52 protein-coding genes and 2 rRNA genes (1 of these 54 running past the window's edge) are annotated in these 57671 nt (G+C 56.0%); 23 read left to right on the forward strand and 31 right to left on the reverse strand.

Translation table 11 applies throughout. The features are described from left to right. Together ABRZ28_RS15845 and rrf are read left to right on the forward strand one after the other, a co-directional pair. A 23S ribosomal RNA gene (locus ABRZ28_RS15845) occupies positions 1–102 on the forward strand; the annotation flags it as partial. 106 nt (positions 103–208) lie between these two features. Continuing rightward, positions 209–324: ribosomal RNA gene (gene rrf / locus ABRZ28_RS15850) — 5S ribosomal RNA — on the forward strand. 346 nt (positions 325–670) lie between these two features. Here the strand turns inward: rrf and argD are convergent. The 6 genes from argD to ABRZ28_RS15880 all read right to left on the reverse strand — a co-directional run bounded on the left by argD (position 671) and on the right by ABRZ28_RS15880 (position 6914). Next, positions 671–1897 carry a bifunctional acetylornithine/succinyldiaminopimelate transaminase gene (gene argD / locus ABRZ28_RS15855; RefSeq protein ID WP_330520873.1) on the reverse strand — a complete coding sequence of 409 codons (1227 nt, stop codon included), beginning with the start codon at positions 1895–1897 and terminating at the stop codon, positions 671–673. 104 nt (positions 1898–2001) lie between these two features. Beyond that, positions 2002–2592, reverse strand: coding sequence for an aminodeoxychorismate synthase component II (locus ABRZ28_RS15860; RefSeq protein WP_330520874.1), 591 nt, complete (start codon positions 2590–2592; stop codon positions 2002–2004). A 175-nt stretch (positions 2593–2767) separates the two neighbouring features. Beyond that, complete coding sequence (locus ABRZ28_RS15865) at positions 2768–3529, reverse strand: amino acid ABC transporter ATP-binding protein (protein ID WP_319605116.1); 762 nt, start codon at positions 3527–3529, stop codon at positions 2768–2770. Between the two features lie 8 nt (positions 3530–3537). After that, on the reverse strand, positions 3538–4632 hold the full coding sequence (locus tag ABRZ28_RS15870) for an amino acid ABC transporter permease (RefSeq protein ID WP_330520875.1): 1095 nt from the start codon (positions 4630–4632) through the stop codon (positions 3538–3540). Between the two features lie 9 nt (positions 4633–4641). After that, positions 4642–5820, reverse strand: a complete 1179-nt coding sequence (locus ABRZ28_RS15875; RefSeq protein ID WP_319605118.1) for an amino acid ABC transporter permease — start codon at positions 5818–5820, stop codon at positions 4642–4644. A gap of 68 nt (positions 5821–5888) precedes the next feature. Further along, positions 5889–6914 carry an amino acid ABC transporter substrate-binding protein gene (locus ABRZ28_RS15880; protein WP_319605119.1) on the reverse strand — a complete coding sequence of 342 codons (1026 nt, stop codon included), beginning with the start codon at positions 6912–6914 and terminating at the stop codon, positions 5889–5891. A gap of 608 nt (positions 6915–7522) precedes the next feature. Between ABRZ28_RS15880 and ABRZ28_RS15885 the strand changes: the two genes are divergently transcribed. The 6 genes from ABRZ28_RS15885 (at position 7523) to ABRZ28_RS15910 (ending at position 14831) form a co-directional block, all read left to right on the forward strand. After that, positions 7523–9061, forward strand: coding sequence for an ABC transporter substrate-binding protein (locus ABRZ28_RS15885; RefSeq protein WP_319605120.1), 1539 nt, complete (start codon positions 7523–7525; stop codon positions 9059–9061). 71 nt (positions 9062–9132) lie between these two features. After that, on the forward strand, positions 9133–10050 hold the full coding sequence (locus tag ABRZ28_RS15890; RefSeq protein WP_319605121.1) for an ABC transporter permease: 918 nt from the start codon (positions 9133–9135) through the stop codon (positions 10048–10050). Positions 10051–10068: 18 nt separating this feature from the next. After that, a complete protein-coding gene (locus tag ABRZ28_RS15895; protein WP_319605122.1) occupies positions 10069–10953 on the forward strand; it encodes an ABC transporter permease in 885 nt (294 codons plus the stop codon). Beyond that, complete coding sequence (locus tag ABRZ28_RS15900; RefSeq protein WP_319605123.1) at positions 10950–12629, forward strand: dipeptide ABC transporter ATP-binding protein; 1680 nt, start codon at positions 10950–10952, stop codon at positions 12627–12629. Before ABRZ28_RS15895 ends, ABRZ28_RS15900 begins: the two co-directional genes overlap by 4 nt. Positions 12630–12665: 36 nt before the next feature. Beyond that, positions 12666–13487, forward strand: coding sequence for a phosphosulfolactate synthase (locus ABRZ28_RS15905; protein ID WP_319605124.1), 822 nt, complete (start codon positions 12666–12668; stop codon positions 13485–13487). A 24-nt stretch (positions 13488–13511) separates the two neighbouring features. After that, positions 13512–14831 carry a CapA family protein gene (locus ABRZ28_RS15910; protein WP_319605125.1) on the forward strand — a complete coding sequence of 440 codons (1320 nt, stop codon included), beginning with the start codon at positions 13512–13514 and terminating at the stop codon, positions 14829–14831. 102 nt (positions 14832–14933) lie between these two features. On the opposite strand, the gene gutQ is transcribed toward ABRZ28_RS15910, so the two are convergent. The 7 genes from gutQ to srlA all read right to left on the reverse strand — a co-directional run bounded on the left by gutQ (position 14934) and on the right by srlA (position 19931). Beyond that, positions 14934–15899 (reverse strand): arabinose-5-phosphate isomerase GutQ, encoded by a 966-nt coding sequence (gene gutQ / locus ABRZ28_RS15915; RefSeq protein WP_330520876.1) that lies wholly within the window; start codon positions 15897–15899, stop codon positions 14934–14936. Next, positions 15892–16665, reverse strand: coding sequence for a glucitol operon DNA-binding transcriptional repressor SrlR (gene srlR, locus ABRZ28_RS15920; protein ID WP_330520877.1), 774 nt, complete (start codon positions 16663–16665; stop codon positions 15892–15894). Before srlR ends, gutQ begins: the two co-directional genes overlap by 8 nt. A gap of 100 nt (positions 16666–16765) precedes the next feature. Then, positions 16766–17128 (reverse strand): transcriptional regulator GutM, encoded by a 363-nt coding sequence (gene gutM / locus ABRZ28_RS15925; protein WP_319605128.1) that lies wholly within the window; start codon positions 17126–17128, stop codon positions 16766–16768. A gap of 58 nt (positions 17129–17186) precedes the next feature. Then, positions 17187–17966: a sorbitol-6-phosphate dehydrogenase gene (gene srlD / locus ABRZ28_RS15930; protein WP_319605129.1), complete on the reverse strand. Its 780-nt coding sequence runs from the start codon at positions 17964–17966 to the stop codon at positions 17187–17189. 20 nt (positions 17967–17986) lie between these two features. Continuing rightward, positions 17987–18349, reverse strand: coding sequence for a PTS glucitol/sorbitol transporter subunit IIA (srlB, locus tag ABRZ28_RS15935; RefSeq protein ID WP_319605130.1), 363 nt, complete (start codon positions 18347–18349; stop codon positions 17987–17989). 17 nt (positions 18350–18366) lie between these two features. Then, positions 18367–19368: a PTS glucitol/sorbitol transporter subunit IIB gene (gene srlE, locus ABRZ28_RS15940; RefSeq protein WP_319605131.1), complete on the reverse strand. Its 1002-nt coding sequence runs from the start codon at positions 19366–19368 to the stop codon at positions 18367–18369. 14 nt (positions 19369–19382) lie between these two features. Continuing rightward, entirely contained in the window at positions 19383–19931 is a 549-nt protein-coding gene (gene srlA / locus ABRZ28_RS15945; protein ID WP_330520878.1) for a PTS glucitol/sorbitol transporter subunit IIC, read from the reverse strand. A gap of 190 nt (positions 19932–20121) precedes the next feature. Here srlA and ABRZ28_RS15950 point away from each other — a divergent pair, with 190 nt between their 5' ends. From ABRZ28_RS15950 to ABRZ28_RS15960, 3 genes are all read left to right on the forward strand, one after another. Then, positions 20122–20448 carry a beta/alpha barrel domain-containing protein gene (locus tag ABRZ28_RS15950; RefSeq protein ID WP_330520880.1) on the forward strand — a complete coding sequence of 109 codons (327 nt, stop codon included), beginning with the start codon at positions 20122–20124 and terminating at the stop codon, positions 20446–20448. A gap of 176 nt (positions 20449–20624) precedes the next feature. Next, the gene (locus ABRZ28_RS15955) at positions 20625–21377 is read left to right on the forward strand and encodes a response regulator transcription factor (protein ID WP_330520881.1); all 753 of its coding nucleotides are present in this window, start codon (positions 20625–20627) and stop codon (positions 21375–21377) included. A 17-nt stretch (positions 21378–21394) separates the two neighbouring features. After that, positions 21395–22732: an ATP-binding protein gene (locus ABRZ28_RS15960; RefSeq protein ID WP_330520882.1), complete on the forward strand. Its 1338-nt coding sequence runs from the start codon at positions 21395–21397 to the stop codon at positions 22730–22732. Here ABRZ28_RS15960 and ABRZ28_RS15965 read toward each other — a convergent pair. The 12 genes from ABRZ28_RS15965 to msrP form a co-directional block, all read right to left on the reverse strand. Continuing rightward, positions 22729–24693 (reverse strand): TonB-dependent receptor domain-containing protein, encoded by a 1965-nt coding sequence (locus tag ABRZ28_RS15965; protein WP_330520883.1) that lies wholly within the window; start codon positions 24691–24693, stop codon positions 22729–22731. The two genes, ABRZ28_RS15960 and ABRZ28_RS15965, sit on opposite strands and share 4 nt — an antisense overlap. Before the next feature lie 199 nt (positions 24694–24892). Next, complete coding sequence (fis, locus tag ABRZ28_RS15970; protein ID WP_005975342.1) at positions 24893–25189, reverse strand: DNA-binding transcriptional regulator Fis; 297 nt, start codon at positions 25187–25189, stop codon at positions 24893–24895. 23 nt (positions 25190–25212) lie between these two features. Beyond that, the gene (gene dusB / locus ABRZ28_RS15975) at positions 25213–26178 is read right to left on the reverse strand and encodes a tRNA dihydrouridine synthase DusB (protein ID WP_319605136.1); all 966 of its coding nucleotides are present in this window, start codon (positions 26176–26178) and stop codon (positions 25213–25215) included. A 378-nt stretch (positions 26179–26556) separates the two neighbouring features. Next, entirely contained in the window at positions 26557–27297 is a 741-nt protein-coding gene (locus ABRZ28_RS15980; protein ID WP_319605137.1) for a carbonic anhydrase, read from the reverse strand. 232 nt (positions 27298–27529) lie between these two features. Continuing rightward, complete coding sequence (prmA, locus tag ABRZ28_RS15985; protein ID WP_319605138.1) at positions 27530–28411, reverse strand: 50S ribosomal protein L11 methyltransferase; 882 nt, start codon at positions 28409–28411, stop codon at positions 27530–27532. Between the two features lie 17 nt (positions 28412–28428). Continuing rightward, positions 28429–29880, reverse strand: coding sequence for a sodium/pantothenate symporter (panF, locus tag ABRZ28_RS15990; protein WP_330520889.1), 1452 nt, complete (start codon positions 29878–29880; stop codon positions 28429–28431). Then, a complete protein-coding gene (locus ABRZ28_RS15995; RefSeq protein WP_319605140.1) occupies positions 29870–30112 on the reverse strand; it encodes a YhdT family protein in 243 nt (80 codons plus the stop codon). Before ABRZ28_RS15995 ends, panF begins: the two co-directional genes overlap by 11 nt. Positions 30113–30263: 151 nt before the next feature. Beyond that, the gene (gene accC, locus ABRZ28_RS16000) at positions 30264–31607 is read right to left on the reverse strand and encodes an acetyl-CoA carboxylase biotin carboxylase subunit (RefSeq protein WP_319605141.1); all 1344 of its coding nucleotides are present in this window, start codon (positions 31605–31607) and stop codon (positions 30264–30266) included. 11 nt (positions 31608–31618) lie between these two features. Then, positions 31619–32089 (reverse strand): acetyl-CoA carboxylase biotin carboxyl carrier protein, encoded by a 471-nt coding sequence (gene accB, locus ABRZ28_RS16005; RefSeq protein WP_319605142.1) that lies wholly within the window; start codon positions 32087–32089, stop codon positions 31619–31621. A gap of 24 nt (positions 32090–32113) precedes the next feature. Then, positions 32114–32566 (reverse strand): type II 3-dehydroquinate dehydratase, encoded by a 453-nt coding sequence (aroQ, locus tag ABRZ28_RS16010; RefSeq protein WP_319605143.1) that lies wholly within the window; start codon positions 32564–32566, stop codon positions 32114–32116. A 231-nt stretch (positions 32567–32797) separates the two neighbouring features. Next, a complete protein-coding gene (gene msrQ, locus ABRZ28_RS16015; RefSeq protein WP_319605144.1) occupies positions 32798–33397 on the reverse strand; it encodes a protein-methionine-sulfoxide reductase heme-binding subunit MsrQ in 600 nt (199 codons plus the stop codon). A gap of 32 nt (positions 33398–33429) precedes the next feature. Next, complete coding sequence (gene msrP, locus ABRZ28_RS16020) at positions 33430–34431, reverse strand: protein-methionine-sulfoxide reductase catalytic subunit MsrP (protein WP_330520890.1); 1002 nt, start codon at positions 34429–34431, stop codon at positions 33430–33432. Positions 34432–34795: 364 nt separating this feature from the next. Between msrP and csrD the strand changes: the two genes are divergently transcribed. The 11 genes from csrD (at position 34796) to ABRZ28_RS16075 (ending at position 52277) form a co-directional block, all read left to right on the forward strand. After that, complete coding sequence (csrD, locus tag ABRZ28_RS16025) at positions 34796–36733, forward strand: RNase E specificity factor CsrD (protein WP_330520891.1); 1938 nt, start codon at positions 34796–34798, stop codon at positions 36731–36733. A gap of 318 nt (positions 36734–37051) precedes the next feature. Beyond that, positions 37052–38095 (forward strand): rod shape-determining protein MreB, encoded by a 1044-nt coding sequence (mreB, locus tag ABRZ28_RS16030; RefSeq protein WP_009114770.1) that lies wholly within the window; start codon positions 37052–37054, stop codon positions 38093–38095. Between the two features lie 372 nt (positions 38096–38467). Continuing rightward, positions 38468–39445 (forward strand): rod shape-determining protein MreC, encoded by a 978-nt coding sequence (gene mreC / locus ABRZ28_RS16035; RefSeq protein WP_319605147.1) that lies wholly within the window; start codon positions 38468–38470, stop codon positions 39443–39445. After that, a complete protein-coding gene (gene mreD / locus ABRZ28_RS16040) occupies positions 39442–39930 on the forward strand; it encodes a rod shape-determining protein MreD (RefSeq protein WP_319605148.1) in 489 nt (162 codons plus the stop codon). Before mreC ends, mreD begins: the two co-directional genes overlap by 4 nt. Positions 39931–39938: 8 nt before the next feature. Further along, complete coding sequence (locus tag ABRZ28_RS16045) at positions 39939–40532, forward strand: Maf family protein (RefSeq protein WP_319605149.1); 594 nt, start codon at positions 39939–39941, stop codon at positions 40530–40532. After that, the gene (rng, locus tag ABRZ28_RS16050; RefSeq protein WP_319605150.1) at positions 40522–41991 is read left to right on the forward strand and encodes a ribonuclease G; all 1470 of its coding nucleotides are present in this window, start codon (positions 40522–40524) and stop codon (positions 41989–41991) included. The genes ABRZ28_RS16045 and rng overlap by 11 nt, the downstream gene beginning before the upstream one ends. Positions 41992–42213: 222 nt before the next feature. After that, complete coding sequence (gene yhdP / locus ABRZ28_RS16055) at positions 42214–46038, forward strand: AsmA2 domain-containing protein YhdP (protein WP_330520894.1); 3825 nt, start codon at positions 42214–42216, stop codon at positions 46036–46038. A gap of 112 nt (positions 46039–46150) precedes the next feature. Further along, a complete protein-coding gene (gene tldD, locus ABRZ28_RS16060) occupies positions 46151–47596 on the forward strand; it encodes a metalloprotease TldD (RefSeq protein ID WP_330520895.1) in 1446 nt (481 codons plus the stop codon). A 521-nt stretch (positions 47597–48117) separates the two neighbouring features. Beyond that, on the forward strand, positions 48118–48330 hold the full coding sequence (locus tag ABRZ28_RS16065; protein WP_330520932.1) for a hypothetical protein: 213 nt from the start codon (positions 48118–48120) through the stop codon (positions 48328–48330). Beyond that, positions 48323–49921, forward strand: a complete 1599-nt coding sequence (locus tag ABRZ28_RS16070; protein WP_330520896.1) for a methyl-accepting chemotaxis protein — start codon at positions 48323–48325, stop codon at positions 49919–49921. Before ABRZ28_RS16065 ends, ABRZ28_RS16070 begins: the two co-directional genes overlap by 8 nt. A 142-nt stretch (positions 49922–50063) precedes the next feature. Continuing rightward, on the forward strand, positions 50064–52277 hold the full coding sequence (locus tag ABRZ28_RS16075) for a bifunctional diguanylate cyclase/phosphodiesterase (RefSeq protein ID WP_330520897.1): 2214 nt from the start codon (positions 50064–50066) through the stop codon (positions 52275–52277). Between the two features lie 100 nt (positions 52278–52377). Here the strand turns inward: ABRZ28_RS16075 and yjgA are convergent, their stop codons facing one another. Then, the gene (gene yjgA, locus ABRZ28_RS16080) at positions 52378–52926 is read right to left on the reverse strand and encodes a ribosome biogenesis factor YjgA (RefSeq protein ID WP_319605156.1); all 549 of its coding nucleotides are present in this window, start codon (positions 52924–52926) and stop codon (positions 52378–52380) included. Between the two features lie 222 nt (positions 52927–53148). Between yjgA and pmbA the strand changes: the two genes are divergently transcribed. Continuing rightward, positions 53149–54489: a metalloprotease PmbA gene (pmbA, locus tag ABRZ28_RS16085; RefSeq protein WP_319605157.1), complete on the forward strand. Its 1341-nt coding sequence runs from the start codon at positions 53149–53151 to the stop codon at positions 54487–54489. Between the two features lie 42 nt (positions 54490–54531). Here pmbA and npr read toward each other — a convergent pair whose 3' ends face one another. From npr to rpoN, 5 genes are all read right to left on the reverse strand, one after another. Beyond that, positions 54532–54804 (reverse strand): PTS phosphocarrier protein NPr, encoded by a 273-nt coding sequence (gene npr / locus ABRZ28_RS16090; RefSeq protein WP_330520899.1) that lies wholly within the window; start codon positions 54802–54804, stop codon positions 54532–54534. Positions 54805–54806: 2 nt separating this feature from the next. Further along, the gene (gene rapZ, locus ABRZ28_RS16095) at positions 54807–55658 is read right to left on the reverse strand and encodes an RNase adapter RapZ (protein WP_319605159.1); all 852 of its coding nucleotides are present in this window, start codon (positions 55656–55658) and stop codon (positions 54807–54809) included. Positions 55659–55809: 151 nt separating this feature from the next. Next, on the reverse strand, positions 55810–56283 hold the full coding sequence (ptsN, locus tag ABRZ28_RS16100) for a PTS IIA-like nitrogen regulatory protein PtsN (protein WP_319605160.1): 474 nt from the start codon (positions 56281–56283) through the stop codon (positions 55810–55812). 96 nt (positions 56284–56379) lie between these two features. Next, entirely contained in the window at positions 56380–56667 is a 288-nt protein-coding gene (gene hpf, locus ABRZ28_RS16105) for a ribosome hibernation promoting factor (protein ID WP_319605161.1), read from the reverse strand. 22 nt (positions 56668–56689) lie between these two features. Beyond that, positions 56690–57671, reverse strand: partial view of an RNA polymerase factor sigma-54 gene (gene rpoN, locus ABRZ28_RS16110; protein WP_319605162.1) — the 3' portion only. 452 nt of this gene lie beyond the right edge of the window; only the last 982 of its 1434 coding nucleotides appear in the window; its start codon lies beyond the right edge, outside the window; it ends in the stop codon at positions 56690–56692.

A 57671-nucleotide genomic window follows, 5' to 3' on the forward strand; every position in this document is an offset into this window, starting at 1 on the left:
CCCCTGAAGGGCCGTTGAAGACGACGACGTAGATAGGCTGGGTGTGTAAGTGCAGCGATGCATTGAGCTAACCAGTACTAATGACCCGAGAGGCTTAACCTTACAACACCGAAGGTGTTTTGGTGAGCAGAGACGAAGAGTTTTAGCTTGTTCATGGATTGGTTCTGATGGTTGTGTGATAAGCAACGGTTGGAATAAAACGAATTTGCCTGGCGGCGATAGCGCGGTGGTCCCACCTGATCCCATGCCGAACTCAGCAGTGAAACGCCGTAGCGCCGATGGTAGTGTGGGGTCTCCCCATGTGAGAGTAGGGAACTGCCAGGCATCAAACAGAACGGAAGGCTCAGTCGAAAGACTGGGCCTTTTGTTTTGCCTGTAATTTGTCGGCGAGGCGCTCTTTGGTAGGACAAATCCGCCGGGAGCGGATTTGAACGGTGCGCAGCAGCGGCCCGAAGGGCGGCCCACAGGGATGTGGGCCGTAAACTGCCAGGCATCAAATAAAGTAAAAAGCCTCATGCGCAAGCATGGGGCTTTTTGCTTTATGGGACTCAACGACAAATAAGACGTTGGTTGTTAAAACGGTAGAGAAGCAAAGCCCTGATTGTCAGGTCGGGACTTTGCAGCGATCGGAACGCGAAGGAAACCTCACTTCCGATCAGAGAGGGGCATATCAATCGGCTGATTTGACGACCTGTTCGACCGCCTTGGCAAACAGCGCCATGCCCTGCTCGATATCTTTGGGATCGATAACCAGAGACGGTACAAAGCGGATCACGTTTGGCCCGGCATTCAAGATCATCACACCCTGTTCGGCCGCCGCGGTTAAGAAATCGCGCGCCTGCCCATGCCATTGCGGCTTCAGTTCGGCGCCAAGCAATAATCCCATACCGCGAACCTGCTCGAAAATGCCGTACTGCTGATTAATTTTTTCCAATGCGCTGACAAACTGGTTGTGACGCTCGGCTACGCCCGACAGCACTTCAGGTGTATTGATGGTGTCTAACGCGGCCTCCGCGACGGCACAGGCAAGAGGGTTGCCGCCATAGGTGGTGCCATGTACGCCAACGCTCATGACCGAGGCAATCTCTTCCGTGGTCAGCATGGCGCTGATAGGGAAACCGCCGCCCAGCGCTTTGGCTGTGGTAAGAATATCCGGCTCAACCCCGTAGTGCATATAAGTAAACAGCTTACCCGTACGACCCATGCCGCATTGTACTTCGTCAAATACCAGCAGCGCTTTATACCGATCGCAGAGTTCACGCACGCCTTGCAGGAATTCCGGCGTTGCCGGCGTGATACCGCCTTCGCCCTGAATCGGTTCCAGTATGACGGCGCAGGTGTGGTCGTCCATCACGGCTTTGACGGCCGCCAGATCGTTAAAAGGAACGTGTACGATATCGGCTGGTTTCGGGCCAAAGCCATCGGCATATTTCGCCTGGCCGCCGACGGATACGGTAAACAGCGTACGCCCATGAAACGCGTTATAAAACGCAATGATTTTGGTTTTATACGGGCTGTGACGTTTAATCGCGTAGTGACGCGCCAGTTTGAAAGCCGCTTCGTTTGCTTCGGCGCCGGAGTTAACAAAAAACACCCGATCGGCAAAGGTTGCGTTAATCAGCTTACTGGCCAGACGCAGAGCCGGTTCATTGGTGAAAACATTGCTGGTATGCCACAGTTTTTCTCCCTGCTCTTTTAATGCGGCTACCAGGGCCGGATGACAGTGCCCCAGCGCGGTAACGGCTATCCCACCCGAGAAATCAATGTATTCTCGTCCCTGCTGATCCCACACCCTGCTCCCTTTTCCTTTTACCGGCACAAACTGCGCTGGTGCATAAACCGGCAAAATAACTTTGTCGTGAGTTTCCCGCGTTACTGCTTTTTTATCTGTTGTCATCTGCCTGCACGCTCCGATATCAACAACCATTGAATGAAAATATAGTCAATAAATATGCATAAAAAATCAATCTCAGGCAATATTTAATCACCCTGAAAGAAAATTTATTTCCTATCTGATTCTATTTTAAGAAAATTATCTAAAAGTTGGTGTCCTTGCTGACTGAGAATACTTTCAGGATGAAACTGAACGCCTTCCAATGGAAGCGAACGGTGCCGAATTCCCATTATTTCGTCATGTTTGCCGTCACGCTCGCTCCAGGCGGTCACTTCAAAGCAGTCGGGAAGAGATGCGGACTCCAGCACCAGCGAGTGGTAGCGCGTCACCGTCAGTGGCTGCGCCAGCCCGGAGAAAACCCCGGCATTATTATGTCGTATGGCTGACGTTTTGCCATGCATGACCTGCCGGGCTCGAATGACGCGGGCGCCGAACGCTTGTCCCATGGCCTGATGTCCAAGACAAACCCCGAGGATAGGCAATTTGCCGGCAAAATGACGGATAGCGGCCAGTGAGATACCCGCTTCATCCGGCGTACAGGGGCCGGGCGAGATCACGAGCCGCGACGGCGACAGACGCTCAATATCATTCAGATTTAGCTCATCATTACGTTTGACCAGTACTTCAGCGCCCAGCTCACAAAAATACTGATACAGGTTATAGGTAAAAGAGTCATAGTTATCAATCAGTAGCAACATGTATCACCCAATATTTTAATTTGCAGGTTTACTGGCAACTGCAAGCCGTCAGCTTCAACGTTATGGCGCTGAATTGGATTTTATCATCGAACGGTCCCGATGCCTCGGGCAGATAAGGGCGAGATCGGCGGGAAATGAAAGAAAGCCCGCCGGAAACGGCAGGCTTTCTCTTCGATTAATGCAGGATTTGGGACAGGAACATCTGGGTTCGTTCGGAACGCGGGCTGGTGAAGAAAATATCCGGCGCCGCCTGTTCGACGATTTCCCCCTGATCCATAAAGATGACGCGGTCGGCGACGGTTTTCGCAAACCCCATTTCATGAGTGACGCACAACATCGTCATCCCATCTTCCGCCAGCCCCAGCATGGTATCCAGCACTTCTTTCACCATTTCAGGATCGAGCGCCGAGGTCGGTTCATCAAACAGCATGATTTTGGGTTTCATACACAGCGAACGCGCGATGGCCACTCGCTGTTGCTGTCCCCCGGAAAGTTGACCGGGAAATTTGTGCGCATGAGCGTCAATACGTACGCGTTCCAGATAGTGCATCGCCAGCTCTTCCGCTTCTTTTTTCGGCGTATGGCGTACCCAGCAAGGCGCCAGGGTGCAATTCTGCAAAACCGTCAAATGAGGAAACAGATTGAAGTGCTGAAACACCATGCCGACTTCAGTTCTGATTTTTTCAATATTGCGTAAATCGTTATTCAGCTCGATGCCGTCAACCACGATCCGCCCTTGTTGATGTTCTTCCAGATGATTGATACAGCGTATCGTAGTGGATTTACCGGAGCCGGAAGGGCCGCACAGCACGATCCGTTCACCTTGCTTCACCTGCAAATTAATGTTTTTCAGTACGTGAAATTGTCCATACCACTTATTCACATCCTCTAATGTGATCATGTGATCGGCAGATTGCGTTAAAGAATTCTGATTCATGGCTGGCCTCAATGCGACTTATGTCCGGTGTTAAAACGATTTTCCAGATGCTGGCTGTAGCGCGACATGCTGAAACAAAAGATCCAATAGATCATGGCGGCAAAAACATAGCCTTCGGTAGACATACCGAGCCACGCCGGATCGACGGTGGCCTGCTGGATACTGCTGAAGAGATCGAACAACCCGATAATGATCACCAGGCTGGTGTCTTTGAACAGGGCGATGATGGTGTTGACCAGGCCGGGAATCACCATTTTCAGCGCCTGCGGCAGGATAACCAGTCCCTGCATCCGCCAGTAACCCAATCCCAGCGATTCCGCCGCTTCGTACTGGCCTTTCGGCAGCGCCTGCAAGCCGCCGCGAACGACTTCGGCCACATAGGCGGACTGGAAAAGAATAACGCCGACCAGCGCGCGCAAGAGTTTATCGATGCTTGTGCCTTCCGTTAAAAATAAGGGCAGCATAACGGATGACATAAAAAGCACGGTAATCAGCGGCACGCCGCGCCAGAACTCAATAAAAATCACTGAGAGTATGCGAATGACCGGCAGCGACGAACGACGTCCCAGCGCCAGTAAAATACCCAGCGGCAGCGCGCCCGCGATACCCACGGAGGCGATAATCAGCGTCAGCGTCAGTCCGCCCCATTGACTGGTTTCTACCAGAGTGAGTCCGCCAAACCCGCCGTAAAGCAGCCACCAGACGACCAGCGGATAGACCACCGACCAGCCGGCGATATAGCGTCCCCGGCGTGGCAGCGCGCGCCAAAACATCGGCAGGATGCTGAGCAGCCCGATGATCAGCGCGAAATTAATGCGCCAGACCTCCTTGGCGGGATAGAGTCCGTACATGAAATGGCTGAATCTGGCATGGATAAACACCCAGCATGCGCCCTCTTTGGTACAGTCGTTACGGGTTGTTCCAATCCAGTTGGCCTGAAAAAACGCCCAGTTCAATAACGGGGGAATGGCGATCCAAAGCAGCCATAGGCTCAGCAGCGTCAGCAGGCTGTTGGTGATGCTGGAGAAGAGATTACGTCGCGCCCAGTCGATCGCTCTGAAAAGCGAGGCTTGACGGTTCTGTGTATGCGGAATCATCGTCATGAAATCCTCTTAGCGCTCAATCAACGCAATCTTGCGGTTGTAAAGATTCATCAGCAGAGAAATCAGCAGGCTGATAATGAGATACACCGACATGGTCATGGCGATGGTTTCTATCGCCTGACCGGTCTGGTTCAACACCGAACCTGCAAATAGCGACACCATATCCGGATAGCCGATAGCGGCGGCCAGCGATGAGTTTTTAACAACGTTGAGATACTGGCTGGTCAGCGGCGGGATAATGACGCGCAACGCCTGGGGAAGAATCACTTTTCGCAATGTGATCGGATTCGGCAGGCCAAGAGAGTACGCCGCCTCATGTTGACCGTAAGAAACGGATTGGATCCCGGAGCGAATAATTTCGGCGATGAACGACGAGGTATACACCGACAGCGCCACCGTCAGCGCGGCCAACTCGGGGATTAAGACCATACCGCCGCGGAAGTTAAAGCCTCGCAGCTGCGGTACGTTCCAATGCATGGCCGGACCAAAGATCAGATGGCTTAACACAAGCAATAGCGCCAGAACGCCTAATGCCGTCGGCCAGGTTTTTCTGAACCGGCCGGTGAGTACGTGGTAGCGTTTATTGCGACGCGCAATAATCAGCGCCGCAACCAGCGTGATAACAAGAGAAAAACAGAATGCGATAGCGCCGGGGCCGGCCTCGGGTGAAGGAATATAAAGGCCGCGGTTGCTCAGGAACGAAATATCGAAAGCCGTGATGGCTTGCCGCGGACCCGGCAGGTTGCGCAGTACCGCAAAATACCAGAAAAAGATCTGCAACAGCGGCGGAATATTGCGGAAAATCTCAATATAGAAGGTTGAGATTTTGCGCAACAGCCAATTGTCGGACAGGCGCGCCAGACCGACGACCAGACCAAGTATCGAGGCAAAGACAATACATAAGGCCGAAACCAATAATGTATTGCATAACCCGACAAGGAAAACACGGCCATAGCTGTCGCCTTGTTGGTAGTCGATCAGATGCTGAATGATGCCAAAGCCTGAGCTATTGTTCAGGAAGGCGAATCCGTATGTGATCCCTCGCTGCGCAAGGTTGGTCACGGTGTTGTGTAACAGGTAAGCGGCGGTAGCCAATACGGCGATGACAACGATTATTTGGTACAGCCAGGCGCGCACCGCCGGATTAGTCAGTGATAAATCACTTTTCACGGTTGGGCGTTGTTGCATATTGAAGCCTCAATAGCGGGGATACAGAGGGCGCGGCAATCCTGCCGCGCCCGTATTTCAACTGGCGATTAACGTACGGACGGCGCGTACTGAATCCCGCCTTTATTCCATAATTCGTTGAGGCCGCGTTTGATTTTTAATTCGCTGCCCATCCCGACATTGCGTTCGAAGATTTCGCCGTAGTTACCGACTTGTTTGATGATTTTATGCGCCCAGTCGTTAGATAATTTCAGGTCTTTGCCGTAGTTGCCTTCATGACCGAGCAGGTGGGACATATCCGGGGTGGTGGGGTTGGCGGCTAACTGATCGACGTTTTGCGACGTCACGCCCATTTCTTCCGCGTTCAACATGGCGAACAGCGTCCAGCGAACAATGGAGAACCACTCTTCATCGCCGCGGCGCACGATCGGCCCCAGCGGTTCTTTAGAGATCACTTCCGGCAGCACGATAAACTCGCTTGGGTTGCTCAGCTTGATGCGCAGCGCATAAAGCTGAGACTGGTCGGAGGCCAGCGTATCGCAGCGGCCTGATTCCAGCGCTTTGGCGCTTTCGTCAGAGCGGTCGAACGTAACCGGGGTGAACTGCATTTTATTGGTTTTAAAGTAGTCGGCCACGTTCAGTTCGGTGTCCGTACCGGACTGAATGCAGACCGTTGCGCCATCCAGCTCTTTGGCGCTGGTTAATCCGGCTTTGTTGTGGGTCAGGAAGCCGATGCCATCGTAATAGGTGACGCCGGTAAACAGCAGGCCCATGGCGCTATCACGCGAGGAGGTCCAGGTCGTGTTGCGCGACAGGAGATCGACTTCACCGGATTGCAGGGCGGTGAGGCGTTCTTTCGCCGTCAGCGGCGTGTATTTTACTTTGTTCGCGTCGCCGAATACGGCAGCCGCCACGCCTCGGCATACATCAACATCAATGCCGGTGAATTTACCGCTGGCGTCAGCATAAGAGAAGCCAGGCAACCCATCGCTGATGCCGCACTGCACGAATCCTTTTTTCTGGATCGCGTCCAGCGTCGCGCCCGCCTGGGCCTGACCAACCGCGGCAAACAGGGAGGCGCCGGCAACCAGGGAGGAAATAATCATGCTTTTCATATTCATCCTTGTAATTAAATTGTTATATCTTGTTGTATTAAAAGTGCTAAATCAGATGCACCATACTTGCTCGTCGGCTCGTTGCCGCGCAACTGCTAAGCAATTAGGGTGCCAATTTTATATTTCGCTGATAAGAGAAAAGAAAATGACAAGCGATTGTTCCGCAGGAGGGCAGTTAACGAAATCGCTTGCACCAAAATAAGGAAAGCAGCGCTGGCGCGCCCTGATGTGGTGCGTGAGGCGCGGTGATGTTAACGATCCCGCTCCGTTAGATAAGCGCGGCTTAAGCGATGGCGGAAAGGGGATAATGGCATCGGCAATCGGCCACATCTATATGTTTTATCTGGATATCCATATCCAATCGTTTTATTTGTATACAAAAGTCTTCCATTGTATTTTCACTGGCGATGGGTAAATCGTCTTCCTGGACTCAATAAATATTCGCCATCTCCTTTATTTCCAGCCCATGTCGAGTGCGTCGCTCATCACAAGAAAGCCGGCAAACTGCGGCGGCTTAGCGACAAAGGTTATGGGCTTGATTATCGATAACGAAGACAGTTAGCCACTTATTCCCGCGCGGACCGCCATGATTACCGGAGCCATTTTTAATGAAAAAAATTATCACCCTTGCCGCCGCGATAATGATCGGCCTGGCAGGAACGGGGACATCGTTGGCAGGCAAAAAAGACGATACGCTGACGGCTCTATTATCGCGAGATATCTATACGGTTGATGGCCTCTATTCCACACGCACGGAAAATTCATTGATCGGCCAATTGACCGACGACACCTTATTCATCATTCAGGACGATGGCACGATAGGCCCCAATTTGGCGGAGAGCTTTCACTATCGGGACGATAAAACGCTCGATGTGGTACTGCATGACAACGTCAAATTTCACGACGGCAGCGTGTTAACCGCAGAAGACGTCGTCTATTCGCTCAATTATCTGCTGGATAAAAATGCGAAAACCGCGTTCGGTTCGCAGGTCCGGGAGGTTGTGGCCGACGTGCGCGCCACCGGGCCGTTGCAGTTGCAGATTCGATTCCATAAAACGGACCCGCTGGCGCTCAACATCCTCGCCGTTCGGGGTCTGATCCGCAAGGCCCACACCTACGACGGGCCGGACGGCGCTCTCAATACCACGGCGCAGAATCAGACGCTGAACGGGCTGGGGCCGTACCGGATAACGCGTTTCGTACCTGGGCAGACCGTTGAACTGACGCGGTTTGCGGACTATCGCCAGGACGGGCCGAAAGGTTCGCCGGCCATCGGCAAAGTCGTTTTCCGCGCCGTAGCCGAAGAGGGGACTCGCGCCGCGGAGCTGGCGTCGGGCAACGCTGAATGGACGTACTATATCGCCGACGACGCGACCGCCGCGCTGAAGGCCGCCGGGCGGGTGAATGTCGTGCAAAACCTGTCTTCGCGCGTGGCTTATCTGGTTCTTGATGCGCAGGGGGGCGTCGCCGGCAATGAGAACGGGCCGGTGACGAAAAAACTCGTCCGCCAGGCGCTCTCTTATGCCATCGATAAGCCGTCTATTGTCCAGAGTCTTACCGGCAGCGGCACGCTGGCGCTGGATTCGCTCTGCGCTCCCGCCATGTTCGGCTGTTCCCGGGAGGTGGCGAAATATACCTATGACCCAAAGAAAACCAGGGCGCTTTTGGCGGAAGCGGGCTATCCGCAGGGATTCTCCATTACCTTGCAGAGCACGCGCGACCGCCCGGCGCTGGAAGCCATCGTGGAGCAGTGGCGTCAGGCGGGGGTCGATGCCCGTTTGAGTTTCGTACCCAGCGCGGTACAGGCGGAGATGCGTAGAAACAATCAGGTGATCGCCTTTTATCAAACGTGGGGAACGGAAGGACGGCAGGATGCGGGTACTTTGTTGGGCAACACCTTCGTCGGCTCCAATCGCAATCTGACCGGCGACAAACGGCTGGAGCCGCTGGTGCGTTCCGCGCAGGAAACCTTCGATCCGCAGGCGCGCAGCGACGCGTACCAGCAGGCGTTGTCGATTATCGCGGAGGAGGCCTACCTGATCCCCTTGTTTCAACTGGCTGAAAACTGGGTGATCTCTCCGGAACTGGATATTAGCGCGGGTACTGACGGGCTGCCCCGTTTCTATCGCGCGCGCTGGAAAGAATAACCCGGGCTAATCGGTCTCGGTTCGTCAATCAGTACGCGTGTCGCAGGATGCGCGTACGGAAGGAATTTACTGTGGCGAGTTATTTGCTTCGCCGTCTGGTCACCGCGTTGATGGTGACGCTGACGATTTCGGTTATCACCTTTGTCCTGTTGCATGGCGCCGCCGATCCGGCGACCGCGATCGCCGGCAATGAGGCCACCCCGGCGATGATCGCCGAGGTGCGTGCCAACCTGGGGCTCGATCGGCCTCTGCCGGTGCAATACCTTCACTGGCTGCGCGATCTGGTCCATGGCGACATGGGGATGAGCTATCACGTACATGAGCCGGTCGCCACGCTGATTGCGCGTCATATCCCGGCCACGCTGATCATGGCGTTCAGCGCGATTCTGGTGACCTTGGCGATCTCGCTGCCGCTGGGCGTCGTCGCCGCGCTCCGGCCGAATGGGTTGTTCGATCGCATCGCGTTGATGATCGCCGTCGCCGCCCAGGCGATACCGAATTTCTGGCTCGGCCTGCTGTTGATCCTGATTTTCGCGGTCATCTTTCCGCTGCTGCCGGTCTCCGGCGACGGTACGTGGCGGCATTTTATTCTGCCGGCCGTGGTGCTAGGCACCAGCTCGGTGCCGACGGTGACCCGGCTGGTTCGCGCCGGTCTGCTGGATGTTCTGCAATCCGACTATATCCGCACCGCCCGCGCCTATGGCTGGCGGGGCGGCCGTCTGATGTGGCAGCACGCGCTGAGGAACGCGGCTCTGCCGGTGGTGAGCGTGCTGGCGATTCAACTGGGCAACAAACTGGGCGGATCGGTGGTGACAGAGGCGGTGTTTGCCGTCAACGGGTTGGGCGGACTGACGCTGCGCTCGATTCAGATGGTGGATATTCCGACGATTCAATCGCTGGTGGTGCTGTTTTCATTAATTTTCGTCGTGATGACGCTGCTGGCCGATGTGCTGAACGCCTGGCTGGATCCGCGCGTTCGATTAAGCTAAAACGACCGGGGAAATCGCATGACCCTATCCGTATCGCTCGTCCGTACCGCGGGGAAAAAGCATTTTCTTCACGCCGCCTTGCGCCACCCCAACTTTGTTATCGGTACGACGATTCTGCTGGTTTTTATCCTGCTGGCGCTACTGGCGCCTTATCTTTCGTCTCAGGATCCCTTCAGCCAGAACCTGATGAATCGTCTGAAGCCGCCGTTCTGGAGCGAAGGCGGTTCACTCGTCTGGCCGCTGGGTACCGACCATCTCGGCCGCGATTATTTCAGCCGACTGCTGTATGGCTGCCGTATTTCTCTGGTTGTGGGGTTCGGCGCCGCGACGCTGGGGGCGCTCATCGGCGTGACCCTGGGCGTCTGCGCGGCCTATTTCGGCCGTAGCGTCGATGCCGCGATAGGGTATCTGCTGTCATGCCAACTGGCATTGCCGAATATGGTGCTGGCCATGACGCTGGTGTTTTTGATCGGTCCTTCGGTCGGCGTGGTTATCGCGGTTATCGGCTTTCTGCACTGGAATTATTTTCTGGTGGTCAGCCGCTCGGTCAGTATGCAGATCGCCCGACTGGAGTACGTTCAGGCCTCGCGGGCGGCGGGCAGCTCGTCCTTTCAGGTTATCCGGTATGACATTCTACCCAATATCGTTCAGCACATTATCGTCATTTTTACCCTGGAGGTCGGACTGGCGATCCTGGCCGAAGCGTCGCTGTCGTTTCTCGGCGTCGGCATACCGTCGCCGATGCCGTCATGGGGATTGATGATCGCCGAAGCCAAAAACGCCATTTTCACTTCGCCGTGGCTGATCGTGCTGCCGGGGCTGCTGCTGTTTACGCTCGTGGTCGCGACCAACCTGGTGGGCGACGCGCTGCGCGATTTGATTTCTCCGGAGACGATGCGATGACATTCCAGCCACCGAACGCCAATGCGGCGTTAGTGAGCGTCGAGGGGCTCAATGTGCATGTGCCGACGGCGGCGGGGTATCATCCGGTGGTCAACGACGTCAGCTTTGAGCTGGCGCCGGGCGCGACGCTGGGCGTGGTGGGCGAATCGGGATCGGGAAAATCCATGCTGGCGCTGTCTTTGCTGCGGTTGACGCCGCCGCAGGCGCGCATCGGCGCCCGTCGTCTGGTGGTCGGAGGAATAGATATTCCGTCGGCCAGTGAAAAAACGCTGGCGCAACGCCTGCGCGGACAGGCGGTGACCTGCGTGTTTCAGGATCCGATGACGTCATTGAATCCGGTGTACAGCATCGGCCATCAGTTGATCGGCGTCATGCGGGTACATCGGCGGATAGCGCGTAAAGAGGCGACCGAACGCGCCCTTGATCTGCTGCATCGGGTCGGCATCGCCGATCCGGCGCGGCGTTTTCACCACTATCCGCACCAGTTTTCCGGCGGGCAGCGGCAGCGGATCATGATCGCCATGGCGTTGGTGAACCGCCCGCAGTTGCTGATTGCCGATGAGCTGACCACCGCGCTGGATGTTACCGTGCAGCGGCAGATTCTGGATCTGCTCCAATCCTTGCAGGACGAAATGGGGATGGGCCTGCTGATGATCTCACACGATCTGGCGGCGATCGCCCAGATATGTGAACGCGTCATGGTCATGAAAGACGGGCAGATCGTGGAACGGGGAAACGGCCGCGAGATTTTCCGCCGGCCGCAGCACCGCTATACCCAGAGGCTGGTGTCCTGTCTGCCGCGCCCATTTGGCGAGCTGGTTTCGGACGCCCCGCCTCCGGCATCATCTTCGGCGCCGATGGCGGTGAAACTCTCCGACGTCAGCTGCCGTTTCCCGCTCGGCGGCGGACTCTGGCGGGCAAAGGGCTTTATCGACGCGGTCAGCCATGTGTCGCTCGAACTGCGCAAGGGCGAAAGTCTGGCGCTGGTCGGCACGTCGGGCAGCGGCAAATCGACGCTGGCGAAGCTCCTGACCGGTCAGCAGAGGCCGACGGCGGGGAAAATCGAGCTGCTGGGCCGTGAAGTGGGCGGCTATGCGCGTCTGGCGCTGTCGCAACGGATCCAACCCATTTTTCAGGATACCTATTCATCGCTCAACCCGCGCCGCACCGTGGGGGAGATCATTCGTTATCCGCTGGATCTGCATCAGAGAGGCGCCGCCGGGCGGCAGAGCAAAGTGGAGGAGATGATGGCGAATGTGGGTCTGGATCCCGCCGTTTTCCTGCATCGTTATCCTAACCAACTTTCCGGCGGGCAGCGCCAGCGCGTAGCCATCGCCCGCGCGCTGATTCTGGAACCGGATATCGTGGTGTGCGACGAGCCGACTTCGGCGCTGGATGTTTCCATCCAGATGCAAATTCTGCAATTGCTGGCCGATCTGCGACGGCGTCTCGGGCTGACCTACCTGTTTGTGACCCATAACCTGCATACGGTGCCGTATGTGGCCGATCGCGTGGCGGTGATGCACAAAGGCAGGCTGGTGGAAGTCGGACCCGTCGCCGATGTGTTGACCCGGCCGCAGCATGATTATACGCGCCGCCTGCTGAACTCGGTCTTAACCATCGACGAGGCGGACGGCGAACGCAACAGCATGATTCATCGGGCTTCGTCGTATTAAGCGGCGCGGCGATTGTTAGACCTAAGGGGAAAGTGAATGACTCGCGCACTGGATTTTATCACCATCGCACCGCGCAGCGTAAAGCCGCGCAAGGCCGGCTATACCATCGCCCGCGACCTGGGACTGGGCTATGAGCGTATTAAAAACTGCCTGGAAGATGTCGCGCAGTTTGTGGATTTTATAAAGATCAGACACATTTCGGCGCTGAAAATGACCCATGCCAAGGACGATCCGGTGCGGCGTAAAATCGATCTCTATCTCCAGAATGATATTCAGCCGTTCGCCGGCGGGATCGTGTTCGAACTGGCCTATGCGCAGGGACAGGCGGAGAGGGTGATCCCGTCGCTGGCCGATTTAGGCTTTACCGCCATCGAACTGTCGGAAAATTTTATTCAACTCACCAGCGCGGAGCGGGAAAAATATATCTCCCTGGCGAAAAAGGCCGGACTGTTCGTTTTTTCCGAACTGGGCGGCAAGTATCCGGAGCAGGTTTTATCTGTCGCGCCGATCGTCAAAGACATGAAAGAGGTATTGTCGATGGGGGCGGATCTGGTCACGCTGGAGGGCGGGGAGCTGGATAACGCGCTGGGTAAACAGGCGGAGAAGGAAACCGGACACCTGATTCTCGAGCTGGTCGATCAGGTCGGTTATGAAAATATTACCTTCGAAGCGGAAGAGATGAAACAGCAGGCCTGGCTGGTTAACAACATTAGCCGCGAGGTGAATATCGGGCCGAATCTGGATATTCACGAGCGCGGCATCGTCATGCTGGAACCGATTCGGCTCGGGTTAAGCACCGGCTATGTTTATCTCACCGATCTGTTGCAGAAAAACGCGGCGCAAGCCAATGACCGCTAACCTTTCTTCCACCTGGTGACAACAATGACGGAACGCGCCGCATCCCGAATGACATTCGCCGTCACCGGCGAATCGTTATGTACCCGCAGGCACAGTTGCTATCGCGACGCGCCTTTCCTGCAACTGGTCGAACTGCTGCGTCAGGCGGATGTGGCGCAGACCAATCTGGAGACCCGTATCCATACGTTCCGCGGTTATCCGATGCCGGTCGATACCATGGGCGCCAGCCAGTCTTACCAGCAGGCCGATCCCTTTGTGGCCGACGAACTGCGCTGGATGGGATTTAATATGATTGCCCGCTCCAACAACCACGGTATGGACTACGGCCCTGAAATGGTGCGGGAAGAAGGCGAAATTCTGGATGCGGCCGGGCTGGTTCATGCCGGCGCGGGCGTCAATCTGGCCGCCGCGACGCAGCCCGTCTGGCTGGAGACGAATAACGGCCGCGCCGCGCTCATCTCGCTATGCACCGATTTCCCCCCCCATTGTCCCGCCGGAGAACAACGACCCGATATGCAGGGGCGGCCGGGCATTAACGCGCTGCATTTCGACGTCGATTATCCGCTTGAAGGTGATGACTTCGCCGCGTTGCAACGTATTGCGGAACGGCTGGGGCCGGGACATGGCGTGCGCGGCGATAAAATTCTGGCTTTCGGTCAGGTATTTTTCCGCGCCGGGCAAACCGCCAGCCGTTATACCGCCCGGCAAAGCGACGTACAGCGCAACGTTCGGGCCATCGGCGAGGCGAAACGCGCCGCGGATTTCGTCATCGTACATATTCATCACAGCACCCGCACCGGTCATCGACCCGCCGAGCGTATCCAACAGCTGGCGCGAGCGCTGATTGACGCCGGCGCCGATATTATCGTGGGCGACGGGCCGCATGTCCTGCAAGGTATTGAGATCTATCGCGGGCGACCCATCTTTTACAGCCTGGGCAATTTCTTTTATCAGAGCGAAACCATCAAGCGTTTTCCGGCGGATTTTTACGAGCGCAGCGGTCTTGACGCCACGGCGACGCCGCAGGATGTGCTGGATGTGCGCGATGCCATTCGTTCCGGTAAACGTCTGGTGGACAAGGTGCAGCCTACGCGCACCGGCGATGCGTATATGAAATGGTTTGAAGCCTTGCTGGGGCAAGTAGTTTTTGACGGGGACAAACTGGCGGAAATCGTGCTGCATCCGATCTGGAACTACCACGAGCGTCGTTCTCAACGGGGGCTGCCGCGCTTGGCGCCGGAGGAACATGCGCAACGTATTTTGCACAATATCGCGGACTACTCCAGGGAATGGGGAACGCGGATCGCCATCGACGGCAATCGCGGACGTATCCTGTTGCGTTGAGCGGCAACGGCGCGGGCGATGGCGCAGGGGAAAGTGCCGCCGGCCGCGCCATCGAGTGACCGATTCAGCGCGGCGTCTCGCTGAACATGCATTAAACGCGCCTCAGGCGACGCCGGCCGCGTGCAGATCGTGCAGATTTATCGCGCCGACCAGTTTGCCCTCGCTGTCGACCACCGGCGCGGCGGAGATATGCTGCTCATGCAGCGCTTCCAGCGCCGCCGCCGCCCGCCACTCCGCGGGCAACTGGTAGCCGGGGCTGGTCATGGCCCGGGTGATGACGGTATCCAGCGCGTTGCCTTTGACCAGCCAGCGACGCAGGTCGCCGTCGGTAAACACGCCGGCTACCCGGTTTTCATCGTCGCAGACCACAATCAACCCCAGCCCGGTGCGGCTCAATTCCAGCATGGCGTCCATGACGCTCGCCGTTTGTTCAACGCGCGGCAAGCGATCGCCGCTGCGCATAATATGGTGGACGCGGTTGAGCAACCTGGCGCCCAGACTGCCGCCGGGATGCGAGCGTGCAAATTGCTCTGCGCTGAAGCCCCGATGACGCATCAGCGCCATCGCCAGCGCATCGCCCATCATCAGCGTGTTCACCGCGCTGGAGGTGGGCGCCAGCCCCATCGGACACGCCTCGCGCGTGACGCCGACATCCAGCACGCAGCTGGCGGCCAGACCGAGGGGCGACTCGGCGTTGCCGGTCAGGGCGATAACCGGTATGCGGCTCTCGGCCAGCAGCGGCAGCAGTACATTCAGCTCCTGCGCCCGGCCCGAGTAAGAGATAAATATCACCACATCCCGCGGGCCGATCATGCCCAGGTCGCCGTGCAGCGCTTCCGCCGGATGAACAAAAAACGCCGGCGTGCCGGTGCTGGCCAGCGAGGCGGCGATCTTCTTGCCGATATGGCCGGATTTTCCCATGCCCGACACCACGACTTTCCCCGCGCATTCCAACAGCAGTTTGCAGGCGTCGACAAAGCGGGTATCCAGCCGTTCCAGCATGCGCTGGGCCTCGGTGATTTCTATCGCCAGCGTTTCGCGGGCGAAGGTCAATAAACGCTCATTCATCGCCGTCTCCTACCACGATTACATTAATGTTTTTTTCTCTGAGCGCAGCGAGATAGTCGGGGTTGATGCCGTTGTCGGTAATCAGGATATCGACGGCGCCGAGCTCGCAGACCACGTTCGGGCTTTTACGGCCGAATTTGGAGGAGTCCACCAGCAGGATAAGCTGCTGCGCGGCGCGGCACATGGCCTGGCTGACGGCATGCAGCTCATTGTAGGTGGTGACGCCGGCATTCAGATCCACGCCGTCGGCGCCGATAAACAGCTTATCAAAACTGAAATGGGAAAAAGCGGCCTCCGCCAGACTGCCGTGAAACGAGGCCGAGGTTTTACGGTAGGTTCCGCCCGGCATCAGGATGGTCTGATCGTTATCCAGTTCAACCAGCTCATTGACGATGCTCAGGCTGTTGGTCATGACGGTAATGTTGTTGAACTGCGTCAGCCACGGCACCATTTGCAATACGGTGCTGCCGGCGTCAAAAATCAACGAGTCGCCGTCATTAATCAGCGTGGCGGCCTTGCGGGCTATCTGCTTTTTTTGGGTGGTATTGATGTGTGTTTTACGGTCGATAGGCTGATCGCCTTCCTCCCGATTGGGCATTACGCCGCCATAGGTGCGAATAACCGCGCCTTCTTCCTCCAGCGCGGTTAAATCTTTACGAATTGTGGTTCCTGTCGTATTAAAGCGGCTGACCAGGGTTTCCACGGACGTTTTGCCATAGGTGCGCAGATATTCCAGGATTGCCGCCTGACGCTGTTTCGGTTTCATTACGCGATTTCCATCCGATATGCCCATTTCTTCCCTACATGATTGGCGGACGAGAAATACTGCCAAATGAAAGGAATTATCTTTTAAAATGAAAATATCATTATTTCGCTTCAATCGCCAATGAAAGCGCGGCCCGACAGCTCGGTTCTATGGGAAAGATCACACTTGGCGCCAGCTGCTCTCTTTTCAATCCGATTAATGCTTTCATCTGACGCGGTCGGGCGAAAACCGTAAGTCCGCGCATGATAAAGCCGTCCTGTACGCGATCCTGTTCGTCGAACGCCAGCGCCACGATCACTCTGGCTTTGAATCTGCCGGCGGAACGACCGACGCCGACTTTACATCCCTGTCGATACAATGCGTCAAACGCCTGATTGAAGCGGCGCAATTGCCACCAGCCGAGGGCGATTTGCAACAGCCAGGCGCCTATCGCGCATGAAATCAGTAACGATGCCGGCGTCATCCTGTACCTCCTGAGTGCCTCCGGTATCCGTAGCGGTATACCGGAGGCGTTGGTTTTATCAAAACATGACCTGCCCGCCGGTGATATTAATTGACTGACCGGTGCAGTAGGAAGCCTTGTCGCTGGCGTAGTATAAAAGCGTGTTCAGCACATCCTGATAATCGCAGCCGCGTTTTAACGGCACTTTATCAATGTAATACTGCTCCACTTCTTCCGGCCGGATGCCCAGTTTTTGGGCATATTGCGGCAATAACGACTGGAACATGGGCGACTTCAGCAGGTTGCCCAGCATCAGTGAATGGACGGTGATGCCGTACTCCGCCAAATCCAGGGCCAGCGACTGGGTCAGTCCCACACCGCCGAACTTGGCCGCGCTGTAGCCGGAATTGTGCTTGCTGCCCACCTTCCCCGATTTAGAGTTAATCTGGATAATACGCCCGGCGACGCCGTCGCGGATCATCAGCTTGGCGAACTCGCGGGCGCACAGGAAATAGCCCACCAGATTCACCTGTAAAGAGAGATCGAAATCGTTGAGCCGGAACTGCGTAATGGGCGCGGCTTTGGCTATCCCCGCGCTATAGACCATAAGATTGACCTGGCCGAATTGGGCGTCGACCGCCTGCGCCAACTGTTCAACCTGCTCTTCGCTGGTGGCGTCGGCGCCAAAACCGCAGGCGTATCCCGCGCCGTATTGCGCATTAATCTTTTCCGCTACCTGCATGGCGTGTTGAGCGTTCAAATCAACAACCGCTACCTGATAACCTGCATCAGCCAGACCTTCACACAGGAACGCACCGAGGGTTTGCCCCCCGCCGATGACGACCGCAACCTGTTTCATATACATCTCCCACCCAAGGTTTAAGAAAAAATCGTTAATTTGCCGCCGACTTTGATATCGGTCGGCGTCGTGCCTGCAACATGCAATGAACCGGGAAATTCCGCCTCGGTCGCGCCATCGAAACGGATGGTGACATGACCCAATTCGCGCAAATTTTGTGTCGCCACCGAGCCGACCGCCGTAATCGGATAGACTTTATCCTGTAACATCAGCGAGTTGCCTGCGCGTAGTTCGCCGCGCAGATCGCCATGCTGGTGGATAAAGCAGAAGGACTCGATGTCTTCGGGCGCCCCTTCGCGAAAGGTGATCATCATGTCTTCGGTCAGCGCCTCAGGGGCGTTGTCGCCAATACGGGTAAATATCGTTTGAAAAACCGTGTTCATACCGACTCCCACAACCGCTATTGATAGATAAAACCGGATACGACCCAGGCCAGCAGTACGGTCGGCGCGCCGGTAAGAAAGCGGCCCACCAGTACGGAAGGCACCCCGACGCGCACGGTGTCCTGTTTCGCTTCCGCCAGCGACAGACCGACGGGGATAAAATCGCAAGATGCCTGGGCGTTAATCGCGAACAGGGCGGGCAGCGCCAGCGCGGGAGGAATGTTTCCCTGTCCAATCTGTACGCCGACCAGCACCCCGATGACCTGGGCGATCACCGCGCCCGGCCCGAGAAACGGAGACAACAGGGGGAAGGAGCAAATCAACGCCAGCGTGACCAGCCCGATCGGGCTGTTTGCCAGCGGCGTCAGGCTGTGCGCGATCACGTCGCCTAATCCCGACGCCATGATGATGCCGATCAGCGCCGAGACGAAGGCCATAAACGGCAGAATCGTCTTCAGTACCGTATCGATGGTTTCCCGTCCCGCCTGGAAAAACACGGCGACCACCGACCCCATGCCCATGCCGATTTTCGCCAGCAGGCCATCGCTCTGCTCGGTAATTTTCTTGCTGCTGTCGTAGTCCCGGACGAGGCCGGGGGCGGATGAACCGCTCTTCGTGTTTTCTTGCTGCGATGGGGCAGCGGCCGCAGGCGCATCCACCCGGTGGATATTCTTCTCACGCACGCCGGAGACATAAATATCTTCCACGATGAACTGCGCCAGCGGGCCGGATTTGCCGGTCGAATGAATGTTGATCGTCGGGATCCGGCGCTTGGGATAAATGCCGCAGCGCAGCGTGCCGCCGCAGTCGATCACGGCGACGCCGATCTCTTCCGCCGGCGGTTCGCCGTCTTTAAAGCCATCAACGGCCGGCCAGCCCGTCAGTTCGCTCAGGCGATCGACGATGGCCGGGCGCGTTCCCGCGGTGATATAGACGATTTTTTTACCCGGTACGGCTTCAATCAGCAGGGGGCCGCCCCAGCCGCTTTCGCCTTTTTCGATACGAATCACGTTACTCATGATGGTGTTCCCCGTTAAAGCTGAACCTGACGGTCGAGCTGGATGCGCATCTTGCGTTCAAATAGCGTGGTGGTCAGATCCGTGATCCAGCCGCGGAAAAAGTTGCTTACCATACCGACCAGCAGGTAGCTCACCGCCAGCGGCCCCAACGGCAGGCCAAGCGTAGTCAGACCATTGGCGATACCGAGATAGACGAACAGTTCCCCGGGATTGATGTGGGGGAACAGACCGTTCATCGAGTGACAGCTATAAGACGCGGCGGCGTAGTAACTGGGTTTGTACTTCTCCGGCATAAAGCGGCCCAGGCTTAAGGTCATGGGGTTACAAAAGACGAAGGTGCCGATAACCGGCAATAACAGATAGCGAGAGATCGGGTTGCCGGCACAGCGTTGCGCCAGGCGTTCGATCCGATCCTGACCGACGAATACGATCAGGGCATTCATAATAACGAGCAGGCTAATCAATAAGGGCAATATGCCGGTGACCATACCGACAAACACTTCCCCGCCTTTTTGAAACAGGCCGATGAACCACTCAGCCCCGTGGGTGATGACGTCTATCATTATGTGCTCCTGTTTCCTCTGGTTGGTGCCGCAGGACGCTAAACCGCGTGTTGTTTGTTTTCGTACTATCAAAATATATCCAAATGTGTTTTTTAAATTTTAAATTGATCACACTTTGAAAGTTATTTCGTTCATTATGAAATATAAGTGAGAAATGATTGTTGAACGCATTGCGTGGAGGAAGAGAGCAATGAAGATTTATCTCGATAAGGCGGATATCACCGTCGTTGAACGACTGGCGCGTATCTTGCCGCTGGCCGGCATCACGACGAACCCGAGCCATCGGGTAAACCGCTGCATGAACCGTTGCCGGCGTTGCATCAGGTTCTGGAGGGAAAAGGGGAGGGTGATCGCCCATCGGGCAGAGGATATGGGTAAAGCGGCTTTGCTGATGCGGCAATACGTTGGCGATTTGATTATCAACGTTCCCGCTACCGCTGCGGGACTGGCGGCGATAGAAAAATTTGATGCTGACTGGCAGGGGGGCTTTTGGCGGTATGAAGTTATAAGCAGGTAAAATCTTTCATAATAAAAGAAACTCCCGGCCTGAAGGCGCGGCGGGCAGCATGGCGATAATGAAAAATATAATCAAATGAGATATGTTCTTTTTTATCGGCAACGATTGTTTTGGGGCGGCGCGGTATGCTTGCGCGGCCGTTTTCCCCAGATTCAAACAGTATGGCAGGGAGATTTATGAACGCCGCCGAGACGGTTGCTACTCCGCGAGTGCTGGTGGTGGACGACCATCGCAAGATCCGCGAGCCTTTGGCTGTTTACCTGCGTCGCTATGGGTTTGATGTACGCACCGCCGAGCATGCGGCGGCGATGTGGCTGATTTTAAAACAGCAGTCGTTCGATATCGTCATTCTGGACGTGATGCTTCCCGACGGGGATGGCATGGAACTGTGCCGTCAGTTGCACCGGCGTTTTAATATGCCGGTCATTCTTCTGACGGCGCGCGACGCCATGGACGACCGAGTCCGGGGATTGGACCTGGGCGCGGATGACTATGTCGTCAAGCCGTTTGAACCTCGTGAACTGGTGGCGCGCATCCATAGCGTTCTGCGTCGTCTGGGGTCGGGTCGCGCGGCCGACGCGGCTCCACGCGATGACAAAGCGCTGCTCAAGTACTGTTTCGCCGGTTTGCAGTTTATGCCGGCGACGGGCGTACTCAGCGACGTCAACGGCGTCGGCGTGCAATTGAGTACGATGGAAGGACGCCTGCTGTGGGCCTTTCTGCAATATCCCAATGCGGTGTTGAGTCGCGACCGGCTGATCGACCTGTGCGTTCGCCCCGGCAACGATGTATTCGATCGGGCAATCGATCGGCAGGTCAGTCGCCTGCGCAGTAAGCTCGCGCATTTCCTCAATGATAGCGAATTGTTGATTACCGTCTGGGGCAGTGGTTACCTGCTGGCGTCCGACGTGAGCGTACACTCGCGATGAGCTGGCTGCCCAGGCGTATGGCCAACCAGCTGGCGCTGCTGCTGGTGGCGGCGTTGGCGGCGTCGAATCTTATCGCCATGGCTTACGTCCAGCTTACGGGGGTTTTGCTCCACCCGGTGTCGCGCACCCTTGCGCTGGAGCGCTTAACCATCGCCTATCAGGCCGCTCACCGCTTATCGCCCTCCGACGCCGACCAACTGCTGGTTTCCATGAACGCCAATGACGCCCGTTTCTGGATGGACGCTCACCCCGAAATTACGCCTTTCGACATGCGGGAAGAGGAGCGCCGGTTGATGGCGGATCTGAGCTCGCGGCTGCCTGCGGCGGCGGACATGAGTATTGTCATGCAGCTTGAACGTACCGACGGCGGACTGGCGCGCGGCCACTTTTTCAGCCCGATTCGTTGGGATCCGCTGCGGCTTCGCACCAGCATCCGGTTGCCTGACGGGCGCTACCTCAATGGGGTGCAACATCCGCTTCAGGCATACGAATGGAGCCGTTTACTCTCCTATTCGCTGCCCGTGACCAGCGTACCGGTATTGTTGATTGTCGTATTTTTCATGCGGCGGGTGGTGCATCCCGTCAAGGCGCTGGCCGCGGCGACCGAACGGGTTAGTCGGGGGGAGCGGATGGCGCCGTTGCCTTTGTCCGGCCCCCTTGAAGCGCGCGAGCTGACCCAGGCATTCAACGTGATGCAGGAACGGATTGCCCGTCATATCGAGGGGCGTACCCGCATGCTTGCCGCCGTCAGCCACGATCTCAATACGCCTATCACCGAACTGCGTTTGCAGGTGGAGTTGCTGGAGGCCGGCCCGGCTCGCGACGACATGCTGGAAAGCCTGAACGAATTGAGCGCCATGACGCGCGAAACCCTTAACTTCGTGCGCGGTGACGCCATGCAGGAGCAAACGAGCAGTCTGGCGCTCACCGCCATGCTTGACGAGTTGGTCCGGCGATATCGCACCATGGGACGGCGGGTGCAATGGACGGGCGCCGAACCGATTGAGATCCGCTGTCGTCCTCTGGCGCTCAAGCGCGCGCTGACTAATCTGATCGATAATGCGTTGATCCATGCGGGCGACGCCACGCTTAGTCTACAGCGCGGGCCTGAGGGCGTGTGTATTGAAGTGCGCGATCACGGCCCGGGGATTGCGCCTTCCGCCCTTGAGCAGGCTTTCGAACCTTTTGTGCAACTGAACCCGTCCCCGGCGCGCGACGGTGCGGGGATCGGCGCCGGGATGGGATTAGGGCTGTCCATCGCCCGCGCCTGTATTCATGCGCACGGCGGCGAGCTGATCCTGGAGAATCGCCCGCCCGCCGGGTTGTGCGCCGTCGTGCGGTTGCCGCCCGGTTAGAAAGCGATGGTGGTGCCGAACCAGAATGTGCGGCCGTAATTGACCGTACCGTAAGTTTCGTCGTCCAGACGCTTGTCGTTCAGGTTGTAAATCGCCGCATTGAGCGCCACGTCGCGGGTCAGCTGATAAGAGCCGCCGATGTCCGCCGTGGTGTAAGCCGGCGACGGTTCATTATTGATGGTATTCCCGAACTCTTTACCGTAGTAGTTCACCGCCGCCCAGGCCTGAGCCCGATCGGAAATATTCCAGTCAGCCCGCAGGTTGGCCTTGTTCTTGGGAGTCAGGGCCAGAGGGGCGCCGGCGTTCGTACCGCTTCTCTGCTCCGAGTCGGTATAGGTAAAGTTGCCTTTCAGCGCCAGCGAGGGGACGATCTGCCAGCGTCCGTTAAGCTCCACGCCTCTGATCACCGCCTTGTCGATGTTGATGCGATCCATGATGATGTAACCGTTCCAACGTTCGTCAGTGGTCAGCGTCGAGAGCTTATCCTTGAAGTCGTTGTAGAAAACCGTGGCGCCGGCCGAGAGATCGTCGCGGTTGGACCACAATGCCGATAGCTCATAGTTGGTGCTGCTCTCAGGTTTGAGGTTCGAATTGCCGAACATAACGTAGGTGTTGCGTCGCAGCACGGCGTAGTCATCGACGACGGCCCGCAGTTCGGGAGCCTTGAAGCCCCGGGCGACGCCGCCTTTGACGGTCCATTCATCGTTCAGATGCCACACCCCGTAAAGGCGGGGATTGAAATGACTGCCGTATTGCTCATGGTGGTCGAGACGAAGGCCGGTGGTAAGCGCGAAACTGTCGGTGATGCGCCATTCATCCTCGGCGAACAGGGCTTTTTGCACCACCTCGAATGTGTAGTTTTTCCGATCGCCGAGGCCCTGGTTCCAGTCTTTGAGCGAACTCTGGTTCCATTGCACGCCGACGCTGGTGATGTGGTAATCGGTCGGGGCGACCAGTTTGGCGTCGAACACAGTGTTCCTGATTTCCGGTTTGCGGCCCAGCACGTCCGTCTGGCTGGCGCTGGCGACGCCCTGACGGCTGGTTTTCTCCTGCGACAGCGCAACGGTCGATGTGGCCCAGCTCCAGCGTCCTTCGTGGGACACCGACCAGTGATCGCGGTTGTTTTCCTGTTCTCTTGTGGCCCAGTTGCGGCTGACGCCGTCGCCGTTCTTCAGACGCGTGGCGCCCGCTTCCAGCAGTATGTCGTGATTCGCCGTGGGGGTGAACGCCAGGCGCGCGGTCAGATCTTTATGGTCGGCTTGGGTAAAACCGTTGGTGTTTTGCACATCATCGTCGCCCTGGCGATTAAGATAGCGCCCCCACACCTGCAAGCCCAACACGTCCGGGGCGAGAGGGCCGCTGAGGTAAAACTGGGTCTGGTTCGCGTTGCCCTGATCGCTGTGCTGACGGGCTGAATAATCATAAGAAACCGAACCGCCCCATTGGCGGGAGACTTTGCGCGTAATCACGTTGATCACGCCGCCGATGGCGTCCGAGCCGTAGAGTGAAGACATGGGGCCGCGGATCACTTCGATACGTTCGATGGCGGCGGCGGGCGGCACGAAGCTTTGCTCATACCCGGCGTTGCCGTTGACGCGGGAGTCGCGCCCGCTCTGGCGTTTTCCGTCCACCAACAGCAACGTGTAATCGCCGGGCATGCCGCGGATGGAAATATCGGTTTCATTGGCGCCGCCGTTGACCACCACGCCTTCCACATCACGCACCGCATCGCCCAGATTCTGCATGGATCGCTTGCGCAGATCTTCGCCTTTGATCACCGTGATTGAGGCGGGAGCGTCCTCCTGGTTCTGTTCATAACCGGCGGCGGTGACCACCAGCGTTTCCGGTTCGGTTACGGCCTTCTGGTCGCCGGTTTGTTCTTCGGCATAGGCGGCGACAGGGCAGAACAAAGCCAGTTTAACGATAACGGCCAGCGACCGTTGGTGAAAGCGGGGTTGCATAATGGGAAATGTCTCTCGAAATATATACGGAATGCAAATCATACGCATCCGCATTATTAAAGGTTGGACAAGGTGTGACAGACGGGATTGGGGAGACGGAAAGAACGGGGATCGATTGGGGCGGCCGAGCGCGCGGTAAATAAAAAACGCCTGCCGTTGCCGACAAGCGTCTTTCAAATCAACTAAATACCAGCGTGAATCAGTTCATGCCGTATTTTTTCAGTTTCTTACGCAGAGTACCGCGGTTGATACCCATCATCAGTGCGGCGCGGGTTTGGTTGCCGCGGGTGTATTGCATCACCATGTCTAACAGGGGTTGTTCAACTTCAGCCAATACCAGCTCATACAGGTCACTCACGTCCTGACCATTCAATTGGGCAAAATAGTTCTTCAGTGCCTGTTTAACCGAGTCGCGCAGGGGTTTTTGGGTTACCTGTGCCTGAGAGTTTACGGTGGAAACGGTCAGTACGTCAGAATTCACGCGTTGTTCGAACATAGTTCTGTCAGCTCTTTTTCTGTTTACGCAAGATTTTCAAAATATGCCTCCAACGCCTCCAGCTGCTCGCCGGCATCCTCAATGGCGTTGAATGTGCGCCTAAACTGGTCGTTTGGGGCGTTCTCCCGGAGATACCAGGATACGTGCTTACGAGCAATACGGAATCCCTTGCCTGGACCATAAAAGTCGTGCAATTCCCGTATATGCTTGATCAGCAAGCGCTTGACCTCTGCCAACGGCATAGGCGGCAGCAACTCCCCTGTGTCCAGATAATGCTGGATTTCCCGAAAGATCCAGGGTCTTCCCTGAGCGGCTCGTCCTATCATCAGGGCATCCGCCCCGGTGTAATCAAGAACCGCTCTGGCTTTATGCGGGTCAGTAATGTCGCCATTCGCAATAATGGGAATGGAAACGGCCTGCTTAACTGTCCGAATACTGTCGTATTCCGCCGAGCCATTGAACAGGCACGCTCGCGTGCGTCCGTGAATGGTCAGAGCCTGAATACCACAATCTTCAGCCAATCTGGCAATCTCTACACAGTTACGGTGCTCCGGCGCCCAGCCGGTACGGATTTTTAGCGTTACCGGTACGTCTACCGCTTTCACTACCGCCGAGAGGATCTGTTTGACCAAATCCGGATACTGCAATAACGCAGATCCTGCCATCTTGCGGTTCACCTTCTTTGCCGGACATCCCATATTGATGTCGATGATCTGCGCGCCGAAATCCGTATTGACTCTCGCCGCGACAGCCATTTCATCCGGATCACTGCCGGCTATCTGCACGGCCCTGATACCGGGTTCATCGCTATGTACCATGCGCAAACGCGACTTATCCGAACGCCAGACTTCCGGATTGGAAATCAGCATTTCGGACACGGCCATTCCAGCGCCCATCGAATGGCAAAGTGCTCTGAATGGGCGATCGCTAATGCCGGCCATCGGCGCGGCTATCAGGCGATTTGTTAGCTGAAATTGTCCAATGCGCATAGACAAAGAGTGACCATACTGTGTCTGCAAGGGCGCGTATATTACGCATTTTTTACGTGATATGAAAGGCCAAACTTTGACCAATTTGCCGAAGACGATCAAAGAAAATGTGTTTCATTCTTCCAGATGAAAATATTATCTATATTTAACAATAGGTTTTATCTATTTGTGAGTTTTTTTTGTGCAGGAAAATATTCCTGGCGCATCGCAATTTATCTGTAATTTGCGCTGATTTAAGCAGGAGTAACGATGATATTCAGTATTCGCAGGGGATTGCATTGTCAATAAACAAACAACAGCGATAAATTTTTGCACCATAACGCAGCAAGCGCAGGGCTTCCGGTGTGAATCGGCCGGAGCCCAGGCGAAGCGGTAAGATTAATTAACGATAACGCGGCCGTTTAGCGGCTGCACCGGGCGATTATTGGCATGATGCATGGCCGCGGCGAATTTGGCCGTCTGCGCCGCCGAAATCGTGGCCGGTTTATCCAGCACCAGCCAGCGAACGCCTTCTGAACAAGGCGGCGTGGTGAGCGAGCCGCTGAAACGGTAGTAGTTCAGCCGTTCCGCCGACGGGATCAGCGCGCCGATATTCAGCGGCGTGGTTAACAACGCTGAACTATTGAGCGTTAACGGCATCTGGCGCCAGGCATTTTCCAGTTCCTGATTGGCCTCGCCTTGTTCAAACATCAGCGCCATGACCGTCAATGCGCCCTGTTGGTCTTTGTAGACAAAATGGGCTTCCAGCGGAAAGGTTTTGCCGTCGATCTCGTTCTCGCTGGGGGCGTGGAAATGGAACTGCTGGAGAGTGAAAGTATCATTATCAATGGTTAGCGTATTGCCCGCGCTGACGTCCACCTGGATGGTATGGCCATTGTTGACGATATGCTGCGTCCCGGTCTGATAAGACAGTTTTAAGTCATCGTGGGCGGTTTTCAGCGCGCCGTGGATATCAATGGGAGACTGGTTCTTACCGTTGTCACACAGAGAAAAATCGGGCGAAAGCTTGCCCCAGTGCGCAGGCGACCCTTGTCCTTCATAGCTCCAGTGGGCGTGTTCCGATGCTTGCAGTGAAAAACAGGCGGTAAAAGCCAGGGCGGCCAGTAGTTTGTACTTCATTTTATGATCCATTTAAACGATATGATGATTCAACTCAACGGCTTGAGCGACCGATGATGTTTTACGAGGCTTGAGGATACACCTACATTTTAAATGGTTAAGGCGCTGATGAAAAAATCGGTCAGAAACGGATAATTCCGATCTTTAAAGGGGAGATGGCGGGACGTTTTCTCTGCCGCCGACGCAAGCCCTCCCACGGGCAGGGGAGGGAGAGCACGGCGGGGTTGCTGCCTTACTTACGGATACCGGTAATCCGGCACCATTCCTCTTTTTCCGCGATCGGATCAAGCTGGAATTTGTCCTGATAGGCTTGCGCGACGCTGGCCGCCTGCGTGGCCAGCACGCCTGACAGGCCAAGATGTCCGCCGGATTTCGGCAGTACGCTGATTAACGGCGCCAGTTCGCGCAGCGGGCCGGCCAGAATATTGGCGACCACCACGTCGGCGCTGAGGTTGTCCGGCTGATCTTGCGGCAGGTAAAGCTCCAGACGGTCGGAAACGCCGTTTCTCTGCGCGTTGTCGCGGCTGGCCTGGATCGCCTGCGGGTCGATGTCGATGCCGATAGCGCGGGCGGCGCCCAGTTTTAACGCGGCGATAGCCAGGATGCCGGAGCCGCAGCCGAAGTCGATGATGGTTTTTCCCTGTAAGTCCAGCCCATCTAACCATTGCAGACACAGCGCGGTGGTGGGGTGGGTGCCGGTGCCGAAGGCCAGACCCGGATCGAGCATCACATTCACCGCCGTCGGATCGGGGATGTCGCGCCAGCTCGGGCAGATCCACAGCCGCTCGCCAAAGCGCATCGGGTGGAAGTTATCCATCCATTCGCGCTCCCAGTCCTTATCTTCCAACTGTTCGATTTTATGCTGGAATCCGACGCCCAGCAGGGGTTCCCGCTCCAGCGCCGCAATGACGTCCGCCATCTCGGTTTCCGCGTCATATAAGCCGATGACATCGGTATCGCCCCACAGGCGGGTTTCACCGGGCAACGGTTCGAAGACGGGCGTATCGTGCGTATCCTGGAAGGTTACGGACACGGCGCCGCTCTCGACCAGTGCGTCACCCAGTTGTTCGGCATTGCTGCCGGAGGTGTTTATTTTCAGTTGAATCCACGGCATAGCAGTCTCTATTACATTTAAAGTGAATGGGGAGCGGTAACCGGTTCTGGTACGCGATGTCCGAACCGGTTGCCGATAATAAACGCCAGCAGGCTTAACGTCAGCGCCGGCACGATAGGATGAAAGCCCGCCAGATGCAGATTAAAGCTGGCCAGCGCCGTATAACAGCCCGCGCCGCTGAGCATCGCGCATAATGCGCCCGTGGCGTTGGCGCGCTCCCAATACAGCCCAAGCACCAGCGGCCAGAGGAATACGGCTTCCAGTCCGCCGAAGGCCAGCAGGTTTAGCCAGATAATCATCTCTGGTGGCCGCCAGGAGGCGATAAGCACCAATAAGCCCAGCAATAGGGTGGTCATGCTGGAAAGTCGCTTGATATGCCTTTCATTGCGAATTTGCTGCGGGCGAACGCTGAGATAAAGATCTTTTATTATGGTGGCGGAAGCCTGAAGCAGATGGGCGTTGATATTGGACATGATCGCCGCCATCGGCGCGGCGAGGAATATCCCGGCCACCAGCGGCGGCAGAACGGACACCATCAGCGCCGGCAATACCTGATCCGGAATGGTCAGATCGGGCATAATCGCCCGACCCAGCGCGCCGGACAGGTGCATGCCCAGCATCAGGATGCCGATCACGATGGTGCCGATAATAATACCACGATGCAGCGCCTGACTGTTGCGATAGGAGATGCAGCGCACGGCGGTGTTCGGCAGGCCGACGACCCCGAAACAGACCAGCACCCAGAACGAGGTCATAAACGGCATCGACAGGATCTGATTGCTGCCCTGCGGCGTGACCAGCGCCGGGTCGATGGCGTGGAGTTTATCCACCGCGCTGTGCAAACCGCCGGCGGCGTGAACCACGCCTACTAATAAGATGATCGTCCCCAGCAGCATCACGATGCCCTGCATGGCATCGTTCAATACGCTGGCGCGGAAACCGCCGAATGCGGTATACAGCGCAATGGTGACGCCGAAAATAAGCAGGCCGATATCGTAGGGAATATTGGCCGCGGTCTCCAGCAGACGCGCGCCGCCAATGAACTGTACCGCCATGGCGCCGATAAAGGCGACCAGCAGGCTAATGCTGGCGAACCAGACCAGCAGCCGGCTGCCGTAGCGGGCGTACAGCATATCGTTGAGAGTGATGGCGTTATAACGTCTGGCGAGAATCGCGAATTTTTTGCCCAGAATACCCAGCGACAGCAGCATGGTGGGCAACTGGATCATGGAAAGCAACACCCAGCCCAGGCCGTACTTGTAAGCCGCGCCGGGGCCGCCGATAAACGAACTGGCGCTCACATAGGTGCCGATAAGGGTCATCGCCAGCACGAAGCCGCCCATGGAGCGGCCGCCGAGAAAATACTCATTCAGAAAGTTGCCGGCCTGCCGACGACGGTAGGCGTAGACCGACAGCCCGAACACCAACAGCAGATAGCCCAGCAGCGGCAGCAGCACTTCACTTTGCATCGTCATTCTCCAGTGAGATATCGTGGAAGATGAAGCGAACCATCAGCCAGCACAGCAGAGTGAAGACCAGAGGCAGCAGCAGGCAGGCCATTTCAAACCAGTGAGGAAGCCCGGTAATGCCCTGAGCGTTGTCAGGCAGATAAGCAGTAAGAATCCAGGCAACCAGATAAGCCAGCGTCAGGCCCATCGCCCAGCGGGCTTCCCGGTGAGCCTGAAGAAAACGAATGTCCATTTTTCCCCCATAGTCAGGCCGGCGTCATAGCGAAACCGGCAAATTTTACTCTGTGTCGTCGGGTCGCCCTGCCTGAACTGATAAAAAAGCAAAAAGGCCGGTTTTCACCGGCCTTTTACGATCATAACGGCAGGGACCGCAGTCGTGGTATTTACTGTAACCCGAGTTTTTTCTCCAGATAGTGGATATTGGTTCCACCTTTCTGGAAGTTCTCGTCGTCCATGATCTTCATCTGAAGTTCGACGTTGGTTTTGATGCCGTCGATGATCAGCTCCGCCAGCGCATTTTTCATGCGCGCGATCGCCACTTCACGGGTTTCGCCGTAAGTGATCAATTTCCCGATCATGGAATCATAATACGGCGGAACGGTGTAGCCGGCGTAGATATGGGATTCCCAACGCACGCCGAAGCCGCCCGGCGCGTGGAAACGGGTGATTTTACCCGGGCTCGGCAGGAAGGTATTCGGGTCTTCGGCGTTGATGCGACATTCCACCGCATGGCCGCGAACGTGAACGTCTTCCTGCTTGATGGACAACGGCTGACCGTCGGCAATGCGCAATTGCTCCTTGATCAGATCCACGCCGGTAATCATTTCGGTCACCGGGTGTTCCACCTGAATACGGGTATTCATTTCAATAAAGTAGAACTCGCCGTTTTCGTACAGGAATTCGAACGTACCGGCGCCGCGATAGTTGATATCGATACAGGCTTTCGCGCAGCGTTCGCCGATAAACTTACGCTGTTCGCTGGTGATGCCGGGCGCGGGCGCTTCTTCCACCACTTTCTGGTGACGGCGTTGCATGGAGCAGTCGCGTTCAGCCAGATAAATGGCGCCGCCCTGACCGTCGGCCAATACCTGAATTTCCACGTGACGCGGATTTTCCAGGTATTTTTCCATATAAACCATGTCGTTATTGAAAGCCGCTTTGGCTTCCGCACGGGTCATATTGATGGACTGTTCCAGCTCTTTATCGCCGCGCACCACGCGCATGCCGCGACCGCCGCCGCCGCCGGAGGCTTTGATGATCACCGGGTAGCCGATACGTTTGGCAAAGGCGCGGTTTTTATCCATGTCGCCGTCCAACGGGCCGTCGGAACCCGGCACGCAAGGTACGCCGGCCTTTTTCATGGCGTTGATAGCGGAAACCTTATCGCCCATCAGGCGGATGGTTTCGGCGCGCGGACCAATGAAGGTAAAGCCGGAGCGCTCGACCTGTTCGGCAAAATCGGCATTTTCCGACAGGAAGCCATAGCCGGGGTGAATCGCGGCGGAACCGGTGATTTCCGCGGCGGAGATAATCGCCGGGATATTCAGGTAGCTTTTGGTGGACGGCGCCGGACCGATACACACGGTTTCATCCGCCAGCAATACGTGTTTCAGATCGCGATCCGCGCTGGAGTGAACGGCGACGGTTTTGATGCCCAGCTCTTTACAGGCACGCAAAATACGCAGCGCAATCTCCCCGCGGTTGGCGATAACGATTTTATCTAGCATGGTAAGCCCCGTTATTCGATGACAACCAGCGGCTCGTCAAATTCAACCGGTTGACCATTGTCGAGCAGAATCGCTTTGACGACGCCAGCTTTGTCAGCTTCGATTTGGTTCATCATTTTCATGGCTTCAACGATGCACAGCGTGTCGCCGACATTAACCTGCTGACCCACTTCAATAAACGCTTTTGCATCCGGGCTCGGGGTACGATAGAAAGTACCAACCATTGGAGAACGAACGATGTGACCACTGATGGCCGCCGGCGCCGCTGCGGTTTCCGCGACGGCGGGCGCAGGCGCGACAGCGGCGGACAAGGCCGGCTGTTGCTGCATCATCGGCGCATAGGCCTGTTGCATCACAGGGTAGCTTGGCGTTGCCGGGGCACGACTGATACGTACTGATTCTTCACCTTCAGAAATTTCCAGTTCGGCGATGCCGGATTCTTCAACCAGTTCGATCAGTTTTTTGATTTTACGAATATCCATTGATGTGGTTCCGTACTCTTTTGTTTAATTGGAGGTAGACAGGCGTGTTACCGCTGTCTGTAAAGCATAGTTATAACCATCTGCGCCAAGGCCGCAAATCACCCCTACCGCGACATCAGACAGGTAAGAATGATGGCGGAAAGGTTCTCGTGCATGCACGTTGGACAAATGAATTTCGATAAACGGGATTGCGACCGCCAGTAAGGCGTCGCGCAGCGCGACGCTGGTATGGGTAAATGCCGCCGGATTAATTAAAATAAAATCCGTATTTCCCCTGGCCTGATGAATTCTATCGATCAGCACATGCTCCGCATTGGATTGCAGATGAGAGAACCGCACCCCCAGCGACTGCGCCTGTGTTTCCAGATTGCTAACAATCTCCGCCAGCGTTGTCTTACCGTATTTATCCGGCTCACGGGCGCCCAGCAGATTCAGGTTAGGGCCATTCAAGAGCAAAATGTGAAACTTTCCGGCCATTGTGCTGCGATCTCCCGCGATTAACCCAGATTGCAAAACAGTGTCGCACAAAATAGCGCGAAGCTATTCGTTTGTCACCTTTCACGATGCAAATTGTCCGGTGGTGCGAAACAAAGTCGAGCATTATAACCATTTCGTCGCAATTAGCAGCCAATTACTGGTCTTATCTGCGGAGATATTCAACCGGCGATCGGTCGGGGCCGGTGTTTGCCGACTCCGCGAGTCGGCGGCTTATCGCCGCCACTGACGGAATTTTCTATAACGTAACAGCAACAAGAGCAGCGCCAGCAGCGCATAGAGAATAGGCTGGGGTGAGAGCGTTTTGACTGACCAAAGATAGTGGATTGGCGCAAGGATTGCGACCAGATAGACCAGGTTATGCAGTTTTTGCCAACGGGATCCCAACTTGCGCATCATCGCCTGAGTCGATGTCAGCGCCAGCGCCAGCAGAATCAGCCAAGCGATCATTCCCAGCGTTAAATACGGGCGGGAAAGCAGCGCTTCTCCCAATAAGGCCAGATGGTTCAATCCCAGTTCCAGCAGCGCGTAGCTCGCCAGATGCAAAGTCGCCCAGGCAAAACACCATAGCCCGAGCAGGCGGCGACAGCGAATCAGCAGCGGTTGTTTGCCGTAGCGGGCCAGCGGGGCGATCAGCAGCGAGCCCAGCAGCAGTTTCAGCGCCATGCGGCCGGTAAAGTGCTGAATATCTTTTGCCGGATCGGCGCTGAACCAGCCCTGGTCGACGGCCAGTATCAACCATAACAGCGGTAAAAACGCCGCCAGATGAAGAATGATTTTCAGCCATGTCAGGCGTTGAAGCGTCAGTCGCATACAGCAGTTATCCTGGGAATCAGCGCGGTTAATCAGAAATTTTTCCGTAGGTCCAGGCCACGATACAGCGAAGCCACCCGATCGGCGTAACCATTGAACAACTGGGTCGGCTGCCGTTGCACATGCAAAATACCGCCGGACCCGATGACTCGCTCCGTCGCCTGCGACCAGCGGGGATGATCTACCTGCGGGTTTACATTGGCGTAAAAACCATATTCATCGGGCGCCGCCAGATTCCAGGTCGACGGCGGGCGTTCGCGGGTAAAGCGGATTTTGACAATGGATTTGATGTTCTTAAAACCGTATTTCCACGGCGTGACCAACCTGATCGGCGCGCCGTTTTGCGGCGGCAGCGTTTTTCCGTACACGCCGACGGCCAGCAGCGAAAGGGAATTCATCGCCTCATCAAGCCGGAGTCCTTCAACATAGGGATAGTCAAGGCCGCCGCCTATAAAGCGGTCTTTCTGGCCCGGCATCTGCTCCGGATCGTAGAGCGTCTGAAAGGCGATATAGCGGGCATGGCCGGTCGGCTCGGCAAACTTAATCAGTTTCGCCAGTTCGAACCCGACCCAGGGGACGACCATCGACCAGGCTTCCACGCAGCGTAAACGATAGATTCTCTCTTCCAGCGGGAAACGCTTAAGCAGGTCGTCGATATCCAGCGTGATGGGTTTGGCGACTTCTCCCTCGATCTGAATTTGCCAGCCCGCGGTTTTCAACCCGCCGGCGTTGGCGGCCGGATCGGCCTTATCCAAGCCGAACTCATAAAAATTGTTGTAGCCGGTGACTTTATCCTCCGGCGTAAGCGGCGCGTCCAGCCGCCAGTCCTCCGGCCGGGCGAAGGATAATGGCCTGCCCGGCGGGGCTTTGGGACGATCGCCCCCCTTAAACCAGGCGAGCAAATCCGCCTGCGCCGACAGCGGCAACGTCAGGGACGCGGCGGTGACGCCCAGCGCTTTTAACACGCGGCGACGTTGGTGGAAAATGGCTTCCGGCGTGACATCCGCCTCCGTCAGCTTGCGATTTTTCTGCATAGGTATTTTGCCTGTTGGGTAAATAAAGGTTCTTCAGTTAATTTATAGATGAGTTAAAGGGGAAACCGCGAGCGGACAAGGGAATAGTTTTTTGCAGAGTGTTACTGGTTCATCCGTAGCGCCGCAACGCGCCCGGCGGCCCGCGCTCCGTGTCGGCAAGATTGATCCGCATCGAGTTCACGGATTTGGGTCGCAGTGAGAGCATTCCCCTATTCGGAAACCAGATCCTGCATGTATGATCGGTCGGGTCAGGATTAAAAGGCGCGTCACTGTCTGGCGACTCTATTTAGAGCCGGCGGCATACGGGCTGATAAAAAAACAATAAATCTTCAGCAACAACATTTATCAGGGGTAGAACGCAGGGATGGGATTTACGACCAGATTCACCATACGTATGACGCTGCTGGCGGTATTAACCGTCGTCTTAATGCTTTTCAGCAGCGTTTTCAGTCTTTTCTATTATAGCCAGCAACGATCGACTCAACAGTTGAGCGAGATTGCGGCCAGCATCGATCAGGCGCTGTTGGTGCAATCGCCCGAAAACATTCAGTACTGGCTGCCGGCGATGATGAAAACCGCGGGCATCGTCGCGTTGGAGATCCGCAATGCCGACGCCGTGCTGTATTCGGTACGGTTGCCGGAAGCGGATGATAAGCGCGTCTATGTGTACCACGATACCCGACTCCCGCTGATGCATCATTTGGATATGGAGATCGACGCCATCTATCCCGATCCCTTGATTGGGGTGTCGCACTTCCTTTTGTCAACGCTGTCGGTGTCATTGGCGATCTGTTTGTTGGCGCTGATGCTGTATTTGGCCATTCGCTGGTTGCGTCGCGAAGCCGCCGGACAGGAGGAGCTGGAGGCGCGAGCCAGGCTTATTCTGAACGGCGAACGCGAATCCGTGATGCATGGCTCCGCGCGCGAATGGCCGGTGAACGCCAGCGGCGCCATCGACCAACTGCTGGCCGATTTGATTGAGGCGCGGGAGGAGCGCAGCCGGGTCGATACCCTGATTCGGGCTTTTGCGGCGCAGGATGCGGAAACCGGTCTGAATAACCGTCTGTTTTTTGATAACCAACTGACGACGCAGTTGGAGGATATTGAAAACGTCGGCACCCACGGCGTGGTGATGATGATTCGTCTGCCGGACTTTGAAACCTTGCAGGAAACGCACGGCTACGGCGGCGAAATTCAGGAATACAGCTTCACCATGGTGAATTTGCTCTCGACGTTTGTGATGCGCTATCCGTCCGCGCTGTTGGCGCGTTATTTCAACAGCGATTTTACGGTGTTATTACCGCATTGCACGCTGAAGGAAGCGGATAATATTGCGGCGCAGCTGGTAAAAGCCATTGATATTTTACCGGCCATGCCGTTGATCGATCGTGAGGATATGCTTCATATCGGCATTTGCGCCTACCGCAGCGGGCAAAGTCCCGAACAGGTGATGGAAAGCGTGGAGGACGCCACGCGCAACGCGGTGCTGCAAGGGGGCAACGGCTGGTGCGTATTTGACCGACAGGTGCCGGATAAAGGCCGCGGCAGCGTGAAATGGCGTACGCTGCTGGAACAAACGTTGGCCCGCGGCGGTCCGCGACTGTATCAAAAACCGGCGGTGACCCGGGAAGGGGTGGTGCATCACCGTGAAATGATGAGCCGTATCTATGACGGTACGCAAGAGTTGCTGGCCGCGGAGTTTATGCCGCTGGTGCGGCAACTGGGTCTGACGGCCACCTACGATCGGCAACTGGTCTCCCGCAGCATCGCGTTGTCGGCCAGTTGGCCCGGCGAAACGTTGGCCATTCAGGTGAGTGTGGACTCACTTCTGCAAAAGACGTTCCTGAGCTGGCTACAGGAAGCCTTGATGCAATGTCCGAAAAAACAACGACAATGTATTTTATTTGAACTTGCAGAGGCAGACGTCTGTCAATATATCGGCCGTTTGCGCCCGGCGCTGAATCTTATTCTGGCCTTTGGCTGTCGTCTGGCGGTCAATCAGGCGGGATTAACGCTGGTGAGTACCACCTATATTAAGTCGTTACAGGTGGAAATGATTAAGCTGCACCCCGGCCTGGTGCGCAGTCTGGAACGACGGCCGGAAAATCAGTTATTTGTACAAAGTCTGACGGAAGCCTGTAAAGGTACGCGGACCAAAGTTTTCGCCGCCGGCGTACGCACGAAAGCGGAATGGCGGACGTTACTGGATAAGGGCGTTTACGGCGGTCAGGGCGATTTTTTTGCCGCTTCGCTGCCGGTAAGCGATGAGCTGAAAAAATATTCACCGCACTATCGTGTTTAGTGTAAAAGTCCGGCTCGAATTGACGTAGAATGAGTCGTCCGTTGATTTAGTTAGTGTGTGCTCACATTAACGGCAATCCGGTTAAATGTCAGATTTTATGTCCTGTGTTAGTGCTATTCCGCGAGGTGGAAAGTGGTAATCTGCCTTGCTATTTAGAGAAGAGGCGTTCCAGATGGTATTCCTTTCTAAAACCGATGTGCGCGACACAGACTTTTTTCACCGAAGCAGAGCGTTGTCTTGCCTTGTCGCTGCTTTGTGTGGTTGGTAAAGTAGGCGAATTTATTTTTCGCCCCCAGCTTGCAGGATTATCCTTTAGTTATGTTTAAGAAATTTCGTGGCATGTTTTCCAACGACTTGTCCATCGACCTGGGTACCGCCAATACCCTGATTTATGTTAAAGGGCAGGGCATCGTACTGAATGAACCCTCGGTGGTCGCGATTCGCCAGGACCGCGCCGGTTCGCCGAAAAGCGTCGCCGCCGTCGGCCATGACGCCAAACAAATGCTGGGCCGTACGCCGGGCAATATCGCCGCGATTCGCCCGATGAAGGACGGCGTTATCGCCGACTTCTTTGTGACGGAAAAAATGTTGCAGCACTTCATCAAACAGGTACATAGCAATAGCTTTATGCGCCCAAGTCCGCGCGTGCTGGTCTGTGTGCCGGTGGGCGCCACGCAGGTCGAGCGTCGCGCGATCCGCGAGTCTGCCCAGGGGGCCGGCGCGCGTGAAGTGTTCCTGATTGAAGAACCGATGGCCGCCGCGATTGGCGCGGGTCTGCCGGTATCGGAAGCGACCGGCTCGATGGTGGTGGATATCGGCGGGGGGACTACCGAAGTCGCCGTGATTTCACTGAACGGCGTGGTGTACTCCTCCTCCGTGCGTATCGGCGGCGACCGCTTTGATGAAGCGATTATCAATTATGTCCGCCGTAATTACGGCTCGCTGATCGGCGAAGCGACGGCGGAGCGCATCAAGCATGAAATCGGCTCGGCATATCCGGGCGATGAAGTGCTGGAAATCGAAGTGCGCGGGCGTAATCTGGCGGAAGGCGTGCCGCGCGGCTTTAATCTGAACTCCAACGAGATTCTGGAAGCGTTGCAGGAGCCGTTGACGGGCATCGTCAGCGCGGTGATGGTGGCGCTGGAACAATGTCCGCCGGAGCTGGCGTCCGATATTTCCGAACGCGGTATGGTTTTAACCGGCGGCGGCGCGCTGTTGCGCAACCTGGACCGTTTGCTGATGGAAGAAACGGGCATTCCCGTGGTGGTGGCGGAAGATCCGTTAACCTGCGTGGCCCGTGGCGGTGGTAAAGCGTTGGAAATGATCGACATGCATGGCGGCGACTTGTTCAGCGAAGAATAATCCGGCCGCGGAAAGGGGGCGCCGTATGGATGAATGCGTACATTTTTCATCCCGCTCGGCAGCCCCCTTTTTTATGGCGGGCCAACGCGGCGCGTTGTTGAAAATCGCTCCAGGCGATTTTTTACTCGTCTCATCCATGAGACTCGCCCTGCGGGCCAACGCGGTGCGTTGTTGAAAATCGCTCCAGGCGATTTTTTACTCGTCTCATTCGTGAGACTCGCCCTGCGGGCCAACGCGGTGCGTTGTTGAAAATCGCTCCAGGCGATTTTTTACTCGTCTCATCCATGAGACTCGCCCTGTGGGCCAACGCGGTGCGTTGTTGAAAATCGCTCCAGGCGATTTTTTATTGTTGTCGAGGAATACGCAAATTTTATGAAGCCGATTTTTAGCAGGGGACCTTCCCTGCAACTACGACTTTTCCTTGCCGTCGTTACCGCGATTTGTGTGATCATTGCTGACAGTCGGCTTGGCGCGTTCGTTCACATCAGAACCTACATGGATACCGCCGTCAGTCCTTTCTATTTTCTGGCCAACGGCCCGCGCCAGGTGCTGGATAATCTGTCTGAATCGCTGACCACTCGGGAGCAGCTGGCGTTGGAAAATACCGCGTTGCGTCAGGAGTTGCTGATGAAAAACAGCGATTTACTGTTGCTGGGTCAACTCAAACAAGAAAATGCCCGCTTACGTGAGCTGCTGGGTTCGCCGCTGCGTCAGGATGAGCAAAAAATCGTGACTCAGGTGCTTTCCGCCGGCACCGATCCCTATAGCGATCAGATGGTCATCGATAAAGGTCGGGTGAATGGCGTGTATGAAGGCCAGCCGGTGATCAGCGATAAGGGCGTGGTGGGCCAGGTGGTGGCCGTCGGGCAGTTCACCAGCCGGATTTTGCTGATTTGCGATGTTTCCCATGCGCTGCCCATTCAGGTACTGCGCAACGATATCCGCGTGATTGCCGCCGGCAACGGCTGTACTGACGACCTGCAATTGGAGCACCTGCCTAACAATACCGATATTCGCGTCGGCGACGTGCTGGTGACTTCCGGGCTGGGCGGGCGCTTCCCTGAAGGCTATCCTGTCGCGGTGGTTTCGTCGGTGAAAATCGATACCCAACGGGCTTATACCGTGATTCAGGCGCGTCCGACCGCCGGTTTGCAGCGGCTGCGCTATTTGCTGCTGCTGTGGGGCGTGGAAAAAAATGCGGGCGCCGCGCTGCCGCCGTCTGAGGTTCACCGGGTCGCTAATGAACGACTGATGCAGATGATGCCTCAGGTCTTACCTTCTCCGGATGAGATGGGGCCGCCGCCGCCGGCTGCCGATCCTGCCGTTACGCCGCCGGGAGTACGCCAATGAATCGCTACCGACGCCACGGCAATTGGATTATCTGGCTTTCTTTCCTCATCGCGATGCTGTTGCAGATTATGCCGTGGCCCGAGCAGATCTATATCTATCGCCCTTCATGGCTGACGCTGTTCCTGATTTATTGGGTGATGGCGTTGCCGCATCGGGTTAATGTGGGAACCGGATTCGTGCTCGGCATCATTATGGATCTGATTTTAGGCTCGACCCTGGGCGTCCGGGCGTTGGCTTTGAGTATCGTCGCTTATCTGGTTTCGTTTAAATTCCAGCTGTTCCGGAATATGGCATTATGGCAGCAGGCATTGATCGTCATGCTGCTTTCGTTGTTGATGGATTTGATTGTGTTCTGGGCCGAATTTCTGGTGGCTAATATCGCCTTTCATCCGGAAACGTTCTGGAATAGCGTGGTCGACGGCGTGCTCTGGCCGTGGCTGTTCCTGCTAATGCGCAAAATTCGCCGTCAGTTTACCGTGCAATAAGGCTACTCATGACTCAACTTTATCTGGCATCCGCTTCTCCCCGTCGACGCGAATTGTTGACGCTGCTCGACATTCCTTTCTCGCACCTGAGCGTGGCGGTGGAAGAGCGGCGAGCGCCAAATGAAGCGGCGGAGAGTTATGTTCGCCGGCTGGCGCATGAAAAAGCGGCGGCGGGCGTCGCGGTCGCGCCGTTGGATTTGCCGGTGCTGGGCGCCGACACTATTGTGGTATTGAACGGACAAGTACTGGAAAAACCACGGAACGAGGCTCATGCTGAACAGATGCTGACCCAGCTTTCCGGCCAGCGGCACCAGGTGATGACCGCCGTGGCGCTGGCCGATAAACACGATATTTTAAGCAGTCTGGTTGTTACTGATGTCGTCTTTCGCACACTTTCCCGCCGGGATATCGCCCATTATATCGCCAGCGGCGAGCCGATGGATAAAGCCGGGGCTTATGGCATTCAGGGCAAAGGCGGATGCTTTGTTAAGTCAATCAAGGGAAGTTACCACGCGGTGGTAGGATTGCCGCTGGTGGAAACTGAAGAATTGTTCAGTAATTTTGCTGCGCTGCGGATTGCAAGAGGAAAACATGACTGCTGAGTTACTGGTAAACGTCACGCCATCAGAGACGCGGGTCGCTTATATTGATGGCGGCATTTTGCAGGAAATCCATATTGAGCGCGAAGCCAAACGCGGCATCGTCGGTAATATCTATAAAGGCCGGGTGAGCCGGGTATTGCCGGGAATGCAGGCGGCCTTTGTGGATATCGGGCTGGATAAAGCCGCCTTCCTGCACGCGTCCGATATTATGCCGCATACGGAATGCGTGGCCGGCGACGAACAGAAAAACTTTCATGTGCGCGATATCGCCGAGCTGGTTCGCCAGGGACAGGATCTGATGGTGCAGGTGGTTAAAGATCCGCTGGGCACCAAAGGCGCCCGGCTGACGACGGATATCACCTTGCCGTCGCGCTATCTGGTTTTTATGCCCGGCGCCTCGCACGTCGGCGTTTCGCAGCGCATTGAGAGCGAAGTCGAGCGCGAGCGTTTGAAAAAAACGGTCGCGGATTATTGCGACGAGCACGGCGGTTTTATTATCCGCACCGCCGCCGAAGGGATCGGCGAGGAGGAACTAGCCCAGGATGCCGCGTTTTTAAAGCGGCTGTGGGGCAAGGTCATGGAGCGAAAAAAACGCAATCAGACCAAATATAAACTGTATGGCGAAGTGGCGCTGGCGCAGCGTGTGCTGCGTGATTTCGCCGGCGAGGCGCTGGATCGCATCCGCGTGGATTCCAAACTGACGTACGACTCGCTGCTGGAGTTTACCGCCGAATACATCCCGGAAATGACCAACAAGCTGGAACACTACGCCGGTAGACAGCCCATCTTCGATCTGTTTGATGTGGAAAATGAAATCCAGCGGGCGCTGGACAGAAAGGTTGAGTTGAAATCAGGCGGTTATCTGATTATCGATCAAACCGAGGCCATGACCACCATCGATATCAATACCGGGGCGTTCGTCGGCCACCGCAATCTGGACGAAACCATTTTCAACACCAATATCGAAGCGACGCAGGCGATAGCGCGTCAGTTGCGCTTGAGAAACCTCGGCGGCATTATCATCATTGATTTCATTGATATGAACAACGAAGACCACCGCCGCCGCGTGCTGCATTCTCTGGAACAGGCGCTAAGTAAAGATCGGGTAAAAACCAGTATTAATGGTTTCTCTCAACTAGGATTAGTGGAGATGACGCGTAAGCGAACCCGTGAGAGTATAGAGCACGTATTATGTAACGAATGCCCCACTTGCCACGGGCGCGGCACGGTGAAAACCGTGGAAAGCGTGTGTTACGAGATTATGCGTGAGATTGTTCGCGTTCATCATGCTTATGATACCGATCGCTTCCTGGTGTATGCATCGCCGTCGGTGGGCGAAGCGCTGAAAAGCGAAGAGTCGCACGCGCTGGCCGAGGTGGAAATTTTCGTGGGCAAACAGGTCAAAGTGCAGATTGAACCTCTGTATAGTCAGGAACAGTTCGACGTTGTCATGATGTAAACCAACTGGCGATGCATGTCGGCCCCGGCGCGCTTTTCCGAACGCGCGCGGGCAGCATAACTCCCCCTTATGATATTAAGCCCGGAGTTAGGGAAAACACGGCGATAAGCTTCCCGTCGGGACGCCTTGCGCCGTCGCCGTTCCCAGTATCCCGATCGTTGGAGATCGGCCTTATGAAAGCGGCTTTCGCTCGTCGTCGGTGACGAAAACAAGGAGAAATACGTGAGGCGACTGCCCGGAATATTATTCGCAACGGGCGCCACTCTTATCGTGATTGTTGCGCTGTTAGTCAGCGGCTTAAGATTGGTGCTGCCACAGCTCGATCGCTTCCGGCCACAGCTGGCGGCATGGGTTCAGTCCGTCACCGGGGCGCCGCTGGAGATCGGCTCGATCAAAGGCCGCTGGGCCTCTTTCGGCCCCTCGCTGGAAATTGAAAAGCTGCAAACCACCCTGCCTGAGTCCGATTGGCGGGTTGAGCGGATTACGCTGGCGCTGGATGTCTGGCAATCTTTACTGCATGGGCGCTGGCAGTTCCGCGATCTGACCTTCTATCAACTGCGGCTTAATCTCAACACCACGCTGACCGGGCAAAGCCGGGATGGCGATCTGATGCCGTCCGGCCGATTGAACGACCTGTTCCTGCGTCAATTTGACCATTTCGATCTGCGCGACAGCCATATCTCGTTTCTTACGCCCTCCGGCTCTCGCGCTGAATTCAGCATTCCTCAATTAACCTGGCTGAACGCCGACCAGCGCCACCGGGCCGAAGGACTGATCAGCCTGTCGAGCTTTAACGGCCAGCATGGCGTGGTTCAGATGCGGATGGATCTGGATGATGCGCAGGGGCGGCTCAATAACGGCACTCTCTATTTACAGGCCGACAATATCGATATGAAGCCCTGGCTGAGTCGCTGGTTACAGAATAATACCGGACTGGAAAGCGCGGATTTCAGCCTGGCGGCCTGGCTGAACGTGCGCGGGGGCGATATCCGGGGCGCGGACGTGTTTCTTAATCAGGGCGCCGCCAGCTGGCGCGAAGGCGAACAGACTCATCGCCTGAGCGTGAACGACATGGTGTTGCGCATTGGTCGTCAGGATAACGGCTGGCGGTTGGCCGTACCCGCGCTGAATCTGGCGACCGATGACGTCGCCTGGCCGAGGGGCCAGCTCTCGGCACTCTGGCTGCCGAAGGGCGAAGATGCGCCGGGCGCGGACGACCAGGCAGAATTACGTATCCGGGCCAGCAACCTGGAACTGACGCGGCTGGGAAGCTTGCTGCCGCTGTTGTCCACCACCACCCCGGCGCTGAAAGCGCATTGGGATGCCATGCGGCCCAAAGGCGCGCTCGATGCGCTGGCGCTGGATATACCCCTGCATCAGACGGAAAAAAGCCGTTTTCAGGCGCGGTGGCGCGACGTGAGCTGGCAGGCGTGGCAGCATTTGCCGGGCGTGGAGCACTTTTCGGGGTCGGTACGCGGCAGCGCCGGGCGCGGACGTCTGCAACTGGCATTGGAAAACAGCCAACTGCCTAATAACGGTATGTTCCGCGCGCCGCTGGAAATCCGTCAGGCCGGCGGCGCCATTGACTGGCGTAACGACGGCGATGGCTGGGCGCTTTGGAGCCATGGGCTTGACGTGCAGGCCAAATCGCTATGGGTAAACGGTGATTTCCATTATCAGCAGCCTGCAACCGGCGAGCCAAGGCTGGATATTCTGGCCGGCCTGCGTTTGACGGACGCCGCGGACGCCTGGCGCTATTACCCGGAACCTTTTATGGGCAAGCGTCTGGTCGACTATCTGAGCGGCGCGTTAAAAAGCGGATCGGTGGATAACGGCACGCTGATTTTTGCGGGTAATCCACAGCATTTCCCTTACCTGCGCAATGAGGGGCAATTTGAAGTCTGGGCGCCGGTCAAAAATTCCACCTTTGAGTTTCAGCCGGGGTGGCCGGCGTTGACGCAGTTGGATATCAATCTCGATTTCGTCAATAACGGCTTATGGATGCTGGCGCCGCAGACCTCGTTGGGGAACGTGGATGGCAGAAACATCAGCGCGGCGATCCCCGATTATCACAAAGAACACTTGCTGGTCGACGGCGAGCTGGAAGGCGAGGGTAAGGACATCGGCGATTACTTCCAGCAGACGCCGCTGAAACCGTCGCTGGGGGCCGCACTTGAAGAACTGCAAATCGGCGGCGTGGTAAAAGGGTCGCTGCATCTGGATATTCCGCTGGCGGGGGGGCTGGTGCAGGCCGGCGGTAATGTCGCATTGAACGACAATAGCCTTTACATCAAACCGCTATCCAGCACGATAAAAAATCTGACCGGTCAATTTCGTTATGACAACGGCAATCTGCGCAGTGAAACGCTGCAAGGCAATTGGTTGAATCAGCCGATGACGGTGAATTTCACCACCGAGGAACAGGATAAGGCGTTTCTGGTTAATGTCGATCTTCAGGGCGCGTGGCAGCCTGCGCGTTTCCCCGGTCTGCCGAAGCTGGCGGCCGATAATCTCTCCGGCAGCGCGGATTGGAAAAGCACGGTGTCCGTGACGCTGCCTCATGGCGGCAAACCGAGTTATCGCGTCGATCTGCTGGCCGCCCTCGATAAAGTAAGCAGTCACTTACCTGCGCCGTTGAGCAAAGCCTCCGGCGAGAACCTCCCTTTGCAGGTGAAGGTTAAAGGGGATATGAACGGTTTTGATCTGCATGGCAGTCTGGGTAAAGACCATGTATTCAACAGTCAGTGGCTGCTGAAAGGCAATACGCTGGCGTTGGCGCGGGCCGCCTGGCGCAAAGGGGCGAAAACGCCGTCGTTGCCGGAAGCGTCGGCGTTGGTTCTCGATCTTCCCGCGCTGGACGGCGAACGCTGGCTTGGGTTATTGCCCGCCGCGCGTTCATCAATGAACAACGGCGCGGCAACCAGCCGCGTCGCTCTCCCCGCGGCGGTGACGTTGCGCACGCCGTCGCTGAATCTGCTGGGACAGCAATGGCACGATGTGTCGGCGAGTAGTGAAAGTCTCCTGAGCAACGGTAACCGGGTGCGGCTTAAGGGGCGTGAAGTCGACGCCACGTTGGATATCCCCGATCGCGGGATGTGGCGCAGCGATATTCATTATCTCTACTACAATCCGCAATGGAAAGGCGATGAGGCGACCAACCCTATCGCGCTGGCCGAGAACAAGTCGCCGCTGAATGAGAAAGGCATCAGCTTTGAGAATTGGCCTGCATTGCAGATAAATTGCCGTCAGTGTTGGTTCGTCGGGCAGAATTTCGGCCGGATTCAGGCAACGTTGCAGCCGGAAAAAGGGAAATTAACGCTCAGTGATGGCATCATTGATACCGGGAAAGCGCGCCTGACGGCGAATGGCAGCTGGCAGCAAAACGCCGAAGGCGTGCGCACCGCGCTAAAGGGGAGCGTATCGGGCGATAGCCTGATACAGAATGCCGAGTGGTTTGGCATTGATACGCCGCTGCGCGCCGGGTCTTTCCATGTCGATTACGATCTTTACTGGCGCGGTACGCCATGGGCGCCTGATATCGCCAGTCTGAGCGGCATACTGCATACCCGAATCGGCAAGGGCGAAATAGCCGATGCGGGTACGGGACAGGCCGGGCAACTGTTGCGTTTGGTCAGCTTTGATGCGTTGCTGCGCAAGCTTAAGTTTGATTTCAGTGATACCTTTGGTCATGGCTTTTACTTTGACTCCATTCGCAGCACGGCATGGATTAAGGACGGTATTTTGCGTACCGACGATATGCTGGTGGATGGGCTGGAAGCGGATATCGCCATGAAGGGGGACGTCGATTTGGCGAATCGCCAGATCAATATGGAGGCGGTGATCGCGCCGGAAATCTCCGCGACCGTGGGGGTGGCGACGGCGTTTGTCGTCAACCCGGTGGTGGGCGCCGCGGTGTTTGCCGCCAGTAAGGTGTTGGCGCCGTTATGGAATAAGATTTCGCTGATCCGCTATCAGATTTCCGGTAGCCTTGATCAGCCGAAGATTCAGGAAGTACTGCGTGAACCGAGTAACAATAAGGCTAAGTAGCGCCATGCCGGAGAGATAGCGGCAAACCTTATCCCCTTTCCCTGATGGAAAGCGGCAGAGAGGGTTAGCGCGGTTCGTCCACCCGATTTCATTGAATAAAGAGTGAAAAAATATGAGTCTGTCTTTTGTCAGTGAGCAATTACTCACCGCAAACAACTTGAGCCTTCAAGACCTGTCTTCTGTGTTGGGCCAGTTAAATGAACGTCGTCTGGATTATGCCGACCTCTATTTTCAGTCCAGCTATCATGAATCCTGGGTGCTGGAAGACCGTATCATCAAGGACGGCTCCTACAATATCGATCAGGGGGTGGGGATCCGCGCCATTAACGGCGAAAAAACGGGTTTTGCCTATGCCGATCAAATCACGCTGAACGCGTTGCACCAGAGCGCTCAGGCGGCGCGCAGCATTGTGCGTGAGCAGGGCGACGGCCGCGCGCATACGCTGGGCGAAGTTTCTCATCGCGCGTTGTATTCTTCGCTTAATCCGCTGGATAGCCTGAGCCGTGAAGATAAAATCGCCCTGTTGCAACGCGCGGATAGCGTGGCTCGCGCCGCCGACGCCAGGGTGCAGGAAGTGACCGCCAGTCTGACCGGCGTATATGAACTGGTGCTGGTCGCCGCCACCGACGGTACGCTGGCGGCGGATGTCCGCCCGCTGGTTCGCCTGTCTATCAGCGTGCTGGTGGAAGCGGACGGTAAGCGTGAGCGCGGGGCCAGCGGCGGCGGCGCGCGTAGCGGCTATGACTATTTCTGGCAAGCGGCGGAAGGCGAAGCGCGCGTCGATGCCTGGGCGAAGGAAGCCGTGCGCATGGCGTTGGTCAATCTGTCTGCGATTGCGGCGCCGGCGGGTTCGATGCCGGTGGTGTTGGGCGCCGGCTGGCCGGGCGTGCTGTTGCACGAAGCGGTAGGACACGGCCTGGAGGGCGATTTCAACCGTCGCGGAACATCGGTCTTCAGCGGTCAGGTGGGGGAACGGGTGGCGTCCGAGCTGTGTACGGTGGTCGATGACGGTACGCTGGATGGTCGCCGCGGCTCGCTGGCGATGGATGACGAAGGGGTGCCGGGACAATATAACGTGCTGATCGAGAACGGCATCCTGAAAGGGTATATGCAGGACAAACTGAACGCCCGCCTGATGGGCGTCGACCCGACAGGCAATGGCCGTCGCGAATCCTATGCCCATTTACCGATGCCGCGTATGACCAATACTTACATGCTGGACGGAAAATCCACGCCGGAAGAGATTATCGCCAGCGTGGAGTATGGTTTGTATGCGCCGAATTTCGGCGGCGGCCAGGTGGATATTACCTCCGGTAAGTTCGTCTTTTCCACATCGGAGGCCTATCTGATTGAAAAAGGTCGGATAACCAGCCCGGTGAAAGGCGCGACGCTGATCGGCTCCGGTATTGAGGCGATGCAGCAGATTTCGATGGTGGGAAACGATCTGGCGTTGGATAAAGGCGTGGGCGTCTGCGGCAAAGAGGGACAGAGCCTGCCGGTGGGTGTGGGTCAGCCGACGCTGAAGCTGGACAACCTGACGGTGGGCGGTACGGCGTAAATTGACGACCGGCCAATCTGACGGCAGCCGTAATAGGCTGCCGTTTTTTTTATGGATAATTAAAAACGTTTGTCGGGTTATTTTCCCGAACTGTTATTATTTCCCTGTGGTGTTAAATCGTTTTTCTAAACCGATGTTCAACAGCATGGAAATATTATCCTTTATTCTTGCCATGCAACGATTTTTCTTCATGTTAAATGCGGTAATCGGTTGGCAATATTAAAATTTAATCGATGGCATTATTTCGCTATATGAAAATCGCCTATGAATTGTTTTCGGGCGATGAAATCGTAATAACAGCCGCTTTATAACGTTCGTATTGCTCCATCAATGAATACGATTTCATTATTATCCCATAAATACTCATCTCTCACGCGCGGTTGATAATTCTCATTTTCATTTTCGGCTATGTGTTTTATTTTTTTCATTAAAAATCAATTAATTATTTATGTTTGTTGTCCGGGGTAGGCGCGCGCTATCTTTTTCTTTGGGGTGTCTTTGGTTTTTTTCGCGATATTCAAATGATAAGTCAATTATTCCTTGTTGGGATTATTGCAATAACAAATAAAAATTATCTGATGCCTGCCGCTATTAATACGATTGGGTTCGGGATTATTGCCTTATTTTTTCTTCCATGTTGGGGGATTGTTTTAAATGAACTGTTTGCAATAAAGATTCGCCAGATCAGGACGATAGTCACCGGTGAAACTATTTTTGGAGGTGGAGATGTTTAAGAAAATAAAAATAAGTCTGGGGTTGACTATAATTATAGGGTTGTTCGGCCTTTCACTTATTGGCGTCAGCGTTTTTAGTATCAGCGCACTGACAAAAAGTAAAGATGCTTTGTATACCATAGACAGAATTGAAGGGGACCAGCTTAATCCGCTCCATGCGCTATATTCCGACTTATTAAGTGGAAGGATTGTTCTTTATAATCTGGCAATGGCCAAGGAAGATGGAAAAAACGTCGACGGCATGGGGGTCAAGGCGGACGGTTACCTGAATTCAGCGAATAAAAATATGGAGGCCCTGCACGCTATTGTTCCGGTGACGGAACGCGGGCGGCAGCTCCGTCTTGACATCGAGAAGGCCTACGATGCCTATATAAAAGAAGGTATTACGCCCGCCAGGCAAGCGCTGGATGCGGGTAACCTGGATCTTTTTTATGAGTTGATAACTAGCGCGGTTTCGACAAAAGGAGAAGCGCTTCAGAAGAGCATTAATGAGTTTTCCGCTTTTGCCCGTGAACTCGGCGATCGGGAAATCGAACATTCGGTTGATTCTTATAAAATTAACGTGGGCGTGGTGATTGTCGCCATCATTTTAACTATAGTCTTGATCATATTATCAAAAATGTTGATGAGCGCGATTGTTTTCACCCCGATCAATGAGGCTAAGCATGTCTTTGGCTTAATCGCCAAAGGCGACTTATCGTTCGATATTCCGCACCAGCCGAAAACGGAAATGGGGGGACTGCTGACCTCGCTGGAGGATATGAAGCAGTCGCTGAAGGTCATCGTTTCCGATGTCAGAGAGTCTTCCGAAGTCATCTCCGTCGGCACCCGCCAGATTTCCGCCGGCAACCAGGATTTATCGTCACGCACGGAAGAGCAGGCGTCGTCGATCGAGCAGACGGCCGCCAGCATGGAGGAGTTGACCTCGTCGGTGAAGCAGAATAGCGAAAATACTCGACTGGTCACCGGCATGGCGGAAAACATGACTGGGTTGGCGCAAAAAAATGGCGAGAACATCACCAATATCGTTAACCGGATGCAGGCTATCTCCGAAAGTTCGGAGAAGATTTCCAGCATTATCGGCGTCATCGATACCATTGCCTTCCAAACCAATATCTTGGCGCTGAATGCCGCGGTTGAGGCGGCGCGAGCCGGCGAGGCGGGCAAAGGTTTCGCGGTGGTGGCTTCCGAGGTGCGCAATCTGGCGCAACGCAGCGCGACGTCGGCGAAAGAAATCAAAGAGTTGATTGAAGATGCCGGCCATAAAATACAGCAAGGCGCCGCGCTGGCGTCCGTATCCGGCAATGATATGGAAACCCTGCTGGCGGAGGTGAGTAAAGTGAAGGAATTGGTCTCCGGGATTTCATTAGCCTCGGAAGAGCAGAGCCAGGGGATCGAGCAGGTCAATGTTGCGGTAACGCAGTTAGAGCAGGTCGCGCAGCAAAATGCCGCGCTGGTTGAAGAAGCCTCGTCCGCCACCAGTTCTCTGGCCGAGCAGGCTGATTTGTTGGAAGCATCAATGCGCGTATTCACCTTATCAGGCAGGAATAACGATGCCGTTGAGGGCGGCCTCCTTATCGGAAAGGAATGAGCGTCGACCGGCGCTCGTATAACGGTTGGTCGGCAAGGGAATGTCAGCGGCTGATGTTTGACGTTGTTGCGCGCCAGGGGATTGGCCCCCGGCGCGGGTGCGCTCTCGATGATGGTTCTGTTTAGTGAAAGGAGTTCAATTGATGGAAAATTCTCCCTTAAAGGCGAGTTCTACTACAGAACCGGTCGAAGAACGGCTATTGGCCGCCGCCGTCAACGGCAGCGACAGTGCGATTCTTATTGCCCGTTACGTGAGCGGTCATCGGCGAACGACTTTTGTGAACGCCGGCTTTACGCGGCTTTTGGGCTATAGCCGGCAAGAGGCGTCGGGCCAGGAACCAGAAAAGCTTATCCGCTGTGAAACCGGGTTCGGTTGCCAGCCGGATAAGGATAAATTCCAGGCGTCGGACCATCGTTATCATGTCGAAACCCGGGTTTACCATAAATCCGGCTATCCGTTGTGGTGCTCTATTGTGTTCAATCATTTTTATGATAAGCCCAATGGTACGATGTATGCCGTCGGCGTATTTACCGAGATTACGGCAACCAAAATGTACGAGGTGCTGCAATTCCCGGTATTGGAAGCGCTTGCCCGCGACCGGCCGTTGGAAGAGGTCATTGAACTGCTGTGTCTGGAGATCGAGCGTATTGCTCCAGAGGTAGTATGCAGCGTGGCGCGCGTGGATAAGCTCGGCTATCTGCGGCCGCTGGCGGCGCCCAGTCTGCCTGCTTCTTACGGGCAGGCGCTGGACGGCGCGCCTATCGGCCCCGATGCCGGATCTTGCGGCACCGCGGCCTGGTTGGGCGCGCCGGTTCTGGTCGGCGATATCGCCGCCAATCCATTATGGGACGACTGTTGCGATCTGGTTTTATCGCAGGGATTGGTGGCCTGCTGGTCCAGTCCGGTTTTTTCCAGCCAGAACCAGGTTATCGGCACCTTTTCGTTCTATTTTCGGCGGGAGCGCGGCCCCAGTAAATGCCATCAGAATCTGGTGATGCTGAGTACCGGTCTGTGCGCCCTGGCGATCGAGCGGGATGAGTCCTGTGAAAAAATCAGGCAGTTGGCTTTTTTCGACCCGCTAACCGGGTTGCCGAACCGTGATTTGTTTCGCGCCAGCGCGGAGAACGCCGTGATTAACGCCTCGCGCCGCGGACACCCTTTGGCGGTGCTGATGATTTGTCTGGATCGTTTCAAGCAGGTCAACAGCTCCCTGGGCGTCGCGGCCGGCGACAAGCTGCTGCGCCATATTGCAGAGTGCCTGCGCCAGCAATGCGGCGCAGCCGATCTGGTGGGTAAACTTTCCGTCGATGAGTTCGCCATGCTGCTGAATGTCGCGGATGTCCGCAACATTGCCGCAACGGCCAAGCGGCTGCTGGCGATTTTGTCGAAACCGTTTTCCATCAATGGGATAGTGGTGACGCCTTCCGTCACCATCGGCATCAGTTTATATCCTGATAATGGCCGTGATGTGAGCGCCTTGATCAAGGGCGCGGATATTGCCCTGCATCAGGCAAAGTACCACCTGCGCGGGCGGTTGGGCTTTTTCAACAAGGAGATGAACGAGGTCGCCAGAAGGCGCTTGACGCTGGAAAGCGCGTTGAGAAAGGCGCTCGATGAATCCTCTTTGCAGCTCTATTACCAGCCGCAGATTAGTCTGAAGAGCGGTGATATTCATGGCGTCGAAGCGCTTTCCCGCTGGTTTCATCCTGAGTTCGGCGAAATTTCTCCGATTCGATTTATTCCGTTGGCGGAGGAATGCGGGCTGATGGAAAAGTTGGGTGAATGGGTGCTTGCCGGCGCCTGCCGGCAGCTTGCCGATTGGCACCGGCGCGGCGTGAATGTGCCGATGGTATCGATTAATCTGTCGCCGACCAATTTCCACAATTCCGAGCTGCCGGCGCTGATTTCCCGCACGCTATCGCAAGCGTCGCTGCAACCCGAATACCTGACCATTGAAATTACCGAAGAGGTGATTCTGGATACCAATGCCGATACCATCAATATTCTGAATAAGGTGCGTGAACTGGGCGTCAGACTCTCCATGGATGATTTCGGTACCGGTTTCGCCAGCTTAAGCTACCTCAACCGTATCAGCTTTGATGAACTGAAGCTCGATCAAAGTTTCGTCCATAATATCGAGTCGCATCAGAGAAATCGCGTGCTTACCGACGCCGTGACCCATATTGGCGCCAGCCTGCATTTAAGCGTGGTGGCGGAAGGGGTGGAAAATGAAAAGCAGCGCGAAATACTGGCGCAGCAGGGCTATGATCTGGCTCAGGGATTTTTATTCTCCCGGCCATTGCCGCCTGAACAGTTGGAAAGCTGGTGTCATGACCACGGGCTGGCCAAACGCTGAGTCCGGCGGCGAGGTTTTTTCGCAACGGCGCCGCGTTTGATACGGTTCATCGACTCTGGCTTTGACAAAGTTGCCCCATTCCTGGGGCTCACTGCGTCTCTTATTCGCCGGCTTCCGCCAACTCGCGCAGATATTGAAAAATCTGGCGCAGGGATTTTGGCGGTTTGTTGGCGGCTTTTTCCTTCTGAGCGTTACGTATCAACGAGCGCAACTGCTGGCGGTCAGCATGGGGATAGAGCGCCAGCACGTCGGGGATCGCATCGTCGCCCTCGGCCATCAGACGATCGCGCAACTGCTCCAGCTTGTGGAAAAGCACCACCTGCTGATTATGGCGGTTTCTCAGTTTATCCAGCGCGGTCTGAATGGGTTCCGGATCGCGGGCGCGCAGCATTTTCCCGATGAGCTGTAACTGGCGGCGGCGGCCTTCTTTCTTGATACGCTGCGCCAGCTCGATGGCCGCGCGTAAATCGTCATCCAGCGGGATGCGTTCCAGCGCATTTTTACCCAGGTCGACCAGTTCCGCGCCAAGATCTTTCAGCGCTTCGGCATCGCGTTTTATCTCGCTTTTGCTGACCCAGATAATTTCATCATCGTCATCTTCATTATTGTCCGGGACGTCATCAAGCCAGTCTTCGGGTTTCTTATTCATGTCGGATCCTTATTCAACGGCGCGCAGCATATTGGCCCATAGGGCGACGGGCAAGGCGCCCGTGATAAAAAGAAGCTGATCCTAACAGGTTTGGGCTTTGTGCGAAATTGTCCCGAGATCCTGTTAGACTTAAGGACAAGATGTTACACCGTTTTATACCCGCCATACTTCAAGTCGCAGGTATATATTGGCTTCGGTTTTCTCACTCATTATGGCAGGACGATGACAATAATCACTCAGGTTGCACAACAGCGTAAGGCGCTGGAACAGGCGGTTGCTCAGGCTCTGGAGCTGGCGCGGGCGGGTTCGGATGCGGCGGAAGTCGCGGTGTCGAAAACGACAGGGATTGGCGTTAGCACCCGTTATGGTGAAGTTGAAAACGTTGAATTCAACAGCGACGGCGCGCTTGGCATTACGGTGTATCGCCAGCAGCGCAAAGGCAGCGCATCATCCACCGATCTTAGCCCGGACGCGATAGCCCGCACCGTACAGGCCGCGCTGGATATTGCCCGCTATACGTCCGTCGATCCGTTTGCCGGCCCGGCGGATAAAGATCTGCTGGCGTTCGAAGCGCCGGATCTGGATCTGTTTCATCCGTCGGCGTTGGATGCGGAGCGTGGCATCGAGCTGGCGGCCCGCGCCGAGCAAGCGGCGCTGCAAGCCGATAAGCGTATCACCAATACCGAAGGCGGCAGCTTCAACAGTCATTACGGCATCAAGGTGTTTGGCAATAGCCACGGCATGTTGCAGAGCTATTGCTCCAGCCGTCACTCCATGTCCAGCTGCGTGATCGCGGAAGTAAACGGGGATATGGAGCGCGACTACGCCTATACCATCGGCCGGTCGCTGGATGAACTGCGCACTCCGGAATGGGTCGGCGCGGAGTGCGCTCGCCGCACCCTGTCGCGTTTGTCCCCGCGCAAGCTGCCCACCATGCAGGCGCCCGTCCTGTTTTCCGCCGAGGTGGCGACCGGCTTGTTCGGCCATCTGGTCGGCGCGATCAGCGGCGGCAGCGTGTATCGCAAATCCACTTTCCTGCTGGATAAGCTGGGACAGCAGATCCTGCCTGAATGGCTGACGATTGAGGAGTTGCCGCATCTGCGCAAAGGATTGGCCTCCACGCCGTTTGACAGCGAAGGGGTGCGCACCAGCCGGCGCGAAATAGTGAAAGACGGCGTGCTGCAAACCTGGCTGCTGACCAGCTACGCCGGCCGGAAACTGGGAATGAAGAGCACGGGTCATGCCGGCGGCATTCATAACTGGCGCATTGCCGGGCAGGGGCTGGATTTCGACGGCTTGCTCAAGCAGATGGGCAAGGGGTTACTGGTCACCGAACTGATGGGGCAAGGCGTGAGCGGCGTGACCGGGGACTACTCCCGCGGCGCTTCCGGTTTCTGGGTCGAAAATGGCGAGATTCAGTATCCGGTCAGCGAGATTACCATTGCCGGCAACCTGAAAGACATGCTGCGCAATATCGTGACCGTGGGGAATGACATTGAAACACGAAGCAATATTCAATGTGGTTCGGTATTACTGCCGGAAATGAAGATCGCGGGCGAGTAAGCGGCGCGGTTTAACGCCGAACAAGCCGGAGAGCGCGGCGCATTACTCTTCGTTAAATCCGGCTTCGAATAGCTCAACGACGGCGGCCAGCGCTTTCGCCTCATCCGGGCCGCTGGCTTCCACTTCGATCACACGGCCTTTGGCCGAGTCCAGCATCAGCATGGCGATGACGCTGCTGGCTTCCGCCTCGGTGCCGCTATCATTACGTAATTTCACTTCGGCATCAAAGCGTTGCACCAGTTCAAACAGTTGCATGGCGGGACGGGCGTGCATACCCAGCTTGTTTTTTATTTCAACGGATTGCCTGACGGTCATGATTATTTGCGTTTTTCCAGCGTGCGGTGGCGAGACTGGACATTCTTGCCGCGGGAACGGAAATAATCAGCCAGCTGTTCCGCAACATACACGGAGCGGTGTTTGCCGCCGGTACAACCAATGGCCACGGTCAGGTAGCTGCGGTTATTGGTTTCCAGCATGGGCAGCCATAGTTCCAGATAGCTGCGGGTCTGATAGATAAAATTATGGACTTCGGTATGTCGATCGAGGAAGGCGGCTACGGGCTTGTCCAAACCGGTCATCGGCCGTAATTTCGGATCCCAGTGCGGGTTTGGCAGGAAACGCACGTCAAACACATAATCGGCATCGATTGGAATGCCGTGTTTGTAGCCGAAAGATTCAAACACCATCGTCAGTTCGCGTTCCCGTTTGCCAAGCAGACGGGTGCGCAGCATTTCCGCCAGCTCATGCACCGACATCTCCGAAGTATCGATGATCAGGTCGGCGCGCGAACGCAGCGGCTCCAGCAGATCGTTTTCTTCATCGATGGCGCTTTCCAGCGACAGATTCTTGCTGGACAACGGGTGCAGACGGCGGGTATCGCTGTAGCGGCGGATCAGCGTATTGCGATCGGCATCCAGAAACAGCAATTGCGGCGAGAAGCTTTGCGGCAACTGCGCCATCGCGTGCTCGAATATTTCCGGCGACTCCGGCATATTACGCACGTCAATGCTGACCGCCGCAGAGATATTCCGCGCCGACAGCGTTTGAGCCAGTTCCGGCAGCAGAACCACGGGAAGGTTATCTACACAGTAGAATCCCATATCTTCCAGCGCGCGCAGGGCTACGGATTTTCCTGAGCCTGAGCGACCACTGACGATCATCAGCACCATCTGACCACTCCCCCCTGGCAACGTGATGGCGAACGAGCGTTGCCATTGTTCTTGTCATGATTGTTTCGGTAACGACGGTTTGTGCAATGAATGGTTATATCACGCTTATTACAGACTATGCCGACCTTTCTCATTGGTATCACCGCCGGACTTAACCGGCTTCCGTCATAATCTGATACAGTTCTTCATCGCTTTGCGCGGCGCGCAGGCGGCGACAAACGGTTTTATCAGCCAATCGTTTGGCTGCCAGCGCCAGCGTATGTAAATGGGTTTTACATTGTTCCGCCGGAACCAGCAAGGCAAAAAGTAAATCAACGCCTTGGTTATCAATGGCGTCGAACGCGACGGGCTGTTCCAACTGGATAAAGACCCCGATTGCTCCCAGCGCATCCTCTCCTTCCAGCTTGCCATGAGGGATGGCGATGCCATTTCCGATACCGGTGCTGCCCATGCGTTCACGAGTGAGCAAGGCGTCAAAAATAATCTGCGAAGACAGATTAAGCTGTTTGGCGGCCAGCTCGCTGATGATTTCCAAGGCCCGTTTCTTGCTCTGGCAAGGGACGGCGCTTCGGGTGCATTCGGGGCGTAACACGGTGCTGAGTTGCAAAATGGGCTCGTTGTTCATTTTATATTCACTTAACGACACGTTCACATCAGTTGAGCCGGGCCCATCGGTTTATGAGCCCGGTCTGTTCTCCGACCAAACGATCGGAGATGAAAATCAGTGCTGTTTGAGCTTGTCCTTATGCTTGTTCAACTGTCTGGCCAGTTTATCGATCAGTAAATCGATGGCGGCGTACATATCTTCCGCTTCAGATGTGGCATGCAGCTCTCCGCCATTAACATGGAGCGTGGCGTCGGCGATTTTTTGTACTTTCTCCACTTTAAGCACCACATTGACCTGGTTGATGCGGTCAAAAAATTGCTCCAACTTGGCAAACTTGGTATTCACGAAATCACGCAGAGGTTCGGTAAGTTCGATATGGTGTCCGGTAATGTTGAGCTGCATAGCGTCTTCCTTCTAGTTGAGATCAAACCAGCTGTTTACGTTGATTTGATGGTGGGATAGATAAAGACTCTCGATATTTCGCAACGGTACGCCGCGCCACAATAATACCCTGCTCGGAGAGCAGCGTGGTGAGCTTACTGTCGCTTAGCGGTTTGGCGGGGTTTTCCGCAGCGATTAACTTTTTGACCAGCGCCCGGATCGCCGTTGAGGAGGCTTCGCCCCCATTGTCGGTATTCACATGGCTGGAGAAAAAGTATTTTAGTTCAAAAATGCCGCGCGGACTGTGCAGAAACTTCTGCGTGGTCACGCGGGAAATGGTGGATTCATGCATATCCACGACCTGGGCGATATCAGCCAAAACCATCGGCTTCATGAACTCTTCGCCCTGATCAAAGAATGCCTGCTGCTGTTCCACGATGCAGCGGGTGACCTTGAGCAGCGTATCATTACGGCTTTCCAGGCTTTTTATCAACCAGCGGGCTTCCTGTAGATGGCTACGGATGAATTGACCGTCGCTGTCGCTACGCACGCTGTTGCCCAGCGCGGCATATTGCTGGTTAATCTGTAGCCGGGGAATGCTGTCGGTGTTCAGCTCAACCACCCAGCGGCCGTGAATTTTTCGCACCAGCACGTCGGGGATCACGTATTCCGACTCGCCGGTATTGATTGACTGGCCCGGACGCGGATCGAGGGACTGAATCAGCGCCAGCGCCTCTTTCAGCACCTCTTCTTTCAGCCGGGTGGCGCGAATCAGGCTGCGGAAATCGTGATTCGCCAACAGATCGAGGTGCTCGCTGACGATAAGCCTTGCTTCCGCAAGACGAGGGGTCTCGACGGCGAATTGGGAAAGCTGAACCAGCAGGCAATCGCGCAGATCGCGCGCCGCCACGCCGACGGGATCAAAACGCTGAACCCGCTTCAGCACCGCTTCGACTTCATCCAGCGTGACGTTTTCATCGCCGATGCTGTCAAGAATGTCTTCCAGCGGCACGGTGAGATAACCC

The organism is Brenneria sp. g21c3 (genome assembly GCF_040240345.1).
In the GTDB taxonomy this organism is placed as follows: Bacteria; Pseudomonadota; Gammaproteobacteria; order Enterobacterales; family Enterobacteriaceae; genus Brenneria.

What these genes read in the sequence shown, in the direction of transcription:
- argD (WP_330520873.1), bottom strand. Translation starts at nt 1,897, where the DNA reads ATGACAACAGATAAAAAAGCAGTAACGCGGGAAACTCACGACAAAGTT.
- ABRZ28_RS15860 (WP_330520874.1), bottom strand. Translation starts at nt 2,592, where the DNA reads ATGTTGCTACTGATTGATAACTATGACTCTTTTACCTATAACCTGTAT.
- ABRZ28_RS15865 (WP_319605116.1), bottom strand. Translation starts at nt 3,529, where the DNA reads ATGAATCAGAATTCTTTAACGCAATCTGCCGATCACATGATCACATTA.
- ABRZ28_RS15870 (WP_330520875.1), bottom strand. Translation starts at nt 4,632, where the DNA reads ATGACGATGATTCCGCATACACAGAACCGTCAAGCCTCGCTTTTCAGA.
- ABRZ28_RS15875 (WP_319605118.1), bottom strand. Translation starts at nt 5,820, where the DNA reads ATGCAACAACGCCCAACCGTGAAAAGTGATTTATCACTGACTAATCCG.
- ABRZ28_RS15880 (WP_319605119.1), bottom strand. Translation starts at nt 6,914, where the DNA reads ATGAAAAGCATGATTATTTCCTCCCTGGTTGCCGGCGCCTCCCTGTTT.
- ABRZ28_RS15885 (WP_319605120.1), top strand. Translation starts at nt 7,523, where the DNA reads ATGAAAAAAATTATCACCCTTGCCGCCGCGATAATGATCGGCCTGGCA.
- ABRZ28_RS15895 (WP_319605122.1), top strand. Translation starts at nt 10,069, where the DNA reads ATGACCCTATCCGTATCGCTCGTCCGTACCGCGGGGAAAAAGCATTTT.
- ABRZ28_RS15900 (WP_319605123.1), top strand. Translation starts at nt 10,950, where the DNA reads ATGACATTCCAGCCACCGAACGCCAATGCGGCGTTAGTGAGCGTCGAG.
- ABRZ28_RS15905 (WP_319605124.1), top strand. Translation starts at nt 12,666, where the DNA reads ATGACTCGCGCACTGGATTTTATCACCATCGCACCGCGCAGCGTAAAG.
- ABRZ28_RS15910 (WP_319605125.1), top strand. Translation starts at nt 13,512, where the DNA reads ATGACGGAACGCGCCGCATCCCGAATGACATTCGCCGTCACCGGCGAA.
- gutQ (WP_330520876.1), bottom strand. Translation starts at nt 15,899, where the DNA reads ATGAATGAGCGTTTATTGACCTTCGCCCGCGAAACGCTGGCGATAGAA.
- srlR (WP_330520877.1), bottom strand. Translation starts at nt 16,665, where the DNA reads ATGAAACCGAAACAGCGTCAGGCGGCAATCCTGGAATATCTGCGCACC.
- gutM (WP_319605128.1), bottom strand. Translation starts at nt 17,128, where the DNA reads ATGACGCCGGCATCGTTACTGATTTCATGCGCGATAGGCGCCTGGCTG.
- srlD (WP_319605129.1), bottom strand. Translation starts at nt 17,966, where the DNA reads ATGAAACAGGTTGCGGTCGTCATCGGCGGGGGGCAAACCCTCGGTGCG.
- srlB (WP_319605130.1), bottom strand. Translation starts at nt 18,349, where the DNA reads ATGAACACGGTTTTTCAAACGATATTTACCCGTATTGGCGACAACGCC.
- srlE (WP_319605131.1), bottom strand. Translation starts at nt 19,368, where the DNA reads ATGAGTAACGTGATTCGTATCGAAAAAGGCGAAAGCGGCTGGGGCGGC.
- srlA (WP_330520878.1), bottom strand. Translation starts at nt 19,931, where the DNA reads ATGATAGACGTCATCACCCACGGGGCTGAGTGGTTCATCGGCCTGTTT.
- ABRZ28_RS15950 (WP_330520880.1), top strand. Translation starts at nt 20,122, where the DNA reads ATGAAGATTTATCTCGATAAGGCGGATATCACCGTCGTTGAACGACTG.
- ABRZ28_RS15955 (WP_330520881.1), top strand. Translation starts at nt 20,625, where the DNA reads ATGAACGCCGCCGAGACGGTTGCTACTCCGCGAGTGCTGGTGGTGGAC.
- ABRZ28_RS15960 (WP_330520882.1), top strand. Translation starts at nt 21,395, where the DNA reads ATGGCCAACCAGCTGGCGCTGCTGCTGGTGGCGGCGTTGGCGGCGTCG.
- ABRZ28_RS15965 (WP_330520883.1), bottom strand. Translation starts at nt 24,693, where the DNA reads ATGCAACCCCGCTTTCACCAACGGTCGCTGGCCGTTATCGTTAAACTG.
- fis (WP_005975342.1), bottom strand. Translation starts at nt 25,189, where the DNA reads ATGTTCGAACAACGCGTGAATTCTGACGTACTGACCGTTTCCACCGTA.
- dusB (WP_319605136.1), bottom strand. Translation starts at nt 26,178, where the DNA reads ATGCGCATTGGACAATTTCAGCTAACAAATCGCCTGATAGCCGCGCCG.
- ABRZ28_RS15980 (WP_319605137.1), bottom strand. Translation starts at nt 27,297, where the DNA reads ATGAAGTACAAACTACTGGCCGCCCTGGCTTTTACCGCCTGTTTTTCA.
- prmA (WP_319605138.1), bottom strand. Translation starts at nt 28,411, where the DNA reads ATGCCGTGGATTCAACTGAAAATAAACACCTCCGGCAGCAATGCCGAA.
- panF (WP_330520889.1), bottom strand. Translation starts at nt 29,880, where the DNA reads ATGCAAAGTGAAGTGCTGCTGCCGCTGCTGGGCTATCTGCTGTTGGTG.
- ABRZ28_RS15995 (WP_319605140.1), bottom strand. Translation starts at nt 30,112, where the DNA reads ATGGACATTCGTTTTCTTCAGGCTCACCGGGAAGCCCGCTGGGCGATG.
- accC (WP_319605141.1), bottom strand. Translation starts at nt 31,607, where the DNA reads ATGCTAGATAAAATCGTTATCGCCAACCGCGGGGAGATTGCGCTGCGT.
- accB (WP_319605142.1), bottom strand. Translation starts at nt 32,089, where the DNA reads ATGGATATTCGTAAAATCAAAAAACTGATCGAACTGGTTGAAGAATCC.
- aroQ (WP_319605143.1), bottom strand. Translation starts at nt 32,566, where the DNA reads ATGGCCGGAAAGTTTCACATTTTGCTCTTGAATGGCCCTAACCTGAAT.
- msrQ (WP_319605144.1), bottom strand. Translation starts at nt 33,397, where the DNA reads ATGCGACTGACGCTTCAACGCCTGACATGGCTGAAAATCATTCTTCAT.
- msrP (WP_330520890.1), bottom strand. Translation starts at nt 34,431, where the DNA reads ATGCAGAAAAATCGCAAGCTGACGGAGGCGGATGTCACGCCGGAAGCC.
- csrD (WP_330520891.1), top strand. Translation starts at nt 34,796, where the DNA reads ATGGGATTTACGACCAGATTCACCATACGTATGACGCTGCTGGCGGTA.
- mreB (WP_009114770.1), top strand. Translation starts at nt 37,052, where the DNA reads ATGTTTAAGAAATTTCGTGGCATGTTTTCCAACGACTTGTCCATCGAC.
- mreC (WP_319605147.1), top strand. Translation starts at nt 38,468, where the DNA reads ATGAAGCCGATTTTTAGCAGGGGACCTTCCCTGCAACTACGACTTTTC.
- mreD (WP_319605148.1), top strand. Translation starts at nt 39,442, where the DNA reads ATGAATCGCTACCGACGCCACGGCAATTGGATTATCTGGCTTTCTTTC.
- ABRZ28_RS16045 (WP_319605149.1), top strand. Translation starts at nt 39,939, where the DNA reads ATGACTCAACTTTATCTGGCATCCGCTTCTCCCCGTCGACGCGAATTG.
- rng (WP_319605150.1), top strand. Translation starts at nt 40,522, where the DNA reads ATGACTGCTGAGTTACTGGTAAACGTCACGCCATCAGAGACGCGGGTC.
- tldD (WP_330520895.1), top strand. Translation starts at nt 46,151, where the DNA reads ATGAGTCTGTCTTTTGTCAGTGAGCAATTACTCACCGCAAACAACTTG.
- ABRZ28_RS16065 (WP_330520932.1), top strand. Translation starts at nt 48,118, where the DNA reads ATGATAAGTCAATTATTCCTTGTTGGGATTATTGCAATAACAAATAAA.
- ABRZ28_RS16070 (WP_330520896.1), top strand. Translation starts at nt 48,323, where the DNA reads ATGTTTAAGAAAATAAAAATAAGTCTGGGGTTGACTATAATTATAGGG.
- ABRZ28_RS16075 (WP_330520897.1), top strand. Translation starts at nt 50,064, where the DNA reads ATGGAAAATTCTCCCTTAAAGGCGAGTTCTACTACAGAACCGGTCGAA.
- yjgA (WP_319605156.1), bottom strand. Translation starts at nt 52,926, where the DNA reads ATGAATAAGAAACCCGAAGACTGGCTTGATGACGTCCCGGACAATAAT.
- pmbA (WP_319605157.1), top strand. Translation starts at nt 53,149, where the DNA reads ATGACAATAATCACTCAGGTTGCACAACAGCGTAAGGCGCTGGAACAG.
- npr (WP_330520899.1), bottom strand. Translation starts at nt 54,804, where the DNA reads ATGACCGTCAGGCAATCCGTTGAAATAAAAAACAAGCTGGGTATGCAC.
- rapZ (WP_319605159.1), bottom strand. Translation starts at nt 55,658, where the DNA reads ATGGTGCTGATGATCGTCAGTGGTCGCTCAGGCTCAGGAAAATCCGTA.
- ptsN (WP_319605160.1), bottom strand. Translation starts at nt 56,283, where the DNA reads ATGAACAACGAGCCCATTTTGCAACTCAGCACCGTGTTACGCCCCGAA.
- hpf (WP_319605161.1), bottom strand. Translation starts at nt 56,667, where the DNA reads ATGCAGCTCAACATTACCGGACACCATATCGAACTTACCGAACCTCTG.